Consider the following 51130-nt stretch of genomic DNA (forward strand, 5'->3'; position numbering starts at 1 on the left):
GGCGATCGGGTATAATTTCGGCCCCCGGCTCAGGTGTCCGGGGCGTCGTACAATCACGCCTTCGCCTCCCCATAGTTCAACGGATAGAACACGGGTCTTCTAAACCTGAAATCGAGGTTCGATTCCTCGTGGGGGGGCCAACCCGTTCGTCGCCGCTGCCTCACAGCGGCAGGCGCTGCTGTTTCGGGCGCGCGTCGCAAAGGTAGTCCACGATGCGATTGCCTGCGAGCACGGCTACCATCACGACCAGCGAGATCTTCAAGATAGGTTTCATGGTTCGTCCTTGACTTTATCCAACCGCAACTTCGAGAAATCGTCCGACGAGCGCGCGCGGCGCTGACCATTCGGACGACTGTGCCGTTCGTGCTCGATCTTCGATGATGCGTGCATGGGCGCCACCGTGGCGTCCGGCGCATGCGGCTTTCGAGCGTGCGGCTCGTTCGCCGCGTTTCGGCGGCGCCGAGCGCCACTTCCTTCCGTCGAGCGAGTTGCCCAATGATTGAGCAAAATCAGTGTCGTCCACAGAAAACAGTCCGATTTCCCCGTCCCCCCGTCCCGTTCGAGGTCCTGACCGGCGATCATTCGTCATTTAACGCACGCCTAACGGCACTTGAACACATGACGACTGAAATTTGCGAACGAGTGGTCCACACCGAGGCCCTGCTTCCTCACCTGGCAACGAAAAACGACATCACGACGATCGAGGCGACGCTGTTGAAGTGGTTCATCGGCACCGCGATCGGACTCACGAGCGCCGTCACGGGTATCGTCTTTGCAGCAGCCCAACTCTTTCATTGAACGGCGCATCACAGGAACGACACCCAGGGCCGCTTCGGCCTCGAGCCACTCCGGCCACTGGCCGCTCCGCCATCTGTGCTCACCGAGTGCGAGGTGGCGGAGGCTGCCGCACGTTCGGCCTCTCCCATGGCTGTCCATGCCTTGCTCAGCAATGCGCATGCCGGCATCGTTCGTGCCGGCCTGTCCTCGTCTCACGTCTACGCTCGTGCCATCGCGCAGCGGCGCCTGCTTTTTGTTCCTGGTATCGGTTGGCTTGCTGATTGGGACATTAAATGGCCGATTCGCCTGACGTTGATTTAATTGCCTCGCTTATCACGAATTTAATTGAGATGGTCTATCTCAATTAAATATAAGACCAACGGAAGTGTGATCGAGGGGTTCCGTTTCTTTCGGACAAAAATGCGTGCATTCGAACATTGTTGGTACCGCATGCTTGGGCTAGAATCGAGCGCACCGCGCGGTCTATGCCGCGCGCAAGCCATCAGCCGCACGGCTGCAGACGTTGGATATTCCGAATGAACAAAAGCTGATTCGAAGCCTCAACGAAACGGATTGCGAGATATATGAAAAATGCCGGCTTTCGTGTGGCGGCTTAATTATCCTGTCTGTTTTTTGCGCAACATTTCGTCGCCGTCCGCCCACGGTTATTAAATTACAGCGGCGGTTCTTTCATGTCGCAATGGCAATAGCGAGGATGAAAACGCATGACTCCCCGGAAGATCTTGTTGTTGTCCCGTCCCAGGCATCGAATCCGCATCGCCGTGCTCGACGATCATCCGATCGTTGCCCTCGGCGTCGCAACCTACTTGCGCGATCACGCCGACTTCGACCTCGTGGCGAACGTCTCGACGATCGACGATTTGTTCATCGCGCTCGAGCGCGGCATCTGCGATGTGGCACTCGTCGACTTCTACCTTCCGGAGGACCGGTTGGATGGCGCCACGTTGGTCAGGCGCTTGCGCGTCGAGGTGCCGCCGATCACGATCGTGGTGTTGTCCGCGGCGCGCGCGAGCGATACCGAATGCGTCTGCCATCGGGCAGGCGCCAATGCCTTTCTCGAAAAATCGACGCCGTTGCCGCTCATCGCGGAGACGATCCGCAGTGCCGTCGCATCGCCGCGCAAGTTCTTCGTCATGCGCGAGGGCAGGATCGAGGCCCGCGTGCCGCATGCTCGCGAGGACATGTTGTCGGCTTCCGAAATCGAGATATTGCGGCACATCGCCGATGGCTTATCCGTCACGCAAACGGCCGCAAGACTGCGGCGGAGTAAGAAGACGGTCAGCACGCACAAGCGGAGCGCCATGCGCAAATTGAGCGTATCGGACGATCTCGGCTTGGCGCTGTTTCTGAAAGAGAAGTTTCGGTACTGAACCGGGGGGCAGCGATGGGTATGAGCGCGCGCTGCAGCCTGTTTTTTGCGCGAGGCGGTTTTCGAACGCAGGGTTTCGTTCGCCAACTCGTCTGTACGATGGCGGTTGCATGGTTGGCGGCGGGAGCGCAGGCGCAAGTAGGCGAGGAGGCCGCGCAGCGTGCGGGCTGTGACCGAGGCGGCATGACCGCGCTCAACGACCGCACCGCGCCGCAGGCCGGCGCCGTGCGGCCTGCCCTCGAGGCGCGGCAGGGTGATGTGGGACAGCTCGCATGCGGTGGCGCAGCCGGCGGCCACATGCCGCTGACGATCGTGCTCGGCTACGAGAAGCGCCTGGTGATAGGCCTCGCGACAGCCGCCGCCGTCATCGCATCGGCCGTCATCGCAGCGCTCGCGTGGGCTTATCGGCGCACGCAGGCGGCACGTGCCGCGGCCGTGACCGCCCGCGCGGAAGCGATCGTCGCGCGCGAGCAGGCGCTCGCGGCCGATCGTGCGAAGTCGGCGTTCGTGGCGATGATGAGCCACGAAATCCGCACGCCCATGAACGGCGTCGTCGGCGTGCTGGACTTGCTCGATACGATGGCGCTGGCCGATGAGCCGCAGCGCTATTTGAGCATCGCGCAGCATTCGGCGCGGATGATGCTGCGCGTCGTCGACGATACGCTCGACTACCTGAAAATCGAACAAGGCGCGTTGACGCTCGACGTCGCGCCGTTCGATATCTGTGCGCTCGCGGCCGCGGCCGTCGAGTTGCATGCCCCGCTCGCGGCGCGCAAGGGCCTCCCCCTCTATTTGGCGACGATGCCGCACTTCGATCGGCAACTCATCGGCGACGAAGTCCGCGTGAATCAGATCGTGACTAATTTGCTCAGCAATGCCATCCGCTTCACCGAACGGGGCCACGTGCTACTCGAGGTGCGGCGCAAGTCGGTGCGCTCCCACCCGTGGCTGATACTGACCGTTCTCGATACGGGCGCCGGCATTGCGGAGGCCTATCGCGCCCGTCTGTTCTCGCCGTTCACGCAGCAAGATAATACGACCACGCGCCGCTATGGCGGCACGGGCCTCGGGCTGTCGATCGTCAAACGCCTCGTCGATCTGATGGACGGCACGATCGACATCGAAAGCCGGGTGGGCGCAGGCACTTGTGTGCGTGTCCGGTTGCCGATTCGATGGGGTGGCGAGCGCCGCGCATGGCCGCGTGCCGGCCCGGCACGGGCCGCGATTCGGATGCCGGTGTCCGCGATGAACGTGGCTACGCGTGCGGTGCTGGGCAAGTTGGGCGTGCGATGTGTCGCGCGCGGTCGCGGCACCGATATTGAAGTCTGCGCCGAAGCGAACGGGGCGGTGGCCGTGCTGGCTCGCGACGGCTCGCGGCGCGTGGTGCGCTCGATCGACGATCTGGCCGGCGCGGTGGCGGCCAGCCTTGGCCGCGTCGGGGCGCAGTGCGACGCTGAACGCTGTGGAGCCGACGTGAGCCAGCCTGCGTCGCCGGCGGGTGACCGTGCTACCGCTCCGCTCGTTGGACGGCGAGTGCTCGTGATCGAGGACAACGACGTCAATCGGGACATCATGATGCGACAGCTCGAGGCGCTCGGAGTGCGAGCCGGCGAGGCCGCCGACGGCATCGAGGGCTACGCGCGTTGGCGGAGCGATCGGCCGGCGCTCGTCCTGCTGGATTGCCACATGCCGGGCATGGACGGCTATACGCTGGCACGCAACATCCGCCGAGCGGAAGCGGACGGCCTGGGGCGCACGACGATCGTCGCGATCAGTGCCAATGCGACGCAAGACGATGTGCGCGCTTGCCGCCAAGCGGGCATGGACGACTACCTCGCGAAGCCGATCACGCGGCTCAAGCTGGCCGCCCTCCTCGAAAAATGGGCGCGGACGACCGATGCCGATGCAGAACCCACACCTACGTGAAATGCGCGAAACCCATCTCATGTGCTCGTTCGAATTGTCCGAACTGTCGACGCTGTACGGCGAAGAAGGGCTGCGAACGCTGTTGGCGGTTGCACTCGACGAGTTCGATTGTCAGCTCATTGCCTTCGATGGTGCTTGCCGCGAGAAGCAGTGGGTTCGCGCGGCGCACGCCCTGCATCGGCTGACGGGAACGGCGGCGTTTTTCGTGCGCGACGAAGGCGTGCTCGAGCCGCTCAATCATGCCGAGGGTGCACTTCGTCTCGCCGATGCATCGCTGATCGGGCTGGCCCTGCCGGTCGCACGCTCGACGCTCGACGTGCTCAGAGCCGTGTTCGTCGACGAATGCGCCAAGGCGGGTGCGGCCCGCTAACCGGCAGGTGCAATTTCTTCGTCGCCCAGGAACCGTCGCCGCGCGGTTCGTACGGAATCATTTTTTCTTTCGGAAGGCGTTCGATGAGCGACATGGCTTCGGTACCGCTTCGCCGCGATGCATCGAGTGTTGCGCTCGCACGGTGGCTCGTCGCGATCGGTGCGCGCGGCGATGCGGTAGCGGCCGTGCTGATCGCGCTAGTCATGGCGATGATGATCGTGCCGTTGCCGCCGATCGTCATCGATGCACTGATCGCCGTCAATATTGGCGCCGCGGTGCTGCTGATCGCCCTCGCCATGTATCTGCCGAGCGCCGCTTCGTTTTCGAGCTTTCCGGTCGTGCTGCTGCTGACGACGCTGTTTCGGCTCGGCATCGAGGTCAGCACGAGCCGCTCCCTTTTGCTGCACGCGGATGCTGGCCATATCGTCGACACGTTCGGCCGTTTCGTTGCGGGCGACGATATCTCGGTCGGCTTGATCGTTTTCGCGGTCATCGCGATCGTCCAATTCCTGGTCGTCACGAAAGGAGCCGAGCGTGTGGCTGAAGTCGGCGCGCGCTTCGCGCTCGACGCGATGCCAGGGAGGCAGATGGCGATCGATGCCGATCTTCGCGCGGGTTTTACGCGGCCCGAGACGGCGCAGCGCTTGCGTGAGGACCTGGCGAGAGAGAGCCGGATGCACGGTGCGATGGACGGCGCCATGCGGTTCGTCAAAGGCGATGCGATCGCGGCGCTCGCGATCGTGGCCGTCAATCTGACGGCTGGCGTCGCCATCGGCGTGGCCCGGCGCGATCTGTCGCTTAGCGACGCGTTCGAGCGTTATGCGATTCTGGCGATCGGCAACGCGCTCGTTGCGCAGATTCCCGCACTGCTGATCGCGATCGCCGCGGCGCTCCTCGTTACCCGGGTCGGGGAGGAGTCCGGCTCGCAGGGCTCGACGGTAGGTGGCCAGATCGCGCACCAGGTGCTCGGCGCGCCGGCCGCATGGCTGTTGGCTGCCTTCGTGACGGCGGTTCTCACAGTCGTGCCCGGCATGCCATGGCTCGTCTTCCTGCTGCTGTCGATAGCCATGGCCGCCATCGGTGCGGCACGGCTGCGTCGCGAAGCGCATGCCCGGGAGCGCGCGGCATCACCGGTGAGACTGCCCGTGCGCGACGGGGTGCCCGACGACGTCGACGTGCGTCAGATCGTGCCGATACGCGCGATCGTGGTAGCGCTTTCGTCGCGGGCCGGCACCGGAAATGCCGATGCCGCCGCCGAGCGCGACCAGGCGGTGCGGCGAGCGATACGGCGCATCCGCAACGAGTTGGTCCTGCGCTACGGCATGACCGTGCCCGTCATCGAGGTCGATCGCGTCGAGCGGCTCGACGCCGACGATTACGAAGTCGCCGTGCACGAAGTGGCGGTCGCGTCAGGCCGGTTGCACTGGGAACGGGACGGATTGCTTGCCGCCGGCGATTTGGCACTGGCGTTGCGTCGAGCGCTGCAGCGGCATGCGGCGCGGTTCGTCGGCATTCATGAAGCACAATTGATATTCAATTGGCTGCAGCGCGAGATGCCGGCGATGGCGAAGGAACTCGCGCAGGCGACGACGCTACCGCGTTTCGCGGAAGTCATGAAGCTGCTCGTGCTCGAGCGCGTGTCGCTGCGCAACGTGCGGGAGATCGCCGAAGCGCTCGTCGCGTGGGCGCCTCGTGAGAAGGAAACGACGATGCTGGCCGAGCACGTGCGCGTGGCGCTCGCCGAACAGATTTGCGCTGAATTCGCTCGCGATGGCGTGTTGCGAGCATGCCTGCTCGAGCGCACACTCGAGGCGCGCCTTACGGATGCTCTGACACAGACGGCGGCGAGTCCCCTGCTGACGATCGAGCCGGATCTGGCGGAGCACTTGATCAGGCAGATTCGCGTACTGGCTGCGACGCCGCCCGAGCCTGGCGCGGATCTGGTCTTACTGACGACGCAGCAGCTGCGGCGGCCGCTGCGTCACTGGCTCGCGGACGAACTGGCGGAGACGTATGTGCTCTCGTATGCCGAAGTCGTGTCGACACAGCGTGTGAAGGTGCTCGGCAGCATTACGCTGGACTCCGCTTCCCCAACTCCAACTCCAACGCAAACTGCGGATCCGACGCCGGGAACGGTTGCTTAGCCTGCGGAGCGCTGCCGTCACACTACGATCCGAACGCGTCGTCGTCTATTTCGATCGGGGCATCGGGCTGCTCGCCGAGCGCTTCCGCTTCTTCGACGATCTTGAAAATGATGGCGACGGCCCGATAGCAGTCGGCCGGGATGGCCGCTTGCAATTCGCCGTGACGGTCTAGATGGCGAGCGAGCCGGCGAAAGCGAAAGACGAAAACGTGTTCTCGCAGTGCGTCGTTGGCCATCCGCATCGCATCGCCGCCGATCGCTTTGGCGATGACGATCGGCGGCTCCAATTCGTCGCCTCCGTATTGCAAGAGGACGGCGACGTGTTCCGGATTCGTGATGAGGACGCGGCGGCCGCGCGCTCGGCGCACCGGCGGCGTCGCGTGGACGGCTTCGGCAAACGAAGCGCGGAGCCGGGCGCGCGTGCCCGGATCGCCCGTCGTTTGTTTCAGCTCGTCCTTGAGTTCGGGGTGCGTCATGAACAGGCCGCGGCGGTGCTGTCGTTTCGCGACGAACACCGAAAGTACGGCGGGGACGAGGAGCGCCGCGAAGAGAGCGCGAACGAAGGCATGCAAAGCCGAGATGCCGGCGTGCAGGTCGAACGCCAGCGACGTCCATTCGATCATGATGCCGACGAGCGCGAGCTGTTCGCGCAAGAGACCGTAGGCCGCTGAACCGACGATGCCGGCCGTCATCAGCGCGAGTACGGCTGCCATGAGGTTCTTCGCGCCGAGAAGGGCTTTGACGTGTTTTGCGGCATTGAGTCGCTTCAGCGACGGCCTGATCGTCTTCGGTGCCCACGATAGACCGCCGCAAATCCACGCCGCGAGCGCGGCCGCGGCGGCTGCGATGAGAGCCAGCAGGGTGACGACGGTGCCGATCAGGGCGGCGCAGAGCAGGATCAGCCGTATGCAAGCATCGACGCGATCGGGGCCGGCCAGATGTGCGAATGCGCTCTGTTGCAGCGCGAGCCACCGGCCGATGCCGATATCGAGGAGGGCGAACAGCGTCTCCGTTGCGAGTGCCGCGGCGACGAAGCCGGCGAATATCTCGCTGCGCGCGACGTTGCCTTCGGCGCGTGCTTCGCGCAGGCGCTTCTCGGTCGGCGGAAGCGGCTTGTCGCTCATCGCGGTTCCGGTTCCGGTTCCGGTTCCGGTTCCGGTTCCGGTTCCGGGGGCGGGGGCGGGGGCGGGGGCGGGCGACGCGTGCCTTGTCCGGAAGCCCCATCACCGGACGTCGAGCGATCTCCTGCCGCATCACGCAACGTTCGACGCACTTCCTGTCCGTGCCTGCCGGCGAGGTCGCCGGCCGCCGGGAGCAAGCGAGGCAGCGTCAGCGCGAGCAACAACACGAGCACGACGCTCTTGAACGGCAGGGCTGCGACGTAAGCGGGGAATTTCGCGTTGACGCGCGATAGCAGCGCGAAGCAAGCCTCGATCGCAGCAAGGGCCAGCAGATAGGGGGCGGCCAATATGAGCGCAAATCGCATCGCCGCGGCGAGCAGGATGCCGAACGGCTCCCATGCATGCGGGCCGAGCGGCGGCAGTGCAGCGACCGTAGGCCACACCGCGTAACTCGATGCAACGATTTCGAGCATCGCGTGCAGCGCACCTTCATGGATCAAAAACACGATGAGCGCTTGACGCAGTACGGTACCGAAAATGGAGGCCTCCGCGAACATCCCCGGATCGAGCGCTTGCGGATTGCCGCCGCGTTGATAGTCGAGATAGGTGCCGGCCGCCTCCATGGCCCAAAAAGGGACGGCGATGAGTGCGGCGAGGAGGCCGCCGAGCATGGCTTCCTTGGCCGCCAGCGCTAGCCATTGAACGAGCGGGAGCGGTGCATGCGCGAGCGCTGCGGCGACACCGGGCGCGGCAGGCAACGCGAGCGCGAGCACGACCACCGTGCGCGCGGCACCGCTCAGCGCGTGGCCGACGAGCAGCGGCACGAAAACGAGCGCAGGCAGCCAGCGAAGAGCGACCAGCGCCAAGGCGGCGACGAATGGCAGAGCGGATTCGATCGAGCCGGTCATGGGTACGAGGCGATGGTCGCTTGCACGGTCACGTGCGCCGTGCGCTTGCGAGTTCGAACGCTTCATCGATCAAGCGGACGAACTCGGCGCCGACGCCGTTGCCCGTCATCGCCACCGCCGTGCCGACGACGACGAGCTTGACCGCGAACGGTAGCGCCTGGTCCTGGATTTGGAACACCGACAGCACGAGCGAAATGGCGATGCCGGCACAGGCCGCCACGAGGCAGAGCGCGACGGAAACCTCGAACGCGAAGACGAGCGCGTGCTGAAGCAAGATCAGCGAGTCGGGCATGACGTCATCCGTGATACGAGAGCACGAGCGCGTGGAGCAGTTTGCCCCAGCCGTCCGCAAGCACGAACAACAACAATTTGATCGGCAATGCGACGATCGAGGGCGGTACCATCTGCATGCCCATGGCGAGCAGCACGTTAGACACGAGGATGTCGACGGCGACGAACGGCACGAACAGCAGCAACCCGATTTCGAACGCCGATTGCAACTCCGATACGACGAACGCCGGCACGGCGATACTCCAATCGTCCGCGCGCGCCGCGTTGCTTGCCGTGTCGGGCCATGTCGCGCGCGCCATCTCGAGGAAGCGCTCGCGCTCGCTTGCGCGCCCGTTGCGAAGCACGAATTGCCTCAGCGGTTCGACGACCTTGAGCGCGGCCTCGATTTGCGAGGTGCCGGATGCTTGCGCCAGGGGGGCCGTCTGCGCCTGAGCCTCTGCCATGCAGGCCGAGAGCGTCGGTGACATGACGAACAACGTTCCGACGAGCGCGACGGCATTCAATGCCAGCGTCGTCGGCGCTTGCTGAACGCCGAGCGCATTGCGAACGAGCACCAGCACGACCGACAGCTTCAGATACGACGTCGTGGCGATCGCCACGAGCGGCAACAGCGAAAGCAGGCCGAGCAAGGCCAGCAAGGCTAGTGGATTTTGATCGAGGATCATGACGTGGCGATCGGCGAGCCGGCGCGCGCCCACTGCGTGATTTCGACGGCGAGCCGGCCGTCCAACTCGACGAGTTCACCTGCGCCGATGGGCAATCCGTTGGCTTCGATGCTCACGTGCGGTGGCAGGCCTTGCTTCAATTCGAGTAGCGAGCCCGGACGCAGCCGGGCGACGTCGCCCATCGTCAGCCGTAGCGCACCCAGCGAGAACGTCAAGCGCACGGGGATGGCGGCCGTATCGATCGTGCCGATCGCGGCCATTGCGCCGGCGGCACGGGTGGCGCCGGTCGTCTGGCCGGGGTCGGCTTCCGGAGCACAGGGCGTTGGGTCAAGTTTCATGTTTTCGACCTTGAAACAGCGGAGGGAGTCGAGCCAGCGAAGCTGCAGGCAGTGATCGGCGATGCGGATCGAGGTGCGGCCGGAGACGTTGAACGAGGTTGCGGCCAAGCGGACGATGTCCCCGCATGCCAGCGTGTTGCATTCGTGAAGCGGCAGCGTCGTTTCGCCGGCAACGAGCCCCAGGCTGGCGTCGAGGCACGTCGCCCAATCGGGCAGCGAGGCGCGACCGGCGAGCGGATGCCACGAGGCGTCATCGAGCAATGCGTGCAAGCCGGTCACGGTCATGAGCAGACGCATGCCGACTCGAACCGATGGCAAGCGGATCAGCACATGAATTGCGAAGGTCGGCTCGCGCCGTAAAGCTGTCGACGCGTTCTCGCTGACGGTGGGGTCGCCCAGTGCGGCCTGTAGCGCCGGCTCGAGTGCGGCGAATGCGTATCGTGCGAGTGCGGCTTGCGCCGCGGTTCCCGTGCATTGCGTCAAATCCACGCCGGAGCAGGCGAGCAGCATCGAGGCGCAGTCATAGGCGAGCGCGGGGCCGAAACGCGTCGAAAGCGGCAGGCCCTCGTCGTCATTCATTGCGGCGCCTGGATCTTCGCGAATGACCAGCGCTGCTTCTGCGCCGTTCACGAGCGTGCATCGCGTGTGATATGGCGTGCTGAAACGATGTCGCGCGTGCGCGAGGGCATCGACGCTTCGCAATCGGATCGCCGAGGGTAGGACGCGTAGTGCGCGCGGCTCCTGTGCATCGCTCATGGGGCGCGCCGATTTGCGCGGCCGAGAGGGCACGCATGGATTGAGGTCACGCTTGGGCGGCAACATCGACGTGCTGCCGCAAGAGCCGAAGTTTTTCCCGTTTCCGCGCGATTTCGGCATACCGCTGCCGCGCCTCGAAGAGCGCGCGGCGCGCGTGTTCGGTGATGCCTGACACGGCTTGCAGATCGGCGGCCCGCCGCGCGAGCACGGCCTCGCGGTACGCTTGCGCCGTCCGCGCATGATGGATGTCTAGGCCTCGTGCTTCGCGCAGCGCCATGGCGCGATGCCACTCGCGCTCGAGTACAAGGGCGCACTCGTGCAGTCGCAGTGCCTCGGCTTGGGCTTGGTGTTCATCGGCGCGGGCTCGATCGAGATCGCGCCGTGCGCGGGCGAGCGTGTCCGCGGCACGAGTGCGGCGCGCATCCCATAGGGCGGCGAGCACAGCCCACACAGGCGGCAAGCCGGATGCAAACACTTCTTCATTGAGCGCGCGGCAGCGCTCGCCGCGCGGCTCATGATCCGGAAACAGCGGCATGCAGTTGTTCAAGCGTCTTCTCCCACGGGACGAGGATGCGCAAGTCCTGCTTCAATAGGTCCGCGAGCTGCGGATGGCGGACGACGGCTTCATCAGCGGCGGCATCTTGGCCGGGCTCGTATTCGCCGAGCGCAATGAGCCATTCGAGATCGCCGTAGCGTGACAACAGCATGCGCGCGTGCTCGGCATCGCGCCGATGGCGGTCATCGGCAACGAAAGGCATGAGACGGCTGAGGCTCGCGACGACATCGATGGCTGGGAAATGGCCGCGCTCGGCGAGCTTGCGCGATAAAACGATATGCGCATCGAGCAGCGATCGTGCTTCGTCGGCGATCGGGTCCGCCGTTTCCGACTCCGTCAGCACTGTGTAGATGGCCGTGATCGCGCCGGCTTCGCGATTGCCGGCCCGTTCGATCAAGCGAGGCAATGCGGCATAGACCGAGGGCGGGTATCCCAGCCGCCCGGGCGGTTCGTTCGACGCGAGCCCGATCTCGCGTTGGGCCCGGGCGAAGCGCGTCAGGGAATCGATGAGCAGCAGAACGTGCTTGCCTCGATGACAGAAGCCTTCGGCGATCGCCGTTGCCGTGAATGCGGCGCGGGCCCGTTCCATCGGAGGGGTGTCCGACGTTGCGCAAACGACTACCGTGCGGCGCACGAGTCGTTCATCGAGCTCGTGCCCGAGAAACGCATTCAATTCGCGGCCGCGCTCGCCGACGAGCCCGAACACGATGACGTCTGCATCGATGCCGCGCGCGAGGGCGCCGAGCAAGGTGCTCTTGCCGCATCCCGGGCCCGCGAACAAGCCGACGCGCTGGCCCCGTGCGAGGGTCAGCAGGGCGTCGACCGCCCGCACGCCCGTCACCGCGCGCCGATCGGCGAGAGGCCGCTCGGCGGCGCACGGCGCGGCGGCGAGCACGCGTACGGTGCGCGAACTGCTCGAGTCACTGGACGGTGACGCGGTGTTAGGCCGCATCGGCCGGCCGAATCCGTCGAGTACCCGGCCCAACAGATGGGGGCCGACGCGCACGCTGTGCGGCTCGCCGAGCGCACGGACCGGCGAATGAGACTCGATGCCGTCGAGCGGGCTGAGCGGCGCGAGCAACGCGCGTTCGGCATCGAAGCCGATCACCTCGGCGAAAACCGATGCGGCGGCAGGATCGGGCGGGATTACTTCGCACAGCTCGCCGATCGCGCATCGCGGCAGCGATGCGACGACGAGCATGGCGTTGACGCTTTGGACACGGCCATAGCAGCGTGCGGCGTTCGGATGCTCGACCCGATCGGTGGCACGACGCACCCACGCCGCGATGCGTGCCTGCTCATCGGTGCTCGCACAAGGGCGCATCGGCACGTTTTCGTCGCTCACCATGCCAGCTCCGCCGCGTGAGGCCCCGCAAACACCGCGCGGCCCGGTTCGATGCGAACGAGCGTGAACGCACGCCACCGGCTGCCGGGGATCAGGACCTGGCCGTCATCGGTGACGACGAAGCCGTAAGGGCCACTGCTGGCGCTGCGTATCCCGAAGGGCGGCCTAGGCTTTGCTTCATCGGGATACGACACGGCTTTGACGGCATGCACAGGTGTACCCATCGCGCCGGCCGTCGTCCGAGCGGAAGGCATCGCCGCCGCCTCTACAGCCGCCGCCTCTACAGGTGAGGGGGCCGGCGCGGTTGGGCGCCGTTGTGCCACGAGCCAGGCTGCAAGCACCGTGACAGCGATCGCCGCGGCGAATGCGCAAGCCAGCTTAGTTTTGAGCGAGGCGCGGCGCTTGGCGCGTCGATCGCGGCGCGATGCGCCGCCTTGCGTCACGGTCGTGGGCCAAGGCGTGGTTTCGTCGTCGCAGCCGATCATGACCGGACCCGCGAACCAGCGCACGCCGGCCACCAGCGCCGTGCGGTTCGGCGCGCGGGTGGCGTCGAACGCCTCATCGTCGTTATCGCCCGATCGATACGGAACGTATTGCCAGTTGGAGGCCCCCGACCTGTAAATCACGCTTGCCACGGTGGGCATGCCGGGGTCGAGCAAGACGATATCGTTGTTGGCCCCGCTGCCGATCCGGATCGCGTCGCCGTCCAGCGGGAGTGCGGCTCCGCGGTGCAGGCCCGTGAGAATTCGGAGTTCGAGCATGGCGTCGCGTCTCAACCCATCCCGTCCTACAACGCCTTCGCGCTGATGAAGATGGCGCGTTGCTCGCCGCGCGCCGTGGCAACGGGGTAGCTCGCGATCAAACGCGGCGGCGCACCGCTTTCCAGCGTGATCGCGGTATCCAGTTTGACGCTGCTCGTATTCGCCCACGGTTGACCGGGCAGCCCGGTGGGTTGGGTCATGAGCAGATCGACGTCCACGGAGAGGCGGATCGCATCGGTTCCATCCGACGGCAGGACGCGAGCTGCCAGATCGAGGCGGTCGCCTTGATTGCCGCCGCGGCCGTTTAATGTCTCGCCGGCGGCCTGGTGGGGCGCTTCGGTAGGCGCGGCGCTCACTTGCGAGGCTTCGCCGCCGATCGCGAGCGTCAAGTGCGCGTTCATTTGGCCGACGAGCGTTTGGCGATTGATGAGGCGAACGCGGCTTGCGCCGAGGGCATCGGCGACCGGGTCGTCGAAGGCCGGCGGGCGCGCTGCGGTAACGGCGTGCGTGCGTTCGGCCGCGGCACTGAGCGCCGAGACGGCGGCGGCATCGCCTTCGACGACGAGCACCTCCATCGAGACGATCGCGGCCGGGCGATCGAGCGCGTCGACGAGCTGCTGGAGGTGGCCTCGCCAGCGTCGATCGGCCCATACGATGACGGAGTTCGTCCCTTCGTCCGCGACGATGCCGGCATTGGCCAGTCCCGTTTCAGTGCCTCTCGCCGCGCTCAGGCGCCGAGACGGCGATAGATCGGACGACAATGCGGACGAGACGCTCGGAAATCCGATCCCCCTTGCAATCGGCGCGGCGGGAGGCGGTAGCGGGGGAGCGTTCGATTGCTCGGCGATCGCGAACGCAGGCTGCCCGGCGGGCATATCGCTCGAAAGCAACTGCCGCAGCAGCGCCGCCACGCCGGGGCGCGCGGCGCCGTGCGCATTCGACGGCAGATGGTCCGCAGCCTGAGCGAAGCGCAATGGAAACACCATCGGTGCCGGATCGATCGACGCGCTCATCGTATTCGGACGGCTGACTAGGAATCGCCGCACGAGCGCCCGATAGGCGCGCGGACCGCCGACCAGAATGGCGTCTTTCCCGGGAAGCTCGCCCCAGCCGAAGCGAGCATCGTAAAGGCCTACCGCTTCGAGCGCGGCGCGGGCCCCGTCCGCACGCATGCCGTCCAGTTCGATTCGCTCGACGGCGAAATCGCGTACTGCACTGACGTATAACGACCGTTCGGCGATGAACCAAGAGAAATGGTGGGCTTGGGCTAGTTGTTCGAGAAACGCGCGGCCCGATGGGGCTCGCACCCAGCCGTCGAGCGTGGCCGTTTGCCAGCCGGCCGCCGGATTGCCGCCCGCGCGCAACGTCAAACCGTGATCGGTCGCGAATCGGCCAAGAACGGAGGCAATCGTTTGGTGCGAGGCATCGAGCGCGTAGGGGGCGGCAAGGCTGGCGTTGTCGTCGCCTGCGGCATGGGCCGCGACCGACGCACCGAGCAGCGACAGTACGGCCATCAACCAAAGGCATCGAGTAGCACGCGCGCGCATGCCGATCACCGAACTTCGTTGATGACGGTGCGCAGCAACGCGAACTTCATCTGCAGGTCCGTGGTTGCGCTCCAATTGGCGAGCGCGACGCCGCGCAGCGATTCGACATAGTCGCGCCACTCGGCGGGGCGTTCGGGCGATAGGCTTTTGCGCATTTGCTCGGCGTGGCGTAGCGCATGGAGCAGTTGCGTGTCGAGAGGATCGATGGTCATGGGAAATAGGCGACGGGGCGGTGAACGGTAGGCCGAAGCGCGATGTAGCGCTCATACGGAGCCGACGGGACGATGCCGGCACGAGAAAGATTCATGGGAATCCCGTGAGGTGGAAGTGCCTATCGAGCTTCGCGCGCAACCGCGATAAGCGCGACCGAACGGTGCCGACCGGAATGCCGAGCTTGGCCGCAACCTCGACGTAGCTGACGTTGTCGACGAACAGCAGCTCGAGCATGCGCTGCTGCTCCGTCGAGAGCGATTGCGCGAACTCGAGAAAGCGCAGGAACGTTTGCTTGACGGCGACGCTTCGATCTGGCGTGCGCAGATCGACGAGCGCGGTTTCGTGATCGTCGATGGGCTCGACGACGAAGCGGTAATCGGACGCACGGCCGACGTGATTGCGCACTACGTTGAGCGCGATGGCGGTCAGCCAGGTTTTGGGCTGCGCCGCGCCGCGGTACGCCGCGCGGTTTTCCCAGGCACCTAGATAGGTCGCCTGAAGAATGTCGGCGGCATCTTCCGCACTTCGGACGCGGCGTGCGATGAAGCGGTAGATCGCGCGGCCGTGCGCGCGGTACCAGTCGTCGAACTGTGTGGACTGATCCGCCGTGGCGAGTGAGGACGGCGGATTCAAGGGCATCGAGCTCATCTTCGGATCGAGTGACTCATGGCGGGGCGATTCGCGCATGATTCAGGATGCGTAGCTCGATAGGACTCGAGCGACCAGAAAATCGGACGACATTACCTTCGGCATGCGCTCAGGGGGCGCCTGCGACCGGGCTGCGCGATTCGTGCGGAACCGCTTTGCAGATACCGTTACTAAGCCCGCAATTCCGGCGCGTGCGAATCGGTTTCCGGAAGACCAGCCGTTCGAACATCAAAGGAGTTGCAATCATGACCATCGCAGCCGTAGTTCCGGCACTTCAATTGGCGGGGGCGTTCAGCACGCTCGCTTCATCGGTCGCTTCGTCGGTGTTCGGCGGGTCCGGCGCGTCCCGCGACGCAGCGTGGAGCGCTCCGGGATCACCGAGCGGCATGGGTGCAAGTCAGATGGAGCATGTCCTGAAGCGCCAGGAAGCGATGCAGTTGCAGGCGATGCGGATGCAGACCGAGGCCAATATCCAAAAGATGATGACCGATACGGCCAACAGCATCGCGAGCGGCCATCTGGATTCCGGAGTCAAGGTGCAAAACGCCAGCATCAAGGCGGCGCAAGCCATCCATTTTTAACGAGCAGGCATAGGGAGGCGGGGGCGGCGCTTGGCGCCGCACCTCATGATCGGAGGCGATATGAACGATATCTTGGGCAGCTACGCCATACTGGCGGCAAGCCAAAGCCGTGCGGCTCAATGGACGGTCCGAGCAGGCACGGCATTCGCGCTCGAAAAGCGCAGCGTCGATGCCGAACATGCGCTGATTGAGATGGAAGGGCACACAAGGACACAACTCATCAACGCGCTGCGCAGCATCGGCCAGCACTTGCGTCCATGACGGGGATCGCAATCGAGGGGCCGGTGCAGCGCGCCATCGCATCGGGCGGGGCGATGCTCGACGTGGTCTCATCCGTCGATCCATGGTCGTTTGCGTCGGCGATGGCGGACGTCGACCTCGGACACGCACGGCGCTTGGCGTTGGAAGTTCATGCGCCGGTGCCGCCGGCGGGCGAACCCGCGCCCGTATTGGCCTCGCTTGCGAGGCAACTCGACGAGATCGCACGTCACCGCGTGGAGGCGCGAGCACGATCCGAGGAATTGGCAGGGGCATGGGCGTCGGGTATCGATACGACTGCATTGGCTGTGTCGATGCATCGTCAAGCGCGCGCAATGGCGTCATATAACCTGGGTGTCATGTGGGGCGCCAAGCTCATCGGCGCAACGACCGCTGCGCTTCGGCAATTGGTCACGGCCACGTGATCGTTCCGCGATGAGAGTCGAGTCTCGAGCGGCAACTCGCCATGCCGCACTCGCGTGCTTGCCGTTGATCGCGGCCGTGCTCGGATTGTCGGGGTGCGACCGCAAGACGGAACTGCGATGGGCGCCCGATGCTCGCACGGCGAGTGACATCATGGCGGTGCTGAGCGGGCATGGCATCGTCGTCGAGCGCAAGGCGCAGAAGGACGGCGTGATGCTGTCGGTCGCAGCGTCGGACTTTCCGCGGGCGACGCGCGCGTTGCGCGAGGCCGGCTTGCTGCGTGCCGCGCGTCCGAGCATGGACGAGGCGCTCGGCAAGCGAGGCATCGCGCCGACGCCGCTCGAGGAGCGTGCGCGCCGCGTCCATGCGATCTGCCGTGAATTGGAGGCGACGCTGATGCAAATCGATGGTGTCGTGGCCGCACGCGTGAGCGTCGTTCCCCCCGAGCGAGCGGCGCCGGGAGCGCCGCTCGCTCGGGCATCCGCCTCGGTGCTGATCAAGCATCGTGCGGATGTCGACTTGTCGCCGCTCGCGCCGAGCATCGCGAGGCTCGTGAAGAATGGTGCGCCCGGGCTCGCCGCCGAAGATGATCGGCACATCGCCGTCATGCTGGTGCCGGAGCAGCGAACGACGATTTCGGATGAAGAGGCCGCGGCGATTGCGAAGCCCGTGCGCCCGCCCGGTGGACTGCTCGCGATTGGACGCGCCGGTAGCGCGTTGCCGCTGATGCTGCTCGCCGGCGGCTCCATGGCGCTCGGCTACTTTTTCGATCGGCTGCTGCGACTTTTCCGGCAACACACCTCGCGGCGGGACGTACGCGATGACGGTTGACGATATTCCGCTATTTTGGGTCGAGCCGTGGCGCTGGGCCGCGCCGGCCTGGCACGTGGGCTACGGAGCGCCTGCCCGCGATGTCGATTGCCATGCCGCGCGGTTGATCTATAGCGGTTGGTCGACGTGCTTCGGCTTGGACCGGCGGTGGCGTCCGCCTGGTGATCCGCGTTGGATCGAGGTCGTGCGCGCATCGCCGGCAGTGCTGCACGGCGTCGCTTCGATGCTCGGGCACCTTGCCATGCTGCGTGCCGGCGTCGATTCGCTCATGTGCCGCGCGCCGAGCGACAGATGGTTCGCCCTTGCGTTGAAATATCGCGACGTCAATTGCATGCGCACGGTCTTCGACGCGGCACGCGTCGCATCGTCGGCCGCGCACACGAGCGGCGTTTGCGTATTGCGCGCCATGGCCCGGCGCGATTGGCCGGAAATCGACTCGCGCATCGCAATGCTCGTTCCGCCCGGGCCATATGCTATCGGAAATGCCGTCAATACCGGCCACCTACCAAGGCAACGACACGCATTGACGGTCGAATGGATCGACGTGGGCCGTTGCTTGTCGCTGTGCGGCGCCGCGACGCGGCAGGGCGGCGGCCGATCGATCCGGGAGGGAGATCAATGATTACGGCGCGGCGGATTTCGATCGGCGATGCCCTCGATGCGATGCCGAGCAATCTCGTTTTGCGAGGCGACGATGCGGCGAACGTACGCAATGTTGCGGCACTCGTCGAACGTGCTCGACGCATCGCATCGTCGATCGTTAAAAACGCACGCAAGACGGCGCGGGCGGGCGAGCTCCGTTCGGCGGCGGTACGCCGCGTGCGCGAGACGCAGGCCGAGCAAGCATTCGCCGCGCGAGCACTCGCACTCGACGAGGCATACCGGCTGGCGCAGGCATCGCTCATGGCTCGAATGGAGGAGGCGCTCGATCAAGTGCTCGCCGCCGCACTGCGGCGTATCGGCGCTCAATTGCCCGCGGAGCAGCGGCTGCGCATAGTGTGCGAGGAATTGGCCAAAGCAGCGGGGGATACGCCCGCCGCACGTCTTCAACTGTGCCACGTCGACGAATCGATCTACAGCCGCGCCGGTATTCGTGCTCCCTGGCCGATCGACGTCGATGATGCCCTGGCGCCGGGGCAGTGCAGGCTCGTGGCAAACGACGGCGAATGGGTGCTTGGTTTCGATGCGCTCATTGTGTCGCTGGCGCCGGTCGCCATGCGGGATGGCGGACGCGAACGCGAATCGGTGGGCCAACGATAAAAGGCGCAGATGGCTGAATAAGAACGCATTGCTCCAAAAACAATAATTGAAATGCGCCGAGGAATTTCACTATTCGAGAATTTTCTGAGCCGGAGATCTGCGTGGCCTCCCTACAATTCCCTTCCCGTCCGTCATAGCTACAATTTCTTGACGAGTAGAAAGACAACGTCTCGCCCGTTTCATCGCGAAGCGGCGCGGGCAGAAATGCTACCTCCGCCGCGGTCACTTGCTGTATGGCGAGCAGCCGCTGCGGCTGTCGAGCAGTTGCTTCGCCGAGCGATGGAGGCCTGGAAACGTCGTGAATAAACCCCTGCGGATCATATTGGCGGAAGACCACGGTATCGTTCGCCACGCCATTCGTTTGGCGATCGAGGCATCGCATGTCGCTCATGTCGTCGCCGAAGCCTCGAATTCCGACGAATTAGTTCAGGCCGTGAAAGAGTGGGAATGCGATGCCATCGTAACGGATCTGTCGATGCCGGGTGCGCGCACGCGTGATGGCATTCCGTTGATCGAACGCTTGCAGCGCATGCGCTCGGGCGTGCCGATCATCGTCGTCACGGCGATGCGCAACGCCGCGATCTTGAACAAGCTACTTGCCAAGCGCGTGAGCGCGATCGTGGAAAAGGCCGGAGGAATCAATGAGCTGCAGAGTGCGCTCGTCGCGGTGGCGCAAGGCCGGAGCTACGTGAGCCCCGGCGTCGAAGCGCTGCTGGCACGCGTGAGCCTCATCGGAAAGCATTTTGGCAAAGAGGCGGCATTGACGACGGCCGAGCTCGAAGTCGTTCGGCTGTTCGCTCACGAAAAATTGCCCTCGAAGCTGATTGCCGAGCGGCTCAACCGCAGCGTGAAGACGATCAGTGCGCACAAGATGCGGGCGCAGCGCAAGCTCGGGCTTTCGACCAGTCAAGAATTGATCGAGTACTGGCAGACGCGCGATCCCTGCTCATCGTGAAAGTTCTTTCGCGTCCTGTCGTTGCGCGTATCGGACGCCTCATCGCCACGTGCGCCCTCGCGGCTGCCCCGCTTTCTGCATGGACTCGCCACGACAGCGGCGGCCCGCAGCCCGAGAAAGGCTGGTATCCGCAGGTGGCGCTATCGCAGGCGGAGCGAGCCTATCTCGACTCGCTTCCTCCTTTGCGGATCGGTACTCCGCCTCAGTGGTCGCCCATGGCATTCGTCAATGCGCAAGGGCACATCGACGGCATCTCGGCCGACTACCTCCAATTTTTGCGCGATGGGCTGCATCTGCGGTTCAGCGTCGTCCCGACCCGTTCCTGGGCCGAGACGATCCGGCTTGCCAACGCGGGCCGCATCGACATCGTCGTTGCCGCTTCGAAGCACGACGGCCTAGCGCCGGGCTTTGGGTTTTCCGTACCGTACGTTCGCTATCCGCTCGTCATCGTGACGCGTGAGAACGCACCGTTCATCGGGGGTCTGGATGATCTCGAAGGCGCCCAAGTGGCGATCATCGGAGATGCGCAGACCTCCCGCGTACGCTTCGGCGGGTTGTCGGGACTGCATGCGATCACGGTCGGGTCGGCCGAAGATGGGCTGAAGGAGGTGGCGCAGGGGCGCGCGTTCGCCTATGTCGGCAATCTCGGCGTCGTCGATCGGATCGTCAGAGAACGCTACGCCGGCGCGCTGCGCGTCGCGGCTCCGGCCGAGCGGACCCAAGACTTATCGTTCGCCGTGGCGCCGGGCTTGGCTCCTTTGCTGCCGCTCGTCGATCGCGTGCTCGGGGCCGTTCCCGAAACGGAGCGCGAGTACATCCAGAACAGTTGGTTGTCGACGCGCTTTACGTTCGGCATCGCCCCGCGCACGGTATGGCTCGCGCTCGCGCCCATCGGCACGATTACCCTGCTGTTCTTGTGCATCTTGTGGTTCAACGTGCACCGTCTGCGCGACGAGGTACGGCAGCGCCGGCGCACGGAACGCGAACTCGTCTCGGAAGCGCGCGCGCGGGAGTTGCTGATTGCCACGGTCAGCCACGAAATTCGTACGCCGATGAGCGGGATCGTCAGCATCTTGCAACTGCTCGATCACGAGGGCTTGACCCGAGACGATCGCGAACTCGTCGGCATGGCGGGCAGTGCCGCCGACTCGTTGCTGCTCATTCTGAACGATATTCTCGACATCGCGAAAAGCGACAACGGCGAACTGTCGCTCGAGCAGGCAGAGATGAGCATCGAAGAGATCGTGACGCGCGCCGTCGGCCTCGTCTTGCCGGCGCTCGAACGCAAGGGCGTGGCGATGCAGGTCGAGATCTCGCGTGCGGTGGCGCGCCATCATATCGGAGACGCCCGGCGGCTCGGCCAGGTGCTGCTCAATTTGCTCGGCAATGCGGTCAAGTTCACCGATCGCGGCGGCGTTTCGGTGGCCATCGACGTGGACGGCGAATCCGATGGCCGGCAGATCTTGTCGATGCATGTGGCCGACACGGGCATCGGGATTGGCGAGGACGATCAGGCTCGATTGTTCGCCCCTTTTTCCCAAGCACGCACGTTGGCGAGCGGGTACGGCGGCACCGGATTGGGGCTCGCCATCTGCAAGCGGTTGATCGAGCAAATGGGCGGCACGATCGCATTGGAAAGCGAACTCGGCCGTGGCACGACCGTCACCGTCACGCTCGGCTTGCTCGTGGCGCAGGCCGTCTGCCGGCCGCGCACTGCCGATCCCGCACTTTCTCCTGGGCTCGCGGTCGCCGCTGGGGCCGATGCTGTCGGCGTGCCGCACCTTTTGGTCGTCGAGGATCATGCGATCAATCGCGAGGTACTCAGGCGTCAGCTGGCTAGCCTTGGCGTCGTCGATTGCGACTTCGCCGAAAACGGAGCGCAGGCGTTGCGCGCGTGCGAGCGCCTCGACTACGCCGTGATCATCACCGATTGTGCGATGCCCGAGCTAGGCGGCGCCGCATTGATCGCGCGCATGCGTCGCCGCGAAAGCGGTCGGGCGCACCGGACGGTACTCATCGCGTTGACGGCCGATGCAACGCAACGCCAGCGCACCGCATGCATCGAAGCGGGGGCGGACGAGGTGTGTGTCAAGCCCTTGCCGCTCGAACGATTGCGTGAACTGCTCGAGCGCCACGCTCCCGCTATCGTGCCGCGCCGGACCTCGGCGCGCGCGGCCGCGCCGATCGAGCGGCACGACGATCTCTCGCGCCAGTTGCGTCGGATGCTCGCCGCGGAGATGGACGTGCTGCTTGGCTTGTCAATGGTGACGGACCGGTGCCGAGCACGCGACATCGCCCATTCCATCGCGGGTAGTGCAGCATGGTTCGAGCTTTCGGACGTCGTGGCAGCGGCGATGCGGCTCGAGCAGGCGCTCGAAGAAGAGGCGGACGCGAGCGGGGCGCTCGTCGCGCTCAAGGCGTCGATCGACCGCGCGGCCGACGATGCGGGCTCGCCGAGTGCACCGGCGAGCGTCGGCCCGGTATCATTTCCCGGTTGCTGAATGACGGGAGAGGCGGCGTGCGATTTCGAGCAAACGAGAATGATGGGGCCGGCGGCCCCGGGCGCGGGCGGTTCCGATGAGCGGGCGCTCCGTGTCCTGCGGCGTGATCCTGATCGATCGCGAAGGCCGCATCCTGCTTGCGCATGCGACGGAGACTTCCCATTGGGATATCCCGAAAGGGCAGGGCGATCCCGGCGAAACGCCGATCGCGGCGGCGCTGCGTGAGTTGCACGAGGAAACGGGCATCTCGCTCGAGCCCGATCGCCTAACAGACCTAGGCCGGTTCGCCTATCGGCCCGAGAAGGATTTGCACTTGTTCGCGGTGCGCGTGCGCGACGGCGAGGTCGATCCCGATCGGTGCATTTGCACGTCGATGTTCCCGAGCCGCCGAAACGGAGCGCCGATTCCGGAGATGGACGGATTTCGCTGGGTCGAGCCCGACGAGGTCGAGCGTTTTGCAAGCCGTAGTCTTGCGAGGCTGTTCCAGACGACGCTTTCGCTCGCCGAGCTGCATCGCTCGCTATGAACGCAAACGGGCCGGCTGTTGCGCGCCGGCCCGTGGTATTCCCGTATAAAGGGGTGAGCCGCGATCGCTGCCGCGGCGCACGGGGCCAAGCCTAGGCCTCAGGCGGCCGGCTTACCCCAGCTGTCGCGCAACCCGACGATGCGGTTGAAAACGGGCTTGCCCGGCTTCGAATCGTGGCGATCGGCGACGAAGTAGCCGTGGCGCTCGAACTGGCAGCGCGCTTCGGGCTGCAGCGCTTCGGCGCCGGGTTCCAGGTACGCTTGCACGACCCGCTTCGAATCGGGATTGAGCGCTTCGAGGAAATTGCGGCCGCCCGCGTCGGGCTGTGCTTCCTTGAAGAGGCGGTCGTACAGGCGCACCTCGGCCGGCACGGCATGTTGCGCGCTGACCCAGTGGATGTTGCCCTTCACCTTGTAGTTGTTCGCGCCATCCGTGCCCGATTTGCTGTCCGGGAAGTAGTTGCAGTGGACGGCGACGACGTTGCCCTGCGCATCCTTTTCCGCACCCGTGCATTCGATCACGTAGCCGTAGCGCAGCCGCACCTTGTTGCCGGGGAATAGCCGAAAATAGCCTTTCGGCGGAGTTTCCGTGAAATCCTCGCGCTCGATCCACAACTCACGCGTGAGCGGGAAGTTGCGTTGGCCCCGCTCCGAGTGATGCGGGTGGACGGGGGCCGTGCAGGGCTCGGCGAGGTCGGCCGGGAAGTTGTCGATGACGAGCTTGATCGGATCGAGCACGGCGACCGTGCGCGGCGCCTTCTCGTCGAGATCGTCGCGCAGCGCGCCTTCGAACACGCTCATGTCGATCCACGAATCGACCTTCGTGACGCCGATGCGGTCGCAAAAGAGTCGGATCGCCTCGGGCGTGAAGCCGCGCCGGCGCACGCCGACGATCGTGGGCATGCGCGGATCGTCCCAGCCGTCGACATGGCCTTCCGTCACGAGCTGCAAGAGCTTGCGCTTGCTCGTGATCGCGTAGGTCAGGTTCAGCCGCGAGAACTCGATTTGCTGCGGCAGAGGCCGCGTGAAGACGCCCGCCTCGGCCAGCTCGTTCAGCACCCAGTCGTACAGCGGCCGGTGATCCTCGAATTCGAGCGTGCACAGCGAATGCGTGATGTTTTCGATCGCGTCCGAGATGCAGTGCGCGTAGTCGTACATCGGATAGACGCACCAGGTGTCGCCCGTGCGGTAATGATGCGCGAACCGGATCCGGTAGAGCACCGGGTCGCGCATGGTCATGTTCGGCGAAGCCATGTCGATCTTCGCGCGCAGGACGTGCTCGCCTTCCTGGAACTCGCCCGCTTTCATGCGGCGCAAGAGATCCAGGTTCTCTTCCGGCGTGCGCTCGCGATAGGGCGAGTTCTTGCCCGGCTCCGTCAAGGAGCCGCGGTTTGTGCGGATGTCGTCGGCCGTTTGACTATCGACGTAGGCCTTGCCGCGCGCGATCAGCAACTCGGCATACTCGTAGAGCTTGCCGTAGTAGTCGCTCGCGAAGTACTGGTGCGACGCGCCGTCCTTCTCCCAGTCGAACCCGAGCCAGCGCACGGCGTCGACGATCGAATCGGCGTACTCCATGCTTTCTTTTTCCGGGTTCGTATCGTCGAAGCGCAGATGGCAGACGCCCCCGTAATCGCGCGCGACACCGAAGTTCAGGCAGATGCTCTTCGCATGGCCGATGTGCAGATAGCCATTCGGCTCGGGCGGGAAGCGCGTCTCGACACGCCCGCCCCATTTGCCGTTGCGGTTGTCTTCATCGATGATGTTGCGGATGAAATTGGACGGCGGAGCCGCCGCAGCGTCGTTGCGTTCGTTGTTCATGCGGAAGTCGGAAATCGGCGAAAAAATACACGGGGCGTGCCCGCGGCAATACGATCATTCTACCTAAACCTCATTCGCCGCGCGGAACCCTCTCACCGTTCGTCGGTGGCGCAAACGCCGTTGCGCCATCGCCCCAGTGTGCGAACGAAGTGATTTGCCGGCCGCCGAGCCGGCTCGGGGCGATGACTGACGAATTCCGCTATCCGCTGCTGACGACATAAACAATTGTCACCGCGTATTGCAAGACATCCAAAAAGGGGCGCGAGCAGATAGACTGCATGGGCGGCGTGGCGCGCGCCCGCGGCTCACTGCTGCCTGAGCGCCCGCGCTGACGATAAAACCCGCAACGCATCGGAGAAATCACAATGCATCATGGTCTCATCGTTTGGTTGATCATCGGCGCCCTGGCGGGCTCGCTCGCCGGCCGATTCGTGAAGGGCGGCGGTTTCGGTCTGTTCGTCGACATCATCGTCGGGATCGTCGGTGCGTTCATCGGCGGATGGTTGGCTTCGATGTTGCACATTCATATCGCCGGTGGGTTCTTCAGTTCGCTGATCGTCGCCTTCATCGGCGCGGTGGTTCTGCTGGTCGTCATTCGCCTCGTTAGGCGGGCGTAATCACGGTGTGGCGGCACGAGCCCGCGGCGAGCGGCCGGGCTCGTGCCGCTCGCCGCCTCATCGCGGCTGAAAGGCGGCGGCTGGAGCGATCGGGCGACAATTCCGTATAATGAGTCGTTTAGGGGAAAACGGCCCGGCGCCAGGAGAAATAAGGCGCGGCCGGTTTCCAGTCGAGACCGTCCGCCTCCGTTTTCTATGAAAGCCGCCGAAATCCGCGAGAAATTCCTCAAGTTCTTCGAATCGAAGGGCCATACGATCGTCCGTTCGTCGAGCCTCGTGCCCGGCAACGACCCGACGCTGCTCTTCACCAATTCGGGAATGGTGCAGTTCAAAGACGTGTTCCTCGGCGCGGAATCGCGCCCGTACTCGCGCGCCACGACGGCGCAGCGCAGCGTGCGTGCCGGCGGCAAGCACAATGATCTCGAGAACGTCGGCTATACGGCCCGGCACCATACGTTCTTCGAGATGCTCGGCAACTTCTCGTTCGGCGACTACTTCAAGCGCGACGCGATTCGCTACGCGTGGGAACTGCTGACGGCGGTTTATCAATTGCCGAAGGATAAGCTCTGGGTCACCGTCTATCAGGAAGACGACGAAGCCTACGACATCTGGGCCAAGGAAGTCGGCGTACCCGCCGAACGCATCATCCGCATCGGCGACAACAAGGGCGCGCGCTACGCATCGGACAACTTCTGGCAGATGGCCGATACGGGCCCGTGCGGTCCGTGCTCGGAAATCTTCTACGATCACGGCCCCGATGTTTGGGGCGGCCCCCCGGGCTCGCCCGAGGAAGACGGCGACCGCTACATCGAGATCTGGAATCTCGTGTTCATGCAGTTCAACCGCGATGCCCAGGGCAACATGACGCCGCTGCCCAAGCCCTGCGTCGATACGGGCATGGGCCTCGAACGGATCGCGGCCGTGCTGCAGCACGTGCACAGCAACTACGATATCGATCTGTTCCAGGCGCTCATCGCGGCGGCAGCGCGTGAGACCGGCGTGAGCGATCTCACCAACAATTCGCTGAAGGTCATCGCCGACCACATTCGCGCCTGCTCGTTCCTGATCGTCGACGGCGTCATCCCCGGCAACGAAGGGCGCGGCTACGTGCTGCGCCGGATCGTGCGCCGCGCGATTCGCCACGGCTACAAGCTCGGCTGCAAGCATGCGTTCTTCCACAAGCTCGTGGCCGACTTGGTGGCCCAGATGGGTGTGGCCTATCCCGAGCTTGCCGATGCGCGAGCGCGCGTTATCGACGTCCTGCGCCAGGAGGAAGAGCGCTTCTTCGAGACGATCGAGCACGGCATGTCGATTCTCGATTCGGCGCTGGCGGAACTCGAAGCCAAGGGCGGCAAGGTGCTGTCCGGGGAGATCGCGTTCAAGCTGCACGATACCTACGGCTTCCCGCTCGATCTCACGGCGGACGTCTGCCGGGAGCGCGAGATGACCGTCGACGAGCCGGCGTTCGACGAAGCCATGTCGCGTCAGCGCGAGCAAGCGCGTGCGGCGGGCAAGTTCAAGGCCGCTCAAGGGCTCGAGTACTCGGGCGCGAAAACGACGTTCCACGGCTACGAAGAGTCGATCTTCGACGATGCGAAGGTCGTTGCGCTCTATGTCGAAGGCACGGCCGTCGATGAAGTCAAGCTCGGCCAGGACGCCGTGGTCGTGCTCGATCACACGCCGTTCTACGCGGAATCGGGTGGCCAAGTCGGCGATATGGGCGTGCTCGCGAATGCGAGCGTGCGCTTCGCCGTGGCAGATACGCTCAAGGTGCAGGCCGACGTCATCGGTCATCACGGCACGCTCGAGCAGGGCACGCTCAAGGTGGGCGCCGTCCTGAAGGCCGAAATCGACGCGGTTCGCCGTGCCCGCACGGCCCGCAATCATTCGGCGACGCACCTGATGCACAAGGCGCTGCGCGAAGTGCTCGGCGGCCACGTGCAGCAAAAGGGCTCGCTCGTCGACGACGAGAAGACGCGCTTCGATTTCGCGCACAACGCGCCGATGACGGATGAGCAAGTGCGGCGCGTCGAGGAGATCGTCAACGCGGAAGTGCTTGCCAATGCGCCCGGCATCGTGCGCGTGATGCCGTACGACGAAGCCGTGAAGGGCGGGGCGATGGCACTGTTCGGCGAGAAATACGGCGACGAAGTGCGCGTGCTCGATCTCGGTTTCTCGCGCGAGTTGTGCGGCGGCACCCACGTGCATCGCACGGGCGACATCGGCTTGTTCAAGATCGTCGCGGAAACGGGCGTGGCCGCCGGTATTCGCCGCGTCGAAGCGATTACGGGCGATAACGCCGTGCGCTACGTGCAGGCGCTCGAAAGCCGTGTCAACGCGGTGGCGGCGGCGCTGAAGGCGCAGCCTTCCGAGCTCACGCAGCGCGTGGCGCAAGTTCAGGATCAGGTCAAGTCGCTCGAGAAGGAGTTGGCCGCGCTCAAATCGAAGCTGGCGTCGAGCCAAGGCGACGAGCTCGCGGCGCAGGCCGTCGACGTGGCGGGTGTGCAGGTGTTGGCGGCGACGCTCGAAGGCGCCGATGCGAAGACGCTGCGTGAGACGGTCGATAAGCTCAAGGACAAGCTCAAGCATGCGGCGATCGTGCTGGCGGCGGTGGACGGCGGCAAGGTCAGTCTCATTGCCGGTGTCACGGCCGATGCGAGCAAGAAGGTCAAGGCGGGCGAGCTCGTCAACTTCGTTGCGCAGCAAGTCGGCGGCAAGGGCGGCGGCCGGCCCGATATGGCGCAGGCCGGCGGCACGGAGCCTGCGAAGTTGCCTGCTGCGCTGGCGGGGGTGAAGGAGTGGGTGCAGGGGCAGTTGTGATCGTCGCTGGCGTGCTGGCTCGGGAAGGGGGCGCACGGCGGGCATAGTGGTTGCGGGTTGCGCCGCATCGCGCATTGTCTACTTCATCGAAGGCCGGTTGCGGGATCACTGCAACCGGCTTTTTTTCCTCAGCTTTACGATTGGCGCGCCGCGCGATCTTCTTCGCCGGTCCGAATGCCTTCATCCTGCGGCACGCTGTCCCAGAACGACCGGTATTCGCTGCATTCGCTGATCAATGGGTGATGCGTGCCGATTGCAGCCAAGCGTCCACCTGACAAAAATACGACCTGATCGGCAGCCATCGCGTTGGCGATGCGATGCGTGACCATGACTAGCGTGGAACGGGAACCGAGGCGTTCGCGAAGCATTGCGATGCCGCGTGCATCGCTTTGCGGATCCAGGCCGGAAGTGGTTTCGTCGAGGACGATCGCGGGGACTGCGACGCCCATCAGTCGTACCAACTCGACTTTTTGCACCTGGCCGCCTGACAGATGCGTGCCGCCTTCTCCGACTTGCGCATTCAGGTCGATGGTTCTTCCGTCTTTGTGAAACGCTAGCCGCTCGAGTAGCCGGACGGCGTCCGCGTCGTTCAGCGTAGAGGGGAAGTAGCAGACGCTTTCTCTCAGCGAGCGATTGAGAAGGGATAGTTCCTGAGGCACGTACAGCACGTGCTGACTGCGTTGACGCGAGCCGATGGCATGCAAGTTCTGCCCATCCAATTCAATCGTGCCCTTATCGGGCGCAAGCAAGCCCGCTATCATCTTTGCAAGGGTCGATTTGCCGGACCCGTTATGCCCGACTATCACGGTGAAGCTGCCTTCGGGAATATCGAAGGAGATGGGTCCGAGTGCAAACCGATCTGGACGAGTGAACGTAATCTGTTTAACAGAAATATGACCCGCGCACCTATCTGGAGATAGCTGAACCGCCTCGCGCGATTCGTTCGTGGCCGGTGCTATGTCCAACGTTTCCCGGAGGTTGGCAAAGGCGGCGCCAGCCTGGCGGAGCACAAACCCGTACGCGCCAAGTGGCAGCGCGAATTGAAGCGTATAGGTTTGCAGCAAGATGAAGTCGCCTAGCGTGATTCGGGCTGACCGAATGTCGTACACGCACATGACGAACATCACAGCCATTCCGGCGGCAATAATCCCATATTGATGGACGGCTGCACGTGTCAGTAGCCAAGAGCGGCGCCAGTCGACCTCAAGCCGCGATTGCGCCTTGCCCGCAACGTGATCGATTTCGCGACCGATGGCGCCGTTGTACACGACACGCGGCGCATTTCTCAGAACGTCGCCAAGCGAGGCCGACAGCGCACCGGCAGCTTGATTGATCGATTCAGCGCTCTTCTCATACGGCGCGGCTGAGAAGTAGGAAAACGCGAAGTAGGCAGTCAGAACTGCAAGCAGAACTGCGGCGTATTGAAGCGGCACGAGCAACGAGATCAGTGCTAGAGCGGTCGCAAGCTGAATGGCGACGGGAGCAATCTTCCAGAGCACGCCTTCAATGATGAGTTGAAGGCTGTATGGAAGACGCTCGAGGAGGCCTTGTATGTACCCGCTCTCAGAGGACGTGCGGCTGGCCAACAATGGAAGCTGTTTGCGTAGCGCACGTTCGAGCAGCACATTTGAGATTTGATGGACGATCCGGCCCGTGAACGCCAGGACGGCGATCGACGAAATGCCGGACATCGACCAGAGAACGGCGAAAAGCGCGGTGTATGTCGTCGCTGCCGGGATGTTGAACTCAGGCCGGGACAGTTCGTCGACAGCGAGCTTGAGCATGACGGGTCCCAGCAGCATGCAGATCGACGTAAACGCTTCGAGCACTATTCCGCATGCCACATGTTTCCTGGTATGGGTTTGCTGGGCGAACATCAGCCCGATGCAGTCCATCAACGAATGCAATAAGGAACGATTCACGGTGTTGGGCGTTGAGACGGTGGATCAAGCTGCCGACGTCGGCTCGACCGAGATTTCTGCCGTGACGCGCAAGAGATTTTCAATGGCTTCGGGATTGGCTGGATGGGAAACGCGAGATCCGGCGCGCTCAATGCCGAGTGATGACGGGGCGCGAAGGCATGTGGGCAGAAGCGTTCAAGCTAGCGGCAACGACGCTGACGTTGACACATCTCATTTTGCTTGGCAATGCGAGGCATGCTCGCAATCGCATGTCCGCGCGGCCGTCCAATTTGCTCCGAGCTCCGACGAAGTCGGTCATCAATTCGTCATCGCCTCGCCTCGATAATCACGGTCGCTATGTAAGGATTCACTGACAACGAATGTGTCGCGCGGCAACCCGCACGCGCGATCAGGCCAAGCATCGGGGTTCCACATGACGATCCGTCATCGCATCATGCTGTTGGTGCTGCTCATGTTCGCCGCGCTCGCGGCGATCGGCGGCTACGCGACCTACCAAGCGCGCCGCAGTGCCGGTCAAGTACGCCAGGTCACCCAGGGCGTCGTGCCGAGCGCACTCGCATCGAGCGATCTCGTCTCCGAAGTAAAAGACGTTCAACTCGCGACGATGACGCTCGTCTATGCGCCCGACGCCAACATGGTCTCGCAGGCGCAAACGCAATTGAAAACGAAGGAAGCCGCATTGCGCGAAGCGCTCGACGTGCAAGCCAAGGCGGCGGCAAGCCACGCTCAACGGGGCCTCGTGACGCAAGCGCGTGAAAGCCTGGCCAACTACTTCTCGGCCATCGACCAAACCGTGCAGATGAAGGCCTCCGGCAAGGATGCGCTCGCGCAAGCGTTCCTGTTCGCCGATGTCGGCGAATACCGCAACGAACTCGAGGGCATCGTCGAAACGATGCGCATCGAAAAGAATCGTCAGAAAGACGACGCGATCGGCGCGCTCAACGGCATGCTCGCCACGACGACGACCGCGATCGGTGGCGCAACGGCCGCCGCCATCGCGCTGTTGACCGTCATCGGCATGCTGCTCTATCGACAAATCACGCGTCCGCTCGAACGCATGCAAACGGAGATGAGCGAGATCGCATCGAGCCAGGACTTCACGCGGCGCGTGCCCGTTGCCCGCATGGACGAGATCGGCCGCTCGATCGTCGCGTTCAACGACATGATCGAGAAAATCGAGCACAGCTCGATGCAGCTCAAGCAAAAGACGGCCGACATTCAAGCCATGCTGCAGAACATGCAGCAAGGCATCATGACCGTCGTCGACGATGGCCTCGTGCACGGCGAATACTCGGCCTACCTCGAGGCCATCTTCGAAACGGAAGACATCGCGGGGCGCGACGTCATGTCGCTCGTATTCGATGAGACGAGCCTCGATGCGGACACGCGCTCGCAGGTGCAAGCCGCGATTCACGCCTGCATCGGCGAAGACGCCATCAACTTTTCGTTCAACGAGCACCTGCTCGTCAACGAAGTCGTGAAGACGATGGCGGACGGACGCACCAAGACGCTCGATCTGAGCTGGTCGGCGATCACCGACGAAACCGATACGGTCATGCGCCTCATGCTCTGCGTGCGCGACGTAACGGAGCTGCGGCGCTTGACGGCCGAATCGACGGAGCAGAAGCGGCAGCTCGAGATGATCGGCGAAATCTTGTCCGTCAGCCAAGACAAGTTCCATCAGTTCGTCGAGAGCGCGAAAGGCTTCATCCACGAGAACGAACGCATCATCGGCCAGCACGAACACGCCGACGAATCGGCCGTCGCGCAGTTGTTCCGCAACATGCACACGATCAAGGGCAATGCGCGCACGTATGGCCTGCGCCATTTGACGAGCATCGTGCACGAGGCCGAGCAGCGATACGACGAGCTGCGGCGCCTGGGCGGCGAAGCATGGGATCGGGAAGCGTCGATCGCCGAGCTTGCCCGCGTGAAGCAGGCCGTCGAGCATTACGCCACGATCAACGAGGTCAACCTCGGCCGCAAAGGGCCGAGCGCCAACGCGCATCGTGCGCAGAGCGGCCGCTACATGGTCGTCGATCGTTCGCACATCGACGAGAGCCTGCGTCTGGTCGAATCGGTGAACGATAGCGATACGGCGGGGCTCCTCGCGATGCGCGATGCCGTGCGCCGCACGCTGCGCCTGCTCGATACGGAGAGCTTCGGCGAAGCGCTGTCGGGTCCGATCGAGTCGCTGCCTTCGCTCGCGAAGGAGCTCGGCAAGCCCGTGCCGATGGTTTCCATCGACGACAACGGCTATCGCCTGCGCCGCCATGCGAGCGCCGCACTGCGCGATGTCTTCACGCATCTGCTGCGCAACAGCGTCGATCATGGGATCGAGCCGGCCGGCGAGCGCGCGGCGGCCGGCAAGCGCGAGGCAGGCATGATCGAGCTCGAAGTGGGCGTCGATGCCGGTGCGCTGCAACTGACGTTGAGCGACGACGGCCGTGGGCTCGCGCTGGCGCGCATTCGCGCCATCGGCACCGAGCGCGGCTGGATCGCGCCGAACGAGGCGATCGGCGACGAAGCGGTCGCGGCTTTCATCTTCCGCGCCGGCTTTTCGACGGCGAAGGCCGTGACGGAAGTCTCGGGGCGCGGGGTCGGGATGGACGCCGTCAGGGAAATGCTCGAGCGCGAGCATGGCCGCATCGAGCTGCGCTTCACCGATGATCGCCGTGGCGCTGATTTCCGGCGCTTCCAAACGATCGTGCATCTGCCGGAATCGTGGGTGGTCGATAGTCTCGGCGCGCCGGTGGGGCAGGATGCGAAAGCGGCGCGCGACGACGCGCTCGCCTAAGCGGCGGTGCGTGCGGGCGGTCAAGCAAGCAGGACTGGCAGGTCGAATCGAGGAAAGCTGTGGTTCTAACGTATTGGATGGCAGCCGCGACGGCGGTGGCAACGGCGGCGGTGGCCGCAGCGATCGCGCACAAGCGCGCGAGTGCGCAAGCGGCACGCAGGCATGACGCGGCGATCGTCCGTCTGACCGATGCGCACGACGAAGAAATGGCAAGGCAGGCGGCCGCGTTCGCAACGCATGAGGCGCGCGTGAGCGAGCTCTCGGCGGAGACGCAGCGGCTCACGGAGGCGCTCGCGCGCGAATCGGAGAGCCTCGCCGAAGCCCGGGCCGCGCTCGGAGCGGTGCGGGCGCGCCACGACGAACTGCTGGCGCACGCGAAGAAAATCGAAGGCGAGGCGGCGCGGCTCAAGCAGTTCTCGGTGACGTTCGAGCGCTGGCATGAGCAGATGATCTCGCTGATGGCGCAAAACCACGACATGCACAGCAAGAACCACGAGTTGGCGCGCATCGTCAATCATGTGCTGATGGTCTCGCTCAATGCGTCGATCGAAGCGGCGCGTGCGGGCGCCGCGGGCCGTGGCTTCTCGATCGTCGCCGGCGAAGTGCGCGCGCTCGCGACGCGCTCGCAGGAACTCTCGAAGAGCTACCGCGACAGCCTCGATCGCAACGACCTCGTGACGACGGCGACGTTCCAAGACATCCAAGCGGGCGGCAAGATGATCACGGCCGCGCTCGGCAGCGTCGAGGCACTCGCGCAGCAGTTTCAATTCAAGCTGGAGCGGACTGAGACGTGATCAGCCACGCAGCCCAGGGCAGCTTCGAGCGCATTTTCTTCCAGGCGGCGCGCACGCGTTTGACCGTCGATGCTGCCCATGCCTGCGAGATCGCGCCGGTGCCGGCGCATACGCAGGGGACAGATCGAGTAGGACCGAGTGCCGAGGTGCTCGTGTTGACGATCGCGTCGATCGATTTTCGGATCGTGATGCTGCTGCAGTTCGCCGACGACGACGGCACGCGCGCCTACTACGGGGCCGAGTCTGCGGATCGGACGTTGCACGATGCGGCGATGGAGATCGGCAATCTGTGTTGCGGCGCCGTCAATCAGCAACTCGTCGAGCATTTTCCCGATCTCGGCATGTCGACGCCTTATGCGTTGCCGAGCGACTGCATGGGCTACCTCGACGCGTTGAAGCCGAGCTACATTGCCGCTTATGACATCACGATCGAGCATGCGGCACGGTTGCGCGCGACGCTATGCGTTTGTGCGAGTGCCACGGTCGACTTCATCGCGCAGGCGGCCGACGTGCACGAGAGTGCCGGCGAGCTCGAACTTTTCTAAATTTCTTTCGCCCTCGACGCGAAAGACCAGACCCCTAGGATTGAAATGGCGAAGATTCTCGTAGTGGACGATTCGAGCACCGTGCGTGACGAAGTGGCCGGCTTCTTGCGCAAGAACGGCCTCGACGTCGATACCGCCGTCGACGGCAAGGACGGGCTCTCCAAAGTGAAGACGAACCCCGGCGTGAAGCTCGTCATCAGCGACGTCAACATGCCGAACATGGACGGTTTGACGATGGCCGAGAAGATTCGCGGCGAACTCGCGAACAGTGCCGTCAACATCATCATGCTGACCACGGAAAGCAGCCCCGCGATGAAGGAGCGCGGCAAGGCGGCCGGCGTCAAGGGCTGGATCGTCAAGCCGTTCAAGGGCGAGGCCGTGCTCGAGACGTTCAGGAAGCTAGCGGGTTAATGGGGATTCGCGGCTGCGCCGATCCGCTCGATCCGCGCCGCTCTGCAACGAGCGGCGCGCTTCGTCCGTGAGCGCGAGCAGCCGCCCGGGGCGCAAAGCCGATAGAATGAGCGCTTTCGCGCCGGTGGCGCACCCACGGGCGTAGCATGCCTGCGCCGCTTTCACGACCTATGAGCGACTATCGATTCTGTCCGCGCTGCGCGAGTTCGCTGATCGAGCGCGCCGATGCGGACGCAGACGGGGGCCGGCTGCGCCGCGTCTGCCCTGATGACGATTGCGGCTACGTCCATTGGAACAATCCGCTGCCTGTCATGGCGGCCATCGTCGAGTACGAGGGCAAGATTTTGCTCGCGCGCAACGCCGCGTGGGCCGAAGGCGTGTTCGCGCTGATCACGGGCTTCCTCGAGGCGGGAGAAACGCCGGAAGAAGGCGTCGCGCGGGAAGTGCTCGAGGAGACGTCGCTGCGCGTGCGCGAGACGGAGCTCATCGGCGTCTACGAATTCATCCGCAAGAACGAGCTCATCATTGCCTATCACGTCAAGGCCGAAGGGACGATCGCGCTATCGCCGGAGTTGCTCGAGTATCGGCTCGTGGAGCCGGCGAAGCTGCGGCCGTGGAAGGCGGGAACGGGACAGGCGCTGGCCGAATGGATGCGGCGCAAAGGGTTGCCGTTCGAATTCGTCGAAAGGCCGGGGCAATGACGCCGCTCGCTGCGTCCGTCCGGGCGGCAATGGCGTTCGATGGCAATATCGGCACGGCTTGAGGGGCGACGAGGCATCTATGGACAACAAACCGGCTGCCGAGGGGCGGACCAAGCGCGGGCCGTCGAGCAAAGCGCATTTCCGTCACTTCTTGACGATCCCCACGCGCTGGATGGATAACGACGTCTATGGTCACGTCAACAACGTCGTCTACTACAGCTACTTCGATACGGTCGTCAACGAGTACTTGATTCGCGCCGGCGTACTCGACATCGAGCAGGGCGCGACGATCGGGCTCGTCGTCGAGACGCAGTGCAACTATTTTGCGGCGCTTGCGTTTCCCGATCTTGTCGAAGCTGGGTTGCGCGTGGCGCGCATCGGAGCGTCGAGCGTGCGCTATGAGGTCGGCTTGTTCAGGCAAGGCGAGCCGCACGCCGCCGCGCAAGGGCACTTCGTGCACGTCTACGTCGATCGAGCGACGCGTCGCCCCGTGACTGCGCTGCCGGAGCCGCTGCGCGCGGCGCTGGAGCCGCTCGTCGTCGAACGTGGCGAAGCGAGCGAGGAGTGCGCCTGACGTGCTGGAATTCGCCGTCGCTGCACTGAACGGCATCAGCTACGGGCTGCTGCTGTTCATGCTGTCCGCCGGGCTCACACTGATCTTCAGCATGCTCGGCGTGCTCAACTTCGCGCACGCAAGCTTCTACATGCTCGGTGCGTATCTCGGCTACAGCATTGCCGCGCACGCCGGATTCGCGACGGCGCTCGTGTGTGCGCCGCTCGTCGTGGGTATCGTGGGGGTCATCGTCGAGCGCGCATTGTTGCGCCGTGCACGCGCCAACGGGCCGCTGCACGAACTGTTGCTCACGTTCGGGCTCGCCTATCTGTTGGCCGAGCTCGTCAAGCTCGTTTGGGGCCTCGGCAGTGTGTCGATGACGTTGCCGTCCGTGCTCAATGGTCCGTTGGCCACATTCGGAGGCGCCGCCTTCTCGCGTTACCGTGCTTTCATGATGGCGGTTTCCGTGAGCACGCTCGCGGCGTCGTATCTGCTGTTGCGCACGTCGCGCACGGGCCTCGTGCTGCGCGCGGCGCTCACGCATGCACATGCGGTCGAAGCGCTCGGCCATGACGTCGCGCGCATCGGCACGCTCGTCTTCGCGGTCGGCACCGCGTTCGCCGCGCTTGCCGGCGTCATCGGCGCGCCGCTTGCCGTCGTCGAACCCGGCATGGCCGACGCGATCGGCTCCATCGTTTTCGTCGTCGTCATCGTCGGCGGGCTCGGCTCGCTCGGCGGTGCATTCGCCGCCTCGTTGTCGATCGGCTGCCTGCAGACCTGGGCGGCCGGTAGTTCGGCCTCGCTCGGTTCGCTCACGCAGTGGGCCGGCGTGAGGCTGCCGCCCGCCTGGACGGCGCTCTCGGTCTCGCAGGCCGCGCCGCTGCTGCCCTATGTGCTGCTCGTCGCGATGTTGGCTTGCCGCCCGCGCGGGCTCTTCGGCCGACGTGAAGACGATGCGTAAATCGAACATGCCCGCCGGGCACGAGACGCCTGGAACGGTTGCGTCGCAAACTCGCTCGATCGGCCGCGCCATGCCATGGATCGCCCTGGCCGTGCTGCTCGTCGCTCCGCCGTTTTTCACGCACGAGCGCTGGCTGCTCGCCTACCTCGCGCAAGCCGACGCGATGATCGTGTTCGCGCTCTCGTACAACTTGCTGCTCGGCGAGACGGGCTTGCTCTCGTTCGGTCATGCCGCCTACGCCGGCCTCGGTGCGTTCGTTGCCGCCCATCTGTTCAATGCCGGCGGTGTCGCGCTGCCGTGGCTGCCGCTCGTCGGCGGCGCAGCCGGCGCCGTGTTCGGCGTGCTCTTCGGTGCCGTTGCCACGCGGCGCGCGGGCACGGCCTTCGCAATGATCACGCTCGGCATCGGCGAGCTAGTCGCTGCGGCAGTATGGGCGCTTCCCGAAGGATTCGGCGGTGCGGCCGGCGTGGCCATCGATCGCGGCAGCGGAGCCGCTTGGGGCGGCCTGACGTTCGCGCCCGAGCGCGAAGCGTATTCGCTGATCGCCGCTTGGACCGCGCTCTCGATCGTGGCGATGTTCGCGCTGACGCGCACGCCGCTTGCGCGAATCGCCAACGCCGTGCGCGACAACGCCACGCGTGTCGGCGCGCTCGGCATCGATCCGCGCCGCATTCGACTGGCGATGTTCGTGCTCGCCGCGTTTTTCGCGGGGGTGGCCGGGACGCTGACGTTGATCGACGTCGAACTGGCTTCATCGGAAAGCGTCGCGATGACGCGCTCCGGCGCCGTGCTGATCGCAACGGTGATCGGCGGCGCCTCGACTTTCTTCGGGCCGGTGCTCGGGGCGCTCGTGCTGACCGGAATCAGCGTCGGGGTCGCGAGCGTCGCGCGTGCATGGCCCTTGTACTTGGGGTTGGTCTTCGTCGGCGTCGTGTTGGCCGTGCCGCAGGGGCTGGCGGGTTGGTGGCGCGAACATAGCGGTCGTGTCGCGCGGTATGGCGCGCGAGGGCTTGCGCTGGGCTATCTGCTCGGCGCTGTCGTGGCGGTCGCATGGCTGGCGGCCGTCGTCATCGCAGTCGAGTCGCTTTACGCACGCCGCTTCGCCGCCGATGCGGGAGGGATTTGGCGGATCGGGCGGTTTGCATTCGACCTCGGCGCGCCGGAGACATGGGCGAAGCTTGTCGCATTCGTGGGCATCGGCGCCGTTGCCTGCGGTGCGATGCGTTTGGTTCTACGGATGGCGGCGGCGAAGCGGGGGCGCCGGTGACGGCCTCCGCTCATGCCCTGAAACTCGAACGCATCGCGTGCCGCTTCGGCGCGACGCGCGTGTTGAACGGCGTCGATCTCGCCGTCGCGCCTGGCGAACGTCATGCGGTGATCGGCCCGAACGGCGCGGGTAAGTCGACTTTGTTCAACGTCGTCGGCGGAAAGCTGCGGCCCGATGCGGGCAGGGTTTGGCTCGATGGGGCGGATGTGACGGGGTGCAGTCCGCATGTCCTCGCGCGGGCGGGGCTCGGGCGCAGCTTCCAAACGACGCGCGTGTTTCCGAGCCAGACCGTGCTCGAGAACCTGCGCTGCGCGGTGTGGTGCGGCGTCGTCACGTCGCGCGGCGATCGGCGCGTACGGACGCCTCTCTCGGTGTGGGCGCTTTGGTGGCGGCATTCGAACGCTGTGGCCGAACGCGCGCGATGCTTGCTCGCCGAGCTCGGTCTGGAGCGCGAAGCCCACACGCCGGCGGGCGTGCTCGAATACGGCGCGCAGCGCAGGCTGGACCTCGGCATCGCCTTGGCGAGCGGCGCGCGCACGCTACTGCTCGACGAGCCGACTGCCGGCATGAATCGCGACGAAGCCGCGCGCACGATCGAATGGCTGCGGCGCGTGAGCGTCGGCAAGACACTCGTCGTGATCGAGCACGACATGGATGCCGTGTTTGCGCTGGCCGATCGCGTATCGGTCCTCGTGCAAGGCTGCGTCATCGCGACGGGGACGCCCGCCGAGATCCGCGCCGACACGCGGGTGCGAGACGCGTATCTCGGGGCGCTGTTCGACGAGGGCCTGCGATGACGGCATTGCTCGAAGCGCATTCGGTCTGCGCGTGGTACGGCGAGGCGCAGGTGCTGCACGGTGTCGATCTGCGCATCGACGCAGGCGAGCTCGTCTTACTATGCGGGCGCAACGGTTCGGGACGCTCCACGTTCGCAAAGGCGCTTGCCGGCCTCGTGCGGCGCTCCGGTTCCATCCGATTCGCCGGCGAAGAAACGATCGCGCGGCCCACGTTCGATATCGCGCGTCGCGGGATCGGTTACGTGGCCGAACAGCGCGAGGTATTTCCGGTGCTCTCCGTCGAAGACAACCTGCGACTCGGCATCAAACGCGGGGCCACGCGTTTGGCGGCACGGCAGCTCGACGAAGCATTCGAGCGTTTTCCGCTGCTGGCGCAGCGGCGTAGGACCGCCGCGGGCCTGTTGTCGGGCGGCGAGCAGCAAATGCTCGTGCTGGCGCGCGCGCTGATGGGCGAGCCGCGCCTGCTCGTCGCGGACGAGCCCACCGAGGGGCTTGCGCCTGACGCCGTCATCGCCGTGGCGCAATGCTTGGAGGATGTCTGCGCACGGGGTGGTGCCGTGCTCCTGATCGAGCAGCGGCTGACGATGGCGCATCGCTTGGCCGATCGTGCCGCCGTAATGGGACATGGCCGAATCGTCTTCGACGGCCCGCTCGAAGCGCTCGATGCCCGTACCGCCGACGAATGGCTCGCTTTGGGAAGCGCAGGTTGAACGGCTCAGCCACGTTTGCCGGAACGCTAGGTTCCGTTGCCTCAACCCGCGTCCCGCTTCGCGATCCAATCATGCGCGGGATCGTTCTTGAAGTGCCAGACGCGCTGCGGCCCTGCCATCACGTTCAGGTAGTACGAGTCGTATCCGTACGGCACGACGACCGGGTGATAGCCGCGCGGCACCATGACGACGTCGTGGTCCTCCACGGCCATTGATTCGTCGAGATCGCGCGCATCGGTATAGACGCGCTGAAACGCGAATCCCTGCGATGGATTCAGCCGGTGATAATACGTTTCCTCGAGCGCGCTTTCTTGCGGTATTTGATCGGCATCGTGCTTGTGCGGCGGGTAGCTCGACGCATGGCCGCTCGGCGTCCGCACTTCGACGACGAGCAGCGATTCGGCCGGCTCGGTCTGCGGGAGGATGTCGCAGACGTAGCGCGTATTCGCGCCTTTGCCGCGCACCGAGCGCTTCATCTGCGAAGGCTCGATGAGGCGTATCGAATGACGGCCTTCGGCCGGTGCGCTTGCGACCCCTATCTCGGCATCGCGTTCGGCGCGCACGGTGGCCCGCACGTGCGGAGGCAGGTAAAGCGCGTAGGGGGCCGCATCTTCGAAGACGCTGTCGCGCGCACCGACACTGGTGTAGCGCTCGCCGCCCGCTTCGATCGAAACGGCGCCCGACAACACGACGATGCACGATTCGCGTGCTTCTTCGTGAACGTAGAGCACTTCGTCTTGCGCGAGCCGATACGCGGCGAAACCGACATAGCGCCAAGCGGCGGTCTCGGGTGTCACGCGCGCGATCGTCATGCCCTCGCGCTGGGCTTTCACGAGCAGGCTCATGCGGGTTCCTTTGCGTTGACCTGGTCCACGAGCGAACGCAGCGTGCGATAGCCGAGTTGCGCGTATTCGTAGCTCGGCGCGACGGCCGGATCTTGCTCTGCTTCGACGACGAGCCAGCCGCGGTAGCCATGCCGTTTCAGGCCGGCGATCACGGCGGGGAAATCGACCGCGCCGTCGCCCGGCACAGTGAACGCGCCGTTGATGACGGATTCGAGGAAGCTCCAGTCGCGGTTGCGCGCGAGCTTGACGACGTCGGGCCGGACGTCCTTGCAGTGGACGTGGCAGATGCGCGATGCGTACGCTTCGAGCATCGCGAGCGGATCGCCGCCCGCGAACGTGATGTGTCCCGTGTCGAGCAGCAGGCCCATCGCGTCGCTCGTGCGCTTCATGAGGTTATCGACGTCGGCCGGCGTTTCGACGTAGGCGCCCATGTGATGATGATAGGCGACGCGCACGCCATGCGACAGCGTGTAGCGCGAGAAGCGCTCTACGCGTTCGGCGTACGTATCCCATTGCGCTTCGGTGAAAAACCGCGGACGTTGATAGAGCGGCAGGGGCGAGCCTTGGATCGTATTCGCCACTTCGCCGTACACCATGACGTTCGCGCCGTTCTTCGCCAGCAGCTCGAGGTGTGGGCCGACCGCTTCGATCTCCTCCTCGGCGCTGCGCTCGGCCAGGCGTCCCGAATACCAGCCGGAGACGAGCGCGAGATCGTATTGCGCGAGCAATGCCTTCAGGGCGGCCGGCTCGCGCGGGAATTTGTTGCCCAGCTCGAACCCCTCGTAGCCGATTTCGCGGCCTTCGGTCAGTGCGACCGAGAGCGGCGTTTCGCCGCCGAGCGAGGGGAGATCGTCGTTCATCCACGAGAGCGGATTGACGCCGATGCGCACTTGAAAATCGGTCATGCTGCGTTCCTTTGTTCGCGTGACGTTGCGATGTCTATGTTCGATGTCGATGTTCAAAGTCGATGTCGATGAGGGCGGTGCCGATGTCATCCGGCTTTGCCGGGCTCATCCGCGCTTCGTCCATCGCGTTCGGCGAGCCGCGCCTCGTAGGCGGCGCGCGCATCGCGCACCGCTTCGCGCGCCGACACTTCCGGCACGGCCACTTCCCACCACCAGCCGCCGTCGTCGGTCGTGCGCGCCGGGTCGGTATCGATGACGATGACCGACGTGCGATCGGCCGCGCGCGCCCGCGCGAGCGCGGCTTCGAAGGCGCCGATATCCGCGGCGTGTTCGGCATGAGCGCCGAGCGAGCGGGCATGCGCGGCGAAATCGATCTTCGGCGCGCCGAGCGGGCCTTGTAGGCAATCGTCGAGCAGGTTGTTGAACGGCACACCGCCGCAGGCCTGCTGGAGGCGATTGATGCATCCGTAGCCGCGGTTGTCGAGCACGACGACGATGAGCTTGGCGCCGAGCATGACGGAGGTCGCGATTTCACTGTTCATCATCAAGTAGCTGCCGTCGCCGACGAACACGATGACGTCGCGCTCGGGCCGCGCCAGTTTGGCGCCGAGGCCCCCGGCGATTTCATAGCCCATGCACGAATAGCCGTACTCGACGTGATAGCCGCCGGGCCGGCCTGCGCGCCAGAGCTTGTGCAGCTCGGCCGGCAGCGTGCCCGCGGCGCAGACGGCGATGTCGCCTTGCGGGGAATGCGCACTCGAGCGCTGTACCGCGCCGATGACGTCCGCATCGTAGGGCAGCACGCCGGGCATCGCGGCCGCGTGCGTGCGCGACTGAACCGTCTCACGCCATGCGCCGCAAAGTGTGCGGGCGCGCTGGGTCCAGGAGGTGGCCGCCTGCCAACTGCCGAGCCGCTCGCTCAGCGCGGCAAGCGTGGCACGCGCGTCGCCGAGCACGGTCGTCGCGCGATGTTTGAGCGCATCGAACGCGTTCGCATTGATTCCGACGACGTGCGCGTGCGCAAACAACGTGTTCGAGCCCGTCGTGAAGTCTTGGAGCCGCGTGCCGACGGCGATGACGCAATCTGCCTCGTGCGCCAGCGCGTTCGCCGCGCTTGCGCCGGTGACCCCAATGGCGCCGGCATTGAGCGGATGATCCCACGCGAGGGCGCCTTTGCCCGCCTGCGTCTCGCCGACGGCGATTCCGTGCCGTTCGGCGAACGCGCGCAGCGCCTCGGCGCCGCCGCGGCTATAAAGCACGCCGCCGCCCGCGACGATAACGGGCCGCTGCGCATGGCGCAGCGCCTCCAGCGCGGCTTCGAGCTCCTCCTCGCCCGGGGTCGGCGCATGAAAGCGCACGACGCGCGGCTCGAAGAACGCGCGCGGATAATCGTAGGCCATCGCCTGCACGTCCTGCGGCAGCGCTAGCGTGACGGGGCCGGCCAGTGCCGCGTCGGTCAGCACGCGGATGGCGCGCGGCAACGCGGTCAGCAACTGCGCCGGATGCACGATCCGATCGAAGTAGCGCGAGACCGGCCTGAGCGTATCGTTGGCGGACACGCCGCCGTCCTGGAAATCCTCCACTTGCTGAAGGACGGGATCGGGCGCGCGCGACACGAAGATGTCGCCCGGCAACAGCAAGACGGGCAGGCGATTGACGTGCGCGAGCGCGGCGGCCGTGACGAGGTTCGTCGCGCCGGGGCCGATCGACGTCGTCACGGCCATCATGCGGCGCCGGAAGTGGGCTTTCGCATAGGCGATCGCGCTGTGCGCCATCGCCTGCTCGTTGTGGGCGCGGTAGGTCGGCAGCGCGTCGCGATGCTGATAGAGCGCCTCGCCGAGCCCCGCGACGTTGCCATGGCCGAAGATCGCAAACACGCCGCCGAAGAGCGGCACGGTCGAAACGCCGTCTTCGTCCACGACATGCTGCGCGGCCAAGTAGCGCACGAGCGCTTGGGCAGCCGTCAGCCGAATCGTCGCCGTGCTCGCATCGCCCGCGTCCGGCTTCGCCGCGCGGCTCATCGTCCTGTCCTCGATGCTCGCGTTCATTAGGCTGCCTCCCGCGTCGTCGTGTGCCGCGGTGCGGACGCGCCGGCTTCCGAGCGTGCCTTGCGCCACGCGCCGATCAACGTTTCGAACGTCGCCCGCACGCTCGCGATCAGTGTCGCATCGTCGATTTCGCCGGCCAGCCAAGCGCGGCTCGGCTCATGGAAAATCGTGCGCCCGACCGTAAAGCCCTTGCACGTGCGCGAAGCGGCCGCTGCGCGGAAGCCTTCGGTGAGCACGTCCACGCCGGCCGATAGGCCCAGGAGCACGACACCGCGGCAGTACGGATCGCGCTCGGCGATGAGCGCGTCGATCGCTTGCCATTGATCGGCCGCCGGCGGTGCGAGTTTCCACCATTCGGGTTGGATGCCGAGGTTGTAGAGCCGCTTCAGTGCGCGAAACACGGTGTCGGGCGCCGCCGGCAGCGTGTCGCGTTTGGGCGGGATCACCTCGAGCAGCAGTTCGTGGCCGCTCGCCTGCACGGCATCGTAGAGCGCGCGCAATTGCGCTTCCTGCTCCACGCGTTCCGCGATCGGCGCGTCGGGGTGATAGTGCACGAGGCATTTGACGACGTGCTCGTGCGGCCAGGCGACGAGCGCCGTGCCCACCGAGCGGCCGTGCTCAAACACGAGCGGCAGCGAGCCCGGGAGCTCCACCGGCCGGCCGATCCACCAGCCGCGGCCCGTTGCGGCGTTCAGCGCGTCTTGTCCGTAGCGATCGTCGATCAGCACGCCGATGCGCCCTTGCAGCGAAAGCGCCTGCTCAGTCTGCGCAACCGCTTCGACGAACAATTGCTTCAACTGCCCGATGCGCGTCTCGCTCGCCCCGGTTTGCTGAACGAGCTCGAAGAACTGATTTCGATGGTCGAACGCGAAACCGAGCACCTCGTCGTGGACGGTTCGCTTGACGCTCACGCGATGCAGCCGCGCGAGCTTGGCGTCGAGGTCGGGCCGGCGCATGCTTGCCGGATCGCGAGCGAGCGCGTCGCGCAGATAGTCGAGCTCGGCCGGCGTCGGCATGGCCGGTGCGCATCCATGGCGGGACACGACGAGCGCGCCGCACAGATTGGCCGTCTGCGCACACTGCGCGAACGGCGCATCGCGCAGCCACTCGGACAGAAAGCCCGACGCGAACGCATCGCCGGCGCCGAGCACGTTCAGCACTTCCACTTGCATGCCGTGTTCGGTCGGTGCATCGTCGATCGATGCGGGCACCTTGCCGTCGATGATCGTGCAGCCGAGCGGGCCGCGCTTGACGACGAGCGTGGCCGGCGTCACCGCGCGCACCATCGCCAGGGCATCGATGAGTTCATGCTTGCCGCCCGCGATGCGGAATTCCTCCTCCGTCCCGATGACGAGATCGAACAGCGGCAAGATGCGTTGCAGATGCGCGGTCACGCTTTCGCTGGCGATGAAGCGCGTCTCGCCGTCGGCCTTGCCCGTCAATCCCCACAGCACGGGCCGATAGTCGATGTCGAGCACGGTGCGCACTTGATTGCGGCGCGCGTATTCGAGCGCGCGGCGGCTTGCCCGGTTCACTTGCTCCGTCGAGAAATGCGTGCCGGTGATGAGCAGCGCCTTGCTCGATGCGATGAAGGCTTCGTCGAAGTCGTTTTCGTCGATCGCCATGTCCGCGCAGTTTTCGCGGTGGAAGATCAGTGGAAACGTATCGCGGTCCTTGATGCCGAGCAGCACGAGCGCCGTGAGCCGATCCGCGTCGGTGCGCGCGTGGCTGACGTCGCAGCCTTCGGCCGCGAGCGTTTCGGTCAAGAAACGTCCCATGTGATCGTTGCCGACGCGCGAGAGCATCGCCGAGGCGAGCCCGAGCCGTGCGCAGCCGAATGCGATGTTGGCCGACGAGCCGCCGAGATACTTGGCGAAGCTCGTGACGTCCTCTAGGCGTGCACCGATTTGCTGAGCGTAGAGGTCGACCGCAAGGCGCCCGAGACAGATGATGTCGCGCGCGCGGCCAGCCGCGAAGCGGCTGGCGGTCATGTTCGAGGTAGGAGAGGCAGCCATGAAAAGAAGTCCTTCGGTGAGCGTGAGCGTCGTGTGTCGCGTTAGATCGTGGCGCCGTCGAGCTCGGCAATCATCTTCTGCATCTCCGCGCCGCCGGCCATCATGTCGAGCACGGCTTCCTTGCTGATCGTGTCCTTCGTGAAGGTGCCCATCGAGCGGCCGCGATTGAGCAGCGTGAACGAATCGCCGATCGGGTAGGCGTGATGCACGTTGTGCGTGATGAAGATGACGGAAATGCCGCGCTCGCGTGCTTTGTGGATGAGCTTGAGCACGTTGAAGCTCTGCTTGACGCCGAGCGCGGCCGTCGGTTCGTCGAGGATCAGCACGCGCGCGCCGAAATGAATCGCGCGGGCGATGGCGAGACACTGACGCTCGCCGCCCGACATCGTTCCGATCGGCTGATGCGCGTCGCGCACGAAGATGCCCATTTCAGCGAGCTTTTCGCGCGCGGTCGTGGCGGCCGTTTCGATGTCCATGACGTTCACGAGCCCGAACAGCTTCTTGTTCGGCTCGCGGCCCATGAAGAAATTGCGCGCGACCGACAGCAGCGGCACGAGGGCCAGGTCTTGGTACACCGTCGCAATGCCGAGATCGAGCGCATCCTTCGGCGAATTGAATTGCACGGGCTGGCCGTCGACGAGGTATTGGCCCTCGCTCGGCTGATGCACGCCGGCGAGCGTCTTGATCAGCGTCGATTTGCCGGCGCCGTTGTCACCGAGCAGGCAGTGCACTTCGCCGCGGCGCAACCGCAGCGTGACGTCTTTGAGCGCAATCACGCTGCCGAAGTAGCGGCTGACGTTTTCGAGCGCGAGGATGCAATCTGCGCTTTGATCTTGGATTGGGGTAGCGGAAGTCATGTTTTTCTCCGTCGATCAACGCGATTGCGCGACACGGCTGCGCACGTAGTGGTTGAAGAGCACGGCGAACAGCAGCATCAAGCCGAGGAAGACGCGGAACCAGTCCGAATCGATACTCGTATAGGTGATGCCGATCTGCACCACGCCGAAGATCAGCGAGCCGAAGCAGGCGCCGACGACTGATCCGTAGCCGCCCGTGAGCAGCGTGCCGCCGATGACGGCCGCGATGATCGCTTCGAATTCCTTCTGCAAGCCGCGGTCGGCGGCGGCCGAGCCGATGTCGCATACCTGCAGCACGGCGAAGAGGCACGCACAGAACGCGGTCAGCACGAACAGGCGAATCTTCACGCGCCGCACGGGCACGCCGACGTTCTTCGCCGCGTTCGCATCGCCGCCGACGGCGAAAATCCAGTTGCCGAAGCGCGTCTTGGCCAGCGTGAATGCGCAGACGGCGGCCAACGCGATCCACCAGACGATGACTTTCGGCACGCCGGGCACGAGCGGTTCGCCCGAGTCGAGCAGCTTGACGAGGCCCATGTGGCCGAGCCAGCGGAACAGATCATGGAACGCGACGCCTTGGAACAGGGCATGCGCGAGGGCGCTCTTGGCCGCGACGTCGCCGACGCCCGAAATGATCGTGCGATCCGCGAACATGACCGAGAGGGCCAGCGTCAGGCCGCGCAGAATGAACATGAACGCGAGCGTGACGATGAACGAGGGCAGCCTCGTGCGCATGACGAGGTAGCCGTTGAGCGCGCCGAGCAGCATCGATCCCACGAACGCGAAGACGATCGCGAGTTCGATGGGCCAATGAAAATACATCGTCGGCAGCGCGACCATCATGCCCGCGAAGCCGATCATCGACCCGATCGAGAGGTCGAATTCGCCGGCGATCATCAAGAGGCAGGCGCCGACCGAGATGAGACCGAGGTAGGCCGCCACCTGCGACCAGTTCATGATGCCGTCGAGGTTGAACATGCCGGAGTTGCCGGCGCCGATCGCGAAGACGAGAAACACCATGACGGTGCCGGCGAGCGAGGCGAACTCTGGGCGGGAAAGAAACTGCTTGAACCGCGATTCGCGGCGCACGCGCTCATCGAGCGAGCCCGAGCCCTGCGGGTTCGGCTGCTCCTGTTTGCGCAAGTTGGCGTGGAAGTGATCGGCGACGCCCATCGAATGTCTCCTTCGTTGGCGCGGCCCGAACCGGTTGGCGAAACCCGGTTCGTACCGCGCCGTCATGCTGGATAGCTGGATTGCAAAGGCCACTGTTCCATGCGCGGGCGATGGGCGCCCGCGAGCGTGGGAATCAGCGGTACTGCCCCGCGTACTTCACGACTTTTTCGACGTTGTTCTTGGTGATGAAGCCCGGGCCGGAAAGGATCGTGTCGGGCTGATAGACGGGTTGGAGCCCGTAGGTTTCGAGGCGTGCCTTGAATTTCGGATTGTTTTGCAGCGCCTTCTCGATCTTCAAGGGATCGGTGGTGTGGTCGTGCTTGACGATCGCGAGCACGGCGACGGCCAGATAGCCTTGCAGGTAGGGCTGCTGATCGATCGCGAATTGGATCGTGCCGTCCTTGATCGCGGCGGCGATGTCGTTATCGAAATCGAACGTCGCGAACCAGATCTTGCCGGCCTTGCCCATGTCCTTCAGCGCGCGAATCGTCGGATCGGCCGACAGCGGGCCGAGCGCGAGCACGCCGCCGGTATCGGGATGGTTGCGCAGATAGGCTTCCACCTTGGCCTTCACGCCGTTCGGGTCTTGGCCGGCATCGAGCGTCGACGATTTGAAATCGACACCGAGCGCTTCGGCAAAGCCGCGGCAGCGCTCGAACGAAGCCGGGTTCGTCGCATAGTGGTTCACGCACAGGAACGACTTGACGCCCGCGGCCTTGGCCTTCTCGCCGGCCGCGTGGCCCGCGACGTATTCGGGCTGGCCGATATGCATGATGGCGCCGAGCTGCTTGCTTTGTTCGAGCGTGCCCGAGTTGATCGTCACGAGCGGGATCTTCTTGTCGGTGACTTTCTTGATTGCGCTCTTGAGCACGTCGAAATCGGCGATCGTCGCGGCCACGCCGTCATAGTTGTGCGCAGCCGCTTGCTCGATCAGGCGCGCCATGTCCGACAAATCGCCGTTCGGCGGGTTGCGGTAATCGGTCTGGACGTTGAAGTCCTCGTCCGCCTGCTTGATCGCGTTCTTGATCGTGTTCCACCAGGAATCGGAGTCCGGCGCGTGGCTGATGAGCACGAAGTGGGCGTCGGCCGCGTGCGCCGAGCCGACCGCGAACGGAGCGAACGCCAGTGTGAGCGCGGACGTGACGGCCGCGGCGAACGTCTTGACGGCGGCCTTGCGGGTGCAAAGTCTCATTTGTCTCCACCTATTCGAAGTTATGTCTGTGTCGTTGAAAGCGGCGCGCAGACCGTCTTCGCGCCGCTCACGAAACAGAGTAGGCGAAGTCGTTCGCGAATGCAAAGAAAATTTCATTGCAGCTAGAAATGGAAAATTCGTTCCATTTTCCATTCGGCGTGCCTATAATCTGCGCCGTGGGGAGACAGGTGCGCTCGAGCCGCCAGCACGCCGCTACCCGTTCGAAAAGGACAAGAGCCATGCAGGAAGACACCACCGACGAGCTGCCGAACGTCGACGAGCTCATGCAGCGCGTCGCCGATGCGTACGACGCGCTGCCGCGGCAATTGAAGAGCGTGGCCGCGTATCTCGAGCAGCATCGATCGAGCGTGATGGTGGACCGCACGAGCGACATCGCCGCCAGTTGCGGCGTGCATCCTTCGGCCGTCGTGCGGTTCGCACAGCGCTTCGGGTTCTCGGGGTTTTCGGATCTGCAGGAGGTGTTCAAGCAGGCGTATGCCGGCCAGAACCCGTCGGGGCAGACCTACAAGCAGCGCATTCGCAAGCTCATCGACGACAAGCCGGGCCGCCTGTCGGGCGGCAACGTCGCGCGCGAGTTCGTCGCTGCTTGCCGCAACGGCCTCGACGAGCTCGAAGCGACGCTCGACGACGAGCAATTCGAAGCGGCCGTCTCGATGCTCCAGCATGCGGAGAACATCTATGTCATCGGCGTGCGGCGCTCGTTCGCGGTGGCGAGCTATATCGTCTATGCATTGCAGCACACCGCCAAGCGCGTGCATTTGATCTCGGGCTTCGGCGGCATGTTCCGCGAGCAGATCCGCAGCGTGAAGAAGGGCGACGTCGTCATCGCGATCAGCTTCGAGCCGTACGGACGCGAGACGCAGTATTGCCTGCGCATCGCCCATCACCATCAAGCGCAGACGCTCGTCATCACCGATAGCCGCCTGTCGCCGCTCGCGCGTTACGCGACTACGCAGTTGTTCGTCAAGGAGGGCAGCGCGTTCGCGTTTCGCGCGCTGACCAGCACGATTTGCTTGTGCCAGGCGCTGTTCGTGGCGCTTGCGTACCGGCTCGAGTTGAACGTTGAAGAGTCGAAAGACACAGGAGGATACGATGACTAGCAGTAGCGGAAGGGACAGCGGTGCAATCGACGTCGCCGTGTTCGGCGCGGGCCGCATCGGCCGCATCCATGCAGGTAATCTCGCTCGCCATGCCGGCGCGAGGATCAAGTATGTGATCGACGTCAACCGCGTCGCCGCATCCGAGCTCGCCGCGCAATACGGTGCGATGGTGGTCGAGGCCGATCTGGCCCTCGCCGACGCATCGGTGGGGGCGAGCGTGATTTGCTCGAGCACCGATACGCATGCCGACTTGATCGAACGCTCGGCGGCAGCCGGCAAGCATATCTTCTGCGAAAAGCCCGTCGATCTCGAGCTCGAGCGTGCGCGTGCTTGCGCCCGTGCCGTCGAACAGGCGGGCGTCGTCTGCATGATCGGTTTCCAGCGCCGCTTCGATCCCACGTTCGCCGCCGTCAAAGCCCGCATCGACGCGGGCGAGATCGGCACGCCGGAAATGCTCGTCGTCACGAGCCGCGATCCCGGTGCGCCGCCCGTGGAATACATTCGTCGCTCGGGCGGCATCTTCAAGGACATGCTGATTCACGATTTCGACATTTTCCGCTGGATTCTCGACGACGAAGCGGTGACGGTCCATGCGAACGGGAGCTGTTTGACCGATCCCGCGATTCTCGATGCAGGGGACGTGGATTCGACGGCCGTGACCATTCGAACGAAGCGCGGCCGCCTGTGCCAGATCAATACGACCCGGCGTGCCGCCTATGGCTACGATCAGCGCTTCGAAGTGCTCGGCAGCACCGGCATGCTGCAAGCGGGCAACGTGCGGCCGACCGAGGTCGTCTCCTACACGGCGAACGCCGTGTCGAGCGACGTGCCCGAGCCTTTCTTCCTCGAGCGCTATCGAGCCGCCTATGCGAGCGAGATCGCGCACTTCTTCGACGCCGTGACGGAAGGCGCACCTGTGCGCACGACGATTGCGGATGGCGTCAAGGCGCTCGAACTCGCGGAGGCGGCGACGCGGTCTTGGCGCGAGGGGCGCGTCGTCAGCATCGGCGAGTAGCGCGCATGCGGCGGAGGGCATCGCCACTCGCGAAGCGAATGATGCCCTTGCCGCCGTTACGACCGAACATTCGATGACCTTACGTCTTCAAGACGATAGCGGCAAGGAGCGAGACAGTGACGACGATGGCAAAGCGCGGGCCGGTGCGGATCGGCAT

General features: G+C 64.9%; 49 protein-coding genes and 1 tRNA gene. 30 read left to right on the forward strand and 20 right to left on the reverse strand.

Annotated features, from left to right (window positions below; genetic code table 11):
• The first annotated feature begins 65 nt into the window (after positions 1-65).
• The 7 genes from ACTHNZ_RS21765 to ACTHNZ_RS21795 all read left to right on the forward strand — a co-directional run bounded on the left by ACTHNZ_RS21765 (position 66) and on the right by ACTHNZ_RS21795 (position 6607).
• Positions 66-140 (forward strand) — tRNA-Arg (locus ACTHNZ_RS21765).
• Positions 141-618: 478 nt separating this feature from the next.
• Positions 619-798: a hypothetical protein gene (locus tag ACTHNZ_RS21770; RefSeq protein WP_440544659.1), complete on the forward strand. Its 180-nt coding sequence runs from the start codon at positions 619-621 to the stop codon at positions 796-798.
• 126 nt (positions 799-924) lie between these two features.
• Positions 925-1098, forward strand: a complete 174-nt coding sequence (locus ACTHNZ_RS21775) for a hypothetical protein (protein WP_440544660.1) — start codon at positions 925-927, stop codon at positions 1096-1098.
• A 404-nt stretch (positions 1099-1502) separates the two neighbouring features.
• Positions 1503-2168, forward strand: coding sequence for a response regulator transcription factor (locus tag ACTHNZ_RS21780; RefSeq protein ID WP_440544661.1), 666 nt, complete (start codon positions 1503-1505; stop codon positions 2166-2168).
• Positions 2169-2350: 182 nt separating this feature from the next.
• The gene (locus ACTHNZ_RS21785; RefSeq protein WP_440544662.1) at positions 2351-4093 is read left to right on the forward strand and encodes an ATP-binding protein; all 1743 of its coding nucleotides are present in this window, start codon (positions 2351-2353) and stop codon (positions 4091-4093) included.
• Positions 4071-4463 (forward strand): hypothetical protein, encoded by a 393-nt coding sequence (locus ACTHNZ_RS21790; RefSeq protein WP_440544663.1) that lies wholly within the window; start codon positions 4071-4073, stop codon positions 4461-4463. Before ACTHNZ_RS21785 ends, ACTHNZ_RS21790 begins: the two co-directional genes overlap by 23 nt.
• A gap of 83 nt (positions 4464-4546) precedes the next feature.
• The gene (locus ACTHNZ_RS21795) at positions 4547-6607 is read left to right on the forward strand and encodes an FHIPEP family type III secretion protein (RefSeq protein ID WP_440544664.1); all 2061 of its coding nucleotides are present in this window, start codon (positions 4547-4549) and stop codon (positions 6605-6607) included.
• A gap of 22 nt (positions 6608-6629) precedes the next feature.
• On the opposite strand, the gene ACTHNZ_RS21800 is transcribed toward ACTHNZ_RS21795, so the two are convergent.
• From ACTHNZ_RS21800 to ACTHNZ_RS21850, 11 genes are all read right to left on the reverse strand, one after another.
• A complete protein-coding gene (locus ACTHNZ_RS21800) occupies positions 6630-7730 on the reverse strand; it encodes an EscU/YscU/HrcU family type III secretion system export apparatus switch protein (RefSeq protein WP_440544665.1) in 1101 nt (366 codons plus the stop codon).
• On the reverse strand, positions 7727-8635 hold the full coding sequence (locus tag ACTHNZ_RS21805; RefSeq protein WP_440544666.1) for an EscT/YscT/HrcT family type III secretion system export apparatus protein: 909 nt from the start codon (positions 8633-8635) through the stop codon (positions 7727-7729). The genes ACTHNZ_RS21800 and ACTHNZ_RS21805 overlap by 4 nt, the downstream gene beginning before the upstream one ends.
• Before the next feature lie 28 nt (positions 8636-8663).
• Positions 8664-8927, reverse strand: coding sequence for an EscS/YscS/HrcS family type III secretion system export apparatus protein (locus tag ACTHNZ_RS21810; RefSeq protein WP_440544667.1), 264 nt, complete (start codon positions 8925-8927; stop codon positions 8664-8666).
• A gap of 4 nt (positions 8928-8931) precedes the next feature.
• On the reverse strand, positions 8932-9591 hold the full coding sequence (gene sctR, locus ACTHNZ_RS21815) for a type III secretion system export apparatus subunit SctR (protein ID WP_440544668.1): 660 nt from the start codon (positions 9589-9591) through the stop codon (positions 8932-8934).
• Positions 9588-10508, reverse strand: a complete 921-nt coding sequence (gene sctQ, locus ACTHNZ_RS21820) for a type III secretion system cytoplasmic ring protein SctQ (RefSeq protein ID WP_440544669.1) — start codon at positions 10506-10508, stop codon at positions 9588-9590. The genes sctR and sctQ overlap by 4 nt, the downstream gene beginning before the upstream one ends.
• A gap of 223 nt (positions 10509-10731) precedes the next feature.
• Positions 10732-11232, reverse strand: a complete 501-nt coding sequence (locus ACTHNZ_RS21825; RefSeq protein ID WP_440544670.1) for a hypothetical protein — start codon at positions 11230-11232, stop codon at positions 10732-10734.
• Complete coding sequence (locus ACTHNZ_RS21830) at positions 11198-12589, reverse strand: FliI/YscN family ATPase (protein WP_440544671.1); 1392 nt, start codon at positions 12587-12589, stop codon at positions 11198-11200. The genes ACTHNZ_RS21825 and ACTHNZ_RS21830 overlap by 35 nt, the downstream gene beginning before the upstream one ends.
• A complete protein-coding gene (locus ACTHNZ_RS21835; protein WP_440544672.1) occupies positions 12583-13347 on the reverse strand; it encodes an FHA domain-containing protein in 765 nt (254 codons plus the stop codon). Before ACTHNZ_RS21835 ends, ACTHNZ_RS21830 begins: the two co-directional genes overlap by 7 nt.
• Before the next feature lie 26 nt (positions 13348-13373).
• Complete coding sequence (locus ACTHNZ_RS21840; RefSeq protein ID WP_440544673.1) at positions 13374-14861, reverse strand: secretin N-terminal domain-containing protein; 1488 nt, start codon at positions 14859-14861, stop codon at positions 13374-13376.
• Between the two features lie 38 nt (positions 14862-14899).
• Complete coding sequence (locus ACTHNZ_RS21845) at positions 14900-15106, reverse strand: hypothetical protein (RefSeq protein ID WP_440544674.1); 207 nt, start codon at positions 15104-15106, stop codon at positions 14900-14902.
• Positions 15107-15197: 91 nt separating this feature from the next.
• Entirely contained in the window at positions 15198-15755 is a 558-nt protein-coding gene (locus ACTHNZ_RS21850) for an RNA polymerase sigma factor (protein ID WP_440544675.1), read from the reverse strand.
• A 245-nt stretch (positions 15756-16000) separates the two neighbouring features.
• Between ACTHNZ_RS21850 and ACTHNZ_RS21855 the strand changes: the two genes are divergently transcribed.
• From ACTHNZ_RS21855 to ACTHNZ_RS21895, 9 genes are all read left to right on the forward strand, one after another.
• The gene (locus tag ACTHNZ_RS21855; RefSeq protein ID WP_440544676.1) at positions 16001-16336 is read left to right on the forward strand and encodes a hypothetical protein; all 336 of its coding nucleotides are present in this window, start codon (positions 16001-16003) and stop codon (positions 16334-16336) included.
• A 60-nt stretch (positions 16337-16396) separates the two neighbouring features.
• Positions 16397-16597, forward strand: coding sequence for a hypothetical protein (locus ACTHNZ_RS21860; protein ID WP_440544677.1), 201 nt, complete (start codon positions 16397-16399; stop codon positions 16595-16597).
• Positions 16594-17019 (forward strand): hypothetical protein, encoded by a 426-nt coding sequence (locus ACTHNZ_RS21865; protein ID WP_440544678.1) that lies wholly within the window; start codon positions 16594-16596, stop codon positions 17017-17019. Before ACTHNZ_RS21860 ends, ACTHNZ_RS21865 begins: the two co-directional genes overlap by 4 nt.
• A 10-nt stretch (positions 17020-17029) precedes the next feature.
• A complete protein-coding gene (locus ACTHNZ_RS21870) occupies positions 17030-17848 on the forward strand; it encodes a hypothetical protein (RefSeq protein ID WP_440544679.1) in 819 nt (272 codons plus the stop codon).
• Positions 17838-18470: a hypothetical protein gene (locus ACTHNZ_RS21875; protein WP_440544680.1), complete on the forward strand. Its 633-nt coding sequence runs from the start codon at positions 17838-17840 to the stop codon at positions 18468-18470. The genes ACTHNZ_RS21870 and ACTHNZ_RS21875 overlap by 11 nt, the downstream gene beginning before the upstream one ends.
• Positions 18467-19108, forward strand: coding sequence for an HrpE/YscL family type III secretion apparatus protein (locus ACTHNZ_RS21880; RefSeq protein ID WP_440544681.1), 642 nt, complete (start codon positions 18467-18469; stop codon positions 19106-19108). Before ACTHNZ_RS21875 ends, ACTHNZ_RS21880 begins: the two co-directional genes overlap by 4 nt.
• Positions 19109-19406: 298 nt before the next feature.
• A complete protein-coding gene (locus tag ACTHNZ_RS21885; RefSeq protein ID WP_440544682.1) occupies positions 19407-20063 on the forward strand; it encodes a response regulator in 657 nt (218 codons plus the stop codon).
• Positions 20060-22564, forward strand: a complete 2505-nt coding sequence (locus ACTHNZ_RS21890; RefSeq protein ID WP_440544683.1) for an ATP-binding protein — start codon at positions 20060-20062, stop codon at positions 22562-22564. The genes ACTHNZ_RS21885 and ACTHNZ_RS21890 overlap by 4 nt, the downstream gene beginning before the upstream one ends.
• Before the next feature lie 76 nt (positions 22565-22640).
• The gene (locus tag ACTHNZ_RS21895) at positions 22641-23090 is read left to right on the forward strand and encodes an NUDIX hydrolase (RefSeq protein ID WP_440544684.1); all 450 of its coding nucleotides are present in this window, start codon (positions 22641-22643) and stop codon (positions 23088-23090) included.
• A gap of 98 nt (positions 23091-23188) precedes the next feature.
• Here the strand turns inward: ACTHNZ_RS21895 and ACTHNZ_RS21900 are convergent, their stop codons facing one another.
• Positions 23189-24907, reverse strand: a complete 1719-nt coding sequence (locus ACTHNZ_RS21900; RefSeq protein WP_440544685.1) for a glutamine--tRNA ligase/YqeY domain fusion protein — start codon at positions 24905-24907, stop codon at positions 23189-23191.
• Positions 24908-25272: 365 nt separating this feature from the next.
• On the opposite strand from ACTHNZ_RS21900, the gene ACTHNZ_RS21905 reads away from it, so the two are divergent.
• Positions 25273-25524, forward strand: coding sequence for a GlsB/YeaQ/YmgE family stress response membrane protein (locus ACTHNZ_RS21905; protein ID WP_440544686.1), 252 nt, complete (start codon positions 25273-25275; stop codon positions 25522-25524).
• 195 nt (positions 25525-25719) lie between these two features.
• Positions 25720-28344, forward strand: a complete 2625-nt coding sequence (gene alaS / locus ACTHNZ_RS21910) for an alanine--tRNA ligase (protein ID WP_440544687.1) — start codon at positions 25720-25722, stop codon at positions 28342-28344.
• Positions 28345-28478: 134 nt separating this feature from the next.
• Here alaS and ACTHNZ_RS21915 read toward each other — a convergent pair whose 3' ends face one another.
• A complete protein-coding gene (locus ACTHNZ_RS21915) occupies positions 28479-30266 on the reverse strand; it encodes an ATP-binding cassette domain-containing protein (protein ID WP_440544688.1) in 1788 nt (595 codons plus the stop codon).
• Positions 30267-30678: 412 nt separating this feature from the next.
• Between ACTHNZ_RS21915 and ACTHNZ_RS21920 the strand changes: the two genes are divergently transcribed.
• From ACTHNZ_RS21920 to ACTHNZ_RS21965, 10 genes are all read left to right on the forward strand, one after another.
• Positions 30679-33063 carry an ATP-binding protein gene (locus ACTHNZ_RS21920; protein ID WP_440544689.1) on the forward strand — a complete coding sequence of 795 codons (2385 nt, stop codon included), beginning with the start codon at positions 30679-30681 and terminating at the stop codon, positions 33061-33063.
• A 59-nt stretch (positions 33064-33122) separates the two neighbouring features.
• Positions 33123-33857, forward strand: a complete 735-nt coding sequence (locus ACTHNZ_RS21925) for a methyl-accepting chemotaxis protein (RefSeq protein ID WP_440544690.1) — start codon at positions 33123-33125, stop codon at positions 33855-33857.
• On the forward strand, positions 33854-34402 hold the full coding sequence (locus tag ACTHNZ_RS21930; RefSeq protein ID WP_440544691.1) for a hypothetical protein: 549 nt from the start codon (positions 33854-33856) through the stop codon (positions 34400-34402). Before ACTHNZ_RS21925 ends, ACTHNZ_RS21930 begins: the two co-directional genes overlap by 4 nt.
• Before the next feature lie 45 nt (positions 34403-34447).
• Positions 34448-34813, forward strand: coding sequence for a response regulator (locus ACTHNZ_RS21935; protein ID WP_440544692.1), 366 nt, complete (start codon positions 34448-34450; stop codon positions 34811-34813).
• A gap of 170 nt (positions 34814-34983) precedes the next feature.
• Positions 34984-35514 (forward strand): NUDIX domain-containing protein, encoded by a 531-nt coding sequence (locus ACTHNZ_RS21940; protein WP_440544693.1) that lies wholly within the window; start codon positions 34984-34986, stop codon positions 35512-35514.
• A gap of 79 nt (positions 35515-35593) precedes the next feature.
• Positions 35594-36088, forward strand: coding sequence for an acyl-CoA thioesterase (locus ACTHNZ_RS21945; RefSeq protein WP_440544694.1), 495 nt, complete (start codon positions 35594-35596; stop codon positions 36086-36088).
• Between the two features lies 1 nt (position 36089).
• Entirely contained in the window at positions 36090-37028 is a 939-nt protein-coding gene (locus ACTHNZ_RS21950; protein WP_440544695.1) for a branched-chain amino acid ABC transporter permease, read from the forward strand.
• A gap of 70 nt (positions 37029-37098) precedes the next feature.
• A complete protein-coding gene (locus ACTHNZ_RS21955; protein WP_440544696.1) occupies positions 37099-38295 on the forward strand; it encodes a branched-chain amino acid ABC transporter permease in 1197 nt (398 codons plus the stop codon).
• Positions 38292-39092, forward strand: a complete 801-nt coding sequence (locus ACTHNZ_RS21960) for an ABC transporter ATP-binding protein (protein WP_440544697.1) — start codon at positions 38292-38294, stop codon at positions 39090-39092. Before ACTHNZ_RS21955 ends, ACTHNZ_RS21960 begins: the two co-directional genes overlap by 4 nt.
• Positions 39089-39802 (forward strand): ABC transporter ATP-binding protein, encoded by a 714-nt coding sequence (locus ACTHNZ_RS21965; RefSeq protein ID WP_440544698.1) that lies wholly within the window; start codon positions 39089-39091, stop codon positions 39800-39802. The genes ACTHNZ_RS21960 and ACTHNZ_RS21965 overlap by 4 nt, the downstream gene beginning before the upstream one ends.
• 41 nt (positions 39803-39843) lie before the next feature.
• On the opposite strand, the gene iolB is transcribed toward ACTHNZ_RS21965, so the two are convergent.
• The 7 genes from iolB to ACTHNZ_RS22000 all read right to left on the reverse strand — a co-directional run bounded on the left by iolB (position 39844) and on the right by ACTHNZ_RS22000 (position 48837).
• Positions 39844-40647 carry a 5-deoxy-glucuronate isomerase gene (iolB, locus tag ACTHNZ_RS21970; protein WP_440544699.1) on the reverse strand — a complete coding sequence of 268 codons (804 nt, stop codon included), beginning with the start codon at positions 40645-40647 and terminating at the stop codon, positions 39844-39846.
• Positions 40644-41552 (reverse strand): myo-inosose-2 dehydratase, encoded by a 909-nt coding sequence (gene iolE, locus ACTHNZ_RS21975; RefSeq protein WP_440544700.1) that lies wholly within the window; start codon positions 41550-41552, stop codon positions 40644-40646. The genes iolB and iolE overlap by 4 nt, the downstream gene beginning before the upstream one ends.
• Before the next feature lie 86 nt (positions 41553-41638).
• On the reverse strand, positions 41639-43573 hold the full coding sequence (gene iolD, locus ACTHNZ_RS21980) for a 3D-(3,5/4)-trihydroxycyclohexane-1,2-dione acylhydrolase (decyclizing) (RefSeq protein WP_440544707.1): 1935 nt from the start codon (positions 43571-43573) through the stop codon (positions 41639-41641).
• Positions 43574-43599: 26 nt separating this feature from the next.
• Positions 43600-45615 carry a bifunctional 5-dehydro-2-deoxygluconokinase/5-dehydro-2-deoxyphosphogluconate aldolase gene (locus ACTHNZ_RS21985; protein ID WP_440544701.1) on the reverse strand — a complete coding sequence of 672 codons (2016 nt, stop codon included), beginning with the start codon at positions 45613-45615 and terminating at the stop codon, positions 43600-43602.
• Positions 45616-45656: 41 nt separating this feature from the next.
• Complete coding sequence (locus ACTHNZ_RS21990) at positions 45657-46472, reverse strand: ATP-binding cassette domain-containing protein (protein WP_440544702.1); 816 nt, start codon at positions 46470-46472, stop codon at positions 45657-45659.
• A gap of 15 nt (positions 46473-46487) precedes the next feature.
• Positions 46488-47645: an ABC transporter permease gene (locus ACTHNZ_RS21995; RefSeq protein ID WP_440544703.1), complete on the reverse strand. Its 1158-nt coding sequence runs from the start codon at positions 47643-47645 to the stop codon at positions 46488-46490.
• Between the two features lie 133 nt (positions 47646-47778).
• Positions 47779-48837 carry a sugar ABC transporter substrate-binding protein gene (locus ACTHNZ_RS22000; RefSeq protein ID WP_440544704.1) on the reverse strand — a complete coding sequence of 353 codons (1059 nt, stop codon included), beginning with the start codon at positions 48835-48837 and terminating at the stop codon, positions 47779-47781.
• A gap of 239 nt (positions 48838-49076) precedes the next feature.
• Between ACTHNZ_RS22000 and ACTHNZ_RS22005 the strand changes: the two genes are divergently transcribed.
• Positions 49077-49958 (forward strand): MurR/RpiR family transcriptional regulator, encoded by an 882-nt coding sequence (locus ACTHNZ_RS22005; RefSeq protein WP_440544705.1) that lies wholly within the window; start codon positions 49077-49079, stop codon positions 49956-49958.
• Positions 49951-50973 carry an inositol 2-dehydrogenase gene (gene iolG / locus ACTHNZ_RS22010; RefSeq protein ID WP_440544706.1) on the forward strand — a complete coding sequence of 341 codons (1023 nt, stop codon included), beginning with the start codon at positions 49951-49953 and terminating at the stop codon, positions 50971-50973. Before ACTHNZ_RS22005 ends, iolG begins: the two co-directional genes overlap by 8 nt.
• The last annotated feature ends 157 nt before the right edge of the window (positions 50974-51130 follow it).

The sequence above is a fragment of the Trinickia sp. genome (assembly GCF_051953955.1).
In the GTDB taxonomy this organism is placed as follows: domain Bacteria; phylum Pseudomonadota; class Gammaproteobacteria; order Burkholderiales; family Burkholderiaceae; genus Trinickia.

What these genes read in the sequence shown, in the direction of transcription:
- ACTHNZ_RS21770 (WP_440544659.1), top strand. Translation starts at nt 619, where the DNA reads ATGACGACTGAAATTTGCGAACGAGTGGTCCACACCGAGGCCCTGCTT.
- ACTHNZ_RS21775 (WP_440544660.1), top strand. Translation starts at nt 925, where the DNA reads ATGGCTGTCCATGCCTTGCTCAGCAATGCGCATGCCGGCATCGTTCGT.
- ACTHNZ_RS21780 (WP_440544661.1), top strand. Translation starts at nt 1,503, where the DNA reads ATGACTCCCCGGAAGATCTTGTTGTTGTCCCGTCCCAGGCATCGAATC.
- ACTHNZ_RS21785 (WP_440544662.1), top strand. Translation starts at nt 2,351, where the DNA reads ATGACCGCGCTCAACGACCGCACCGCGCCGCAGGCCGGCGCCGTGCGG.
- ACTHNZ_RS21790 (WP_440544663.1), top strand. Translation starts at nt 4,071, where the DNA reads ATGCAGAACCCACACCTACGTGAAATGCGCGAAACCCATCTCATGTGC.
- ACTHNZ_RS21795 (WP_440544664.1), top strand. Translation starts at nt 4,547, where the DNA reads ATGAGCGACATGGCTTCGGTACCGCTTCGCCGCGATGCATCGAGTGTT.
- ACTHNZ_RS21800 (WP_440544665.1), bottom strand. Translation starts at nt 7,730, where the DNA reads ATGAGCGACAAGCCGCTTCCGCCGACCGAGAAGCGCCTGCGCGAAGCA.
- ACTHNZ_RS21805 (WP_440544666.1), bottom strand. Translation starts at nt 8,635, where the DNA reads ATGACCGGCTCGATCGAATCCGCTCTGCCATTCGTCGCCGCCTTGGCG.
- ACTHNZ_RS21810 (WP_440544667.1), bottom strand. Translation starts at nt 8,927, where the DNA reads ATGCCCGACTCGCTGATCTTGCTTCAGCACGCGCTCGTCTTCGCGTTC.
- sctR (WP_440544668.1), bottom strand. Translation starts at nt 9,591, where the DNA reads ATGATCCTCGATCAAAATCCACTAGCCTTGCTGGCCTTGCTCGGCCTG.
- sctQ (WP_440544669.1), bottom strand. Translation starts at nt 10,508, where the DNA reads ATGAATGACGACGAGGGCCTGCCGCTTTCGACGCGTTTCGGCCCCGCG.
- ACTHNZ_RS21830 (WP_440544671.1), bottom strand. Translation starts at nt 12,589, where the DNA reads ATGGTGAGCGACGAAAACGTGCCGATGCGCCCTTGTGCGAGCACCGAT.
- ACTHNZ_RS21835 (WP_440544672.1), bottom strand. Translation starts at nt 13,347, where the DNA reads ATGCTCGAACTCCGAATTCTCACGGGCCTGCACCGCGGAGCCGCACTC.
- ACTHNZ_RS21840 (WP_440544673.1), bottom strand. Translation starts at nt 14,861, where the DNA reads ATGGCCGTACTGTCGCTGCTCGGTGCGTCGGTCGCGGCCCATGCCGCA.
- ACTHNZ_RS21845 (WP_440544674.1), bottom strand. Translation starts at nt 15,106, where the DNA reads ATGACCATCGATCCTCTCGACACGCAACTGCTCCATGCGCTACGCCAC.
- ACTHNZ_RS21850 (WP_440544675.1), bottom strand. Translation starts at nt 15,755, where the DNA reads ATGAGCTCGATGCCCTTGAATCCGCCGTCCTCACTCGCCACGGCGGAT.
- ACTHNZ_RS21855 (WP_440544676.1), top strand. Translation starts at nt 16,001, where the DNA reads ATGACCATCGCAGCCGTAGTTCCGGCACTTCAATTGGCGGGGGCGTTC.
- ACTHNZ_RS21860 (WP_440544677.1), top strand. Translation starts at nt 16,397, where the DNA reads ATGAACGATATCTTGGGCAGCTACGCCATACTGGCGGCAAGCCAAAGC.
- ACTHNZ_RS21865 (WP_440544678.1), top strand. Translation starts at nt 16,594, where the DNA reads ATGACGGGGATCGCAATCGAGGGGCCGGTGCAGCGCGCCATCGCATCG.
- ACTHNZ_RS21870 (WP_440544679.1), top strand. Translation starts at nt 17,030, where the DNA reads ATGAGAGTCGAGTCTCGAGCGGCAACTCGCCATGCCGCACTCGCGTGC.
- ACTHNZ_RS21875 (WP_440544680.1), top strand. Translation starts at nt 17,838, where the DNA reads ATGACGGTTGACGATATTCCGCTATTTTGGGTCGAGCCGTGGCGCTGG.
- ACTHNZ_RS21880 (WP_440544681.1), top strand. Translation starts at nt 18,467, where the DNA reads ATGATTACGGCGCGGCGGATTTCGATCGGCGATGCCCTCGATGCGATG.
- ACTHNZ_RS21895 (WP_440544684.1), top strand. Translation starts at nt 22,641, where the DNA reads ATGAGCGGGCGCTCCGTGTCCTGCGGCGTGATCCTGATCGATCGCGAA.
- ACTHNZ_RS21900 (WP_440544685.1), bottom strand. Translation starts at nt 24,907, where the DNA reads ATGAACAACGAACGCAACGACGCTGCGGCGGCTCCGCCGTCCAATTTC.
- ACTHNZ_RS21905 (WP_440544686.1), top strand. Translation starts at nt 25,273, where the DNA reads ATGCATCATGGTCTCATCGTTTGGTTGATCATCGGCGCCCTGGCGGGC.
- alaS (WP_440544687.1), top strand. Translation starts at nt 25,720, where the DNA reads ATGAAAGCCGCCGAAATCCGCGAGAAATTCCTCAAGTTCTTCGAATCG.
- ACTHNZ_RS21920 (WP_440544689.1), top strand. Translation starts at nt 30,679, where the DNA reads ATGACGATCCGTCATCGCATCATGCTGTTGGTGCTGCTCATGTTCGCC.
- ACTHNZ_RS21935 (WP_440544692.1), top strand. Translation starts at nt 34,448, where the DNA reads ATGGCGAAGATTCTCGTAGTGGACGATTCGAGCACCGTGCGTGACGAA.
- ACTHNZ_RS21940 (WP_440544693.1), top strand. Translation starts at nt 34,984, where the DNA reads ATGAGCGACTATCGATTCTGTCCGCGCTGCGCGAGTTCGCTGATCGAG.
- ACTHNZ_RS21945 (WP_440544694.1), top strand. Translation starts at nt 35,594, where the DNA reads ATGGACAACAAACCGGCTGCCGAGGGGCGGACCAAGCGCGGGCCGTCG.
- ACTHNZ_RS21955 (WP_440544696.1), top strand. Translation starts at nt 37,099, where the DNA reads ATGCCATGGATCGCCCTGGCCGTGCTGCTCGTCGCTCCGCCGTTTTTC.
- ACTHNZ_RS21965 (WP_440544698.1), top strand. Translation starts at nt 39,089, where the DNA reads ATGACGGCATTGCTCGAAGCGCATTCGGTCTGCGCGTGGTACGGCGAG.
- iolB (WP_440544699.1), bottom strand. Translation starts at nt 40,647, where the DNA reads ATGAGCCTGCTCGTGAAAGCCCAGCGCGAGGGCATGACGATCGCGCGC.
- iolE (WP_440544700.1), bottom strand. Translation starts at nt 41,552, where the DNA reads ATGACCGATTTTCAAGTGCGCATCGGCGTCAATCCGCTCTCGTGGATG.
- iolD (WP_440544707.1), bottom strand. Translation starts at nt 43,573, where the DNA reads ATGAGCCGCGCGGCGAAGCCGGACGCGGGCGATGCGAGCACGGCGACG.
- ACTHNZ_RS21985 (WP_440544701.1), bottom strand. Translation starts at nt 45,615, where the DNA reads ATGGCTGCCTCTCCTACCTCGAACATGACCGCCAGCCGCTTCGCGGCT.
- ACTHNZ_RS21990 (WP_440544702.1), bottom strand. Translation starts at nt 46,472, where the DNA reads ATGACTTCCGCTACCCCAATCCAAGATCAAAGCGCAGATTGCATCCTC.
- ACTHNZ_RS21995 (WP_440544703.1), bottom strand. Translation starts at nt 47,645, where the DNA reads ATGGGCGTCGCCGATCACTTCCACGCCAACTTGCGCAAACAGGAGCAG.
- ACTHNZ_RS22000 (WP_440544704.1), bottom strand. Translation starts at nt 48,837, where the DNA reads ATGAGACTTTGCACCCGCAAGGCCGCCGTCAAGACGTTCGCCGCGGCC.
- ACTHNZ_RS22005 (WP_440544705.1), top strand. Translation starts at nt 49,077, where the DNA reads ATGCAGGAAGACACCACCGACGAGCTGCCGAACGTCGACGAGCTCATG.
- iolG (WP_440544706.1), top strand. Translation starts at nt 49,951, where the DNA reads ATGACTAGCAGTAGCGGAAGGGACAGCGGTGCAATCGACGTCGCCGTG.